We start from the raw sequence: 49,581 nt of genomic DNA, 5'->3' as shown, positions 1-49,581 counted from the left end.
ACCACCAATTCTGTAGGCGCGGATTTATTCCGCGACCCAAAAGGCAAAGCCGTGTGGTCGTAAAATAAGCGCGATGTAAAATCGCGCCTACAAAAGGGGGTATGTTTTGAAGCTCCCAGTTGAATAACACTACCAATTCTGTAGGCGCGGATTGATTCCGCGACCCAAAAGGCAAAGCCGTGTGGTCGTAAAATAAGCGCGATGTAAAATCGCGCCTACAAAAGGGGGTATGTTCTTAAGCACCAAGCCTAATAACACCACAAGTTCCGTAGCAGCGGATTGATTCCGCGACCCAAAAGGCAAAGCCGTGTTGTCGTAAATAAGCGCGATATAAAATCGCGCCTACAAAAGGGGTATGTTTTGAAGCTCCCAGTTGAATAACACTACCAATTCTGTAGGCGCGGATTGATTCCGCGACCCAAAGGCAAAGCCGTGTTGTCGTAAAACATGCGCGATATAAAATCGCGCTTATAAGGTGGGCTGTTACTCTTGCTCAGTGATAATCCACTTGGCTGCTAGGGTGTTTGGTTTGCCATGGCGGTTTACTTCCGGGCGCTGCTTATCTTGATTGAACCACACGTATTGCTGCCAGTATTCATTTTTAATATTCCAAATACCACCGTTATTAATCAGGGTGTAGCTGGCACGCTTGGGTGAGTCGAGCAGTTGCAAATAACCAGAAAAGCTAGTGCTTACTCCTAAAAATAGCTCGGGATTTTGTTGCGCTCGAAAATACTGCTGCCCTTGAGCATTGCTTACCTGTATTAACGGCAATGGCACATTGGCTATTTTAAGGTGGGTGTCCTTGTTAATTGTCTCGGCGCTTAGGGATTGGTTATTCACTGGCGATTGAATGGTTACGTGCTTGCCGCTATCGGCTTGGCGTTGTGGATATTGCCAATCGCTTGGTGGAGTTTGCCAAGTGGCTGATTTCCAGCGCCAGTTGTACGGAATATCTAAGTGAGGGTCGTTTAAGTCTTCATACCCAGGCTCGGCTTCAATGTTATATAAACACTGCCTACGCTCTGCCTCCAGTTGTGCTACCCGTTCGCTTTGGCTGGTGGTGCCCACATTCAGCTCAGCCATACACTGGCTAAGTGTTTTTCCTTTGCCGCTGTCATTGGGGGCCAACACATAGGTATGGTCACGTTTGTTTTCATCTTTGTACCATTGCAACATGGCTTGCTCATCAAACGATAACCAGTTGTCGACCAGTTGCTGTGCTTCTTGCTCTGCAGCTTGGCGTCGCTGTGATGGTGGTAGTGCCATGGTGCGAATAAAGGCCGCCCAAAGATCTTTGCTGGCCTCTAGCGCCACCAATGCCACAGGTTTCATACTGCTCACCTGATACGACGACCAACCGGATTCAAGTCGAGTGTCTGGCTGCCAAATCACATCACCGCTGGAAAAGTTTAACACGTCTTGGGTATCGTGGGTGTGTTGCTCTGCGCCCTCTGAGCAAAGGTAGGCTTTAACTTGCCAAATAGACTCATAATTGTCCTCAGGTAACCGCACGGTATGCTCTGGACTGAATGAGTCTTGGAATAAATGCACGGCCCGACCAAATAAAAAGTAGTTGTGATCCACTTCCGTAAGCGTTGAATACCCCCCGCCGTCCCATACTTTCATGCGTTTTTCTGATGCGGTGGCTGCCGTGACAAAGTGATCGATAAAGCGCTGTTGTGAGCGGTAAGCAGCATCGACACCGCCTTGGCCGCCAATGTCGTCATAACGGCGCATAAAGTGGTCTAGTTGAATGTCGGCTGGCTCCTGCGACACTGCGCTAAAGCAGTCTGGGCCGCTTGGATCGGTGCTGGCTTTAGCCACATTAAAACCCGCTATATCAACCCAGCGCTCGCCAATAATGGCTGAGTGGATGCTGTCATATCTGGGCTCATAGAGCGAGTTGTCGATTTCTTGCGCTTGAATTTTAGCCACTTCTTCGAGCGCGGTGTTGAGGCGAGTATCTTTGGCTAAGCCGTGTTGCCAAGACAGCCTAGGATCGTTGGGATCGGCATTTATGATGTGCTCGGCATCAAGCACTTCCAGTGCGGCGGTGCGAGTAAGCCATTCATGGCCCATGGGAGTGACACCTTGACCACCCCATTGGGTAAAGGCTTGAACAGAAACGCTACCGCTGAGCGAAATGGCGAGGCATAGATGCTTTAATTTCATGTTTACTCCTAGAAAATTAAAGGTACTGACTAGTGCTAATGCACTAAAAAAGGAACGCAAGATTATAGTTTGTGAAATAAATGTTTCAACAAAGTAATTAAAAATAAAGCTGTTGAAATATATGGGAAAATATGAGTGTTACAGTGATTGAGTGTAATCGTTGTGTGTTAGAAGTGATTTGCTGTGGTTTTAAATAGTCAATAATAACAGGTGGTTACAAGTTTTTTATTTGGGTGTCTTTATTAATTTCGCTTGCTTGTAATTGGCCGTAATTGCAGTAAATAAACTTTTATTCTACTTTTTATTTACATTTCTCGCGGCTTTGAGGTAATTGTGCTGTCAATGCTTGGCTGTTGCTCACTGTGCACTGGTAATTCAGCTGTTACCAACTAGAAGGCGCGTTTAAATGTAAGGCTGCAACTCGGCTTAAGTCTGGACTGGCTCTGCATAGCTCAAGCACCAAGGTTGCATTGTTATTAAAAGCAAAAGGATACACTCATGAACTACACACTTCACCCCAGCGTTGGTGTTGCGCGCTTAGGCAATAGTGACGGTCAATTTTATTTAAGCCCCGATAAGATTGGCGGCTTGCCATTTGAAGCGGATGCACGCGGCAATAAAATCGATCACCCGGTTTATCAGTTTAAAGATGATCAAGGCCGGATCCGTAAGCAAGGCCAGCCGTTTAAAATTTTCGATGAGAACAACCAAGAAATCACCTTGGCCAGTGATAACGTTAAAAGCATTACTTGGACAGCGCACGTGGCCAACAAAAAAGCGGCGTGGTATGCATTTAATGAGTTGCAAGGAAACTTGCTCTACGGTGAAGACAATAGCTATCACAATCGTCAAACCCCCAAGCGCAATGCTTGGTCTGAACAACGTCAAAATCTCATCATCGACCCAGGCCCGCGGACCATCTCTGGCGCCAATGCCAAGGCAATATTCGATAAAGCCAGTGCGCCGGCAAACTATCCGGTGAGCTTTCCCACGAAAGACGATCCCCGCCCTGGCCAAAATTGCCCATTTCAAGGTGAGTTAGTGACATCCCTTGGTGAAATGCTTACCGACGATGAAGGCCGTTTGGTGATTATTGGTGGCAAAGGGGCTGCGGGAGGCAATGAACCGCTGGAGTCGTACGGCGGTGCTGATACTTGGCACGACGACATTGCCGATGGCACTGTGTATTGCACTGTTGAATTCAACGACGGCAGCAAAGTGAGCTTGTCATCTTGGATTGTGGTGGGCTCGCCAGATTTTGCCCCAGAAATTGTCAATATTTCTAACCTCAGTGATACCATGTTTGATGTTGCCGTGCGAGAGCAAAACCTTTGCCCTGAGCTTTATAGCAATGGTGAGTTTCAAAGCAGTTTTGTAGCCAATTATGACCGTGATATTGCGCCGATTATTGCACGGATCAGAGGCTATCAATGGGTGGCTAACGTGCAGTCGATGTCGGCGTTTTTTGCTAATATTTTTGACTTTAAAGACAATTCTGAAGCCAACAAGGCGAATCGCGAGGCTTACTTTAGCTACTTTAGGCAGCCTGAAGACCCTGCCACCGTGCAGCAAACGCCACCTGAACAGCAAACCAATCAGCAACTGTTTGAACACGGCACTGAGGGCCACTTACCGTTAATGCCACTGAATTCAGGCAGTAATTCAGTGAGCAACGCGGAAGATAATATTGTCGATAAATTTTTAACCCTAACCCAAACCCAGTACTTTTTATTAAGTCAGTGGGCGGCAGGGCACTTTAGCGCCGAAGCTGCACCGCTAAACCCAAGCGGCAAAGATGCTTTTGGTATTCATTATGCCGATCAAGCCAGTGTCGGTAATTGTGTTGGCTTACCAATGTGCCCAGGTATTGAGGTGACGTGGAGTATGCAAAACCCGGTGGTTTATGCCGCGCCTTATGTGATTAAAGACCAAAGTAATGGCCAAGGTTTTGCCAGCGGGTTAGACCCCGACCGCGATGAATGTGAAGGCGGTGGCTGCCAGCCTGGGGATCTTACCAAGCGGATGGCCTGCCCGTGGCAAGCGGACTTTTTTAATTGCACCATTCAAAACGTTAACTTTACCGATCCCACCGTTAATAAAATCAACCAAGGAAGCAGCACCGATCCACACATGGTGCCCGCTCCACCGAGCTACTATAGCTACTGGTGGCCGCCACAAAGCCCATGGGATGTGTTAACCAACCAAATTGACGATCAGGCGGCGACCCATCTGCCTGCCGGGCAACAGGTGAATTATGCGCGAGGGATCAATAGCTTTGTGCAAATGGTTGAGCATTGGTCGGCATTGGCGTTTATTCGTAACCAAAATGTCGATGCTCCTGCCTTTCCATTTTTTACGGAAACTGAGCGCAATCATCAACTGTTTGCTTATAAAGATGTTCCAGTGTCGGACATTACTGGCAATCAGGCGGACGATGGCACCGATATTCCGGTGTTTTATATTCCAGACGATGTTAAAAGCCATTTATCGTCGGGCTGCGATAAAGCAAAAATGTTGCTCCAAGGGCTAGAGCAAAAAATGGCGGCGCCAATTAAGGCCAAACCTGCAGCGAAAAAAGTGCCACGCAGTGGTACTCGAACTAGAAGGTAGCGTTATGACTGCGGCTCATCAATGTGATGTGCTGGTTATCGGTGCCGGCCCCGGTGGGGCCAGCGCCGCACTTACCTTGCTTAATCACAGCAATTTATCGGTCACGGTGCTGGAACAGTCTGATCTGCAAAAAATGCGCGTAGGGGAAAGCGTATCGAGCAGCCTGTTTGCAACACTGGACTACCTGCAGTTACCACGACAACGCTTTACCCCAGAGTGCTTTAGCGCAACACAAGGCAGCAGCGCCTATTGGGGCAGCGACACCGCGGCCAATCGCCATGCTATTTTTGCTCCCGACCGAGCCACCTTTCAAGTGGACCGCGAGGTGTTTGATTTAACTCTACTTGAGGCGGTGGATAATCGCGGTGGCAGCATACTGCCGCGCTGCAAGTGTAAACAGGTAAAGCAGCGCAGTGATAAACAGTGGCAAGTGACGGCATATCATCCAGAGTTCGGTGAACGAACCCTGCTGGCACATTTTATTATCGATGCCTCGGGTCGCAGCGGCACCATTGCGAACATGGTCGGCGCTCGGGTAACGCAATTCGATCAGCTGATGGGGGTTGGTGCGTTTTTTCATTCGCCGCAGCATACGGCGTTAGAGCAACTGCAGCTGTTAGAAAGCGATGAAAACGGCTGGTGGTATAGCGCCGCGCTTAATCACACCACGCTGGTTGCAACCTACTTCAGTGATGCCGAGCAGTTGTCTGAGATGCGTTTAAACCGAGTGTCGCAATGGCAGCAACAGTTAAGTCATACTCAGGTTATGGCAACGCGCTTAGCCGGGCTTAGCATGATCAGTAACAAGCTTTGGTTGCGTCCTGCGCACAGTCAGTCGACGCAATTTGCCGGGGTGGCAAACTATCTGCCGGTTGGCGATGCCGCCTGTGCGTTTGATCCAATTTCTTCGATGGGGCTTGGTTTTGCTATGACCTCGGGCTGCCAAGCGGCGAGGCTCATTGCTAATGAGGCGGATAGCGGATTAAGTGCTGCAACTCAGCTGAGCTATCAACAGGATATTGCGCAACAATTTCAGCAATACAGTGCGTTAAAGCAGCTGTTTTATGGTAAAGAAAAGCGTTGGCCGCATTCTGCTTTTTGGCAGCGCCGGCAACAAGCCGCGCCAGCTGTGGCCTAAATAAAGCAGCCGCGATAACGGACTATCGCGGCTTATTAGAGTTTATAAGTACTTATTTAAGAACTCTAAATAGGCTTGTGAGGCTTCAATACGGTTCTCTTTTTTGCTAAAACCATGGCCTTCATCCTCAAATAGCACATATTCTACAGGCACACCGTTTGCACGAACGGCTTCTACTAACTCATCGCTTTCTACCTGCAGTACGCGCGGATCATTGGCCCCTTGTACCACCATTAATGGCTTTTTAATGTTGCTGGCATGGAACAGCGGCGAAATACGGGTCAAACGCTCTTTGTCGGTAGCCGGATCGCCTAATTCGTCATACAGTGATTGACGGTAGGCTTCCCACCAAGGCGGAATAGACTCCAAGGTTCTGACCCAGTTAGTGACACCGAAGACATTGATCCCAAGCTCAAACTCGTCTGGTTGAAATGCTAAAGCTGCGGCTGTCATGTAGCCGCCATAGCTGCCACCCATAATACCAATGCGTTCAGGGTCTACCCAGTCTAGAGTTTGTAAGTGCTTTTTGCCCCACACTATGTCTTGTAAATCGTCTTCACCATGGCGCTTATCATCAAGGTGGAAGAAGGTTTTACCATAGCCGGAGCTACCGCGGTTGTTTACAGCAAAAATGGCATAGCCATGGTTTACTAAATGCTGCACTCGTGGGCTGTAACCGGTCATGCTTTGGCCACCTGGTCCACCGTGAACGTAGACAATGGCAGGAACGGGGTTGTTGCTGCTGGCTTGTTTTGGCTTATAAAGTACACCCGGTATTTCGAGGCCGTCGAAGCTATTAAAGCGCACTATGCTGCTTTCAACCAAGTGTTCTGGGTTGATTTCATCGTTTAATGTATTGGTGAGTTGTTTTACCTTCTTGCTGCCGACTTGCCAAACATAGAGGTTATTCGGTGAGGTATCAGAGTTTAGATAAAACGCCATTTGGCTCTCATCTTGAGAAAAGTTGACCCCTTTGATACTGCCTTCCGGCAGCGCTGGCAGTTCGAGCTTTTGTTGGGTTTTTAAGTCGGTAACGGTGACTTTAATGCTGGCATCTTCATTGACACCAACGACACGGTAACGGTCTGATTCTGAAAAATATAAAAAGCGCACATCCCAGGATTTTTTAATGTAAGGGGTATGCTCACCCGTGTTTATGTTGTAGCGCCAATTTTGGTAAAACTCGCCATGGGCATCGGTGCCGTAATAGAGGTATTTATCGTCTTGTGAAAACGCAGACGCGGAAAAGTTAGCCGCATGTTCAACGTTTGATATTTCTATCAAGGGTTGCTCAGGGGCGGTTAAATCAAGTAAAAACAAGTCGCTGTCTTTGTTGCCTTGAGCGCGGATCAGCGCAACGTAGCGATCGGTGCTACTTACCTGTTGTACGTTTAAGTTGTTGTCGTTTTTGTAGATAAGCGTTGACTCATAGCTTTGTGCGTCAACTTTATATAGATCCATAAAACGTTCGTCGCGCTGATTGCTGAGAATGTAAAAGCTCTTTTCATCTTGGCTAAATCCGGCAAAGCTGGCGCGGGTGTTGTCTCCAGGCGTTAAATCTTTTACTTCGCCATTTTCGAGCCGAACATACAAATGAAAGCGCTCATTACCGCCACTGTCACGGGTGAAAAGTATGCGCTCGTCGTTTGGAAAGTAACGCACAGGGTAAGTAGAGTCTGTGGCGTTGGTAAGCTGTGTTTTGTTGCCGCTAGCCACATCGATGGCATAGAGGTTAAAAATGCCAGACTCGTCAGAAGTGACTAATATTTTGCTGCCATCGGGGCTAAATGCTGAACCAGAAATACTGGTGGTGTCATAAAAGTCTTGAGCTGAGTAAGTTTCAAAATCAGCGACTTGTTGTTGCGTGCTGGTTGATGTTTGCCCCTGATATTGGCTGCATGCGCTTAAAGTGGCAATTAGCCCACATGCAATTAGGGTGTGTTTTAACATAAATCCTTTCCCTTTGTTATTATTGTAAACCCAGATATTTCAAACATGAGCGGCGTATTTCACATCAGCCTGACCCAAGCTTTAACACCATAGGTACCTGTTTGTCGTCATTGATAATTATAAAAACCACTTATGAGCTCAGCTCGAGTGGTGATGACATTTCTAGGTTAGGGATAAATGAGCAGTAATCAAGCACTTTCTAACTGATTGATAAAAAAGGCCTACTGTAAATAACAAACAGTAGGCCTAGGGTATTGCTTAGTGCTGGTTAAGCCAGATCAAAACGGTCGGCGTGCATGACTTTGCTCCAAGCTGCAACAAAATCATGAACAAACTTCTGTTGGTTATCGTCTTGGGCATACACTTCGGCGTAAGCTCGCAAAATCGAGTTGGAACCAAACACCAGGTCAACTCGAGTGGCTGTCCACTTTTTATTGCCACTGGCGCGTTCGATAATGTCGTAGCGGTTGTCGCCATTGGGTGCCCAGCTGTATGCCATGTCGGTGAGGTTGACGAAAAAGTCGTTGCTTAAGGTGCCGACTTTATCGGTAAACACACCATGCTCAGCGCCACCATGATTGGTGCCTAATACTCGCATACCACCGATTAGCACGGTCATTTCTTTTGCTGTGAGCCCCATAAGCTGTGCTCTGTCGAGCAACATTTCCTCTGGTTTTACCGCATAGTCTTGCTTGAGGTAGTTGCGAAAACCGTCGTGTACGGGCTCAAGTACTTCAAACGATTCAATGTCGGTTTGTTCTGGTTTGGCGTCTCCTCGGCCGGGAGTGAATGGCACTTTAACGGTGACTCCTGCTGCCGCTGCCGCATGCTCCACAGCCGCGCAGCCACCCAGGACAATGAGGTCGGCCATGCTAATGGTGACCCCGCAGTTTTGTTGCACGGTTTCGAGGGTGTTTAGTACTTTATTTAAGCGCTCTGGCTCGTTAGCATGCCAGTCTTTTTGCGGTGCTAAACGGATCCTCGCGCCATTGGCTCCACCTCTAAAGTCAGACTGCCTAAAGGTGCGGGCACTGTCCCAGGCGGTGCATATGAGCTCAGATGCGGTGAGGTTGGTGGCCATTACTTGGGTTTTCAGTGCCTCTATTTCGCTGTCGTTTAAGGTGTAATTGGTGCTGGGGATGGGATCTTGCCAAAGTAAGTCTTCATTGGGCACTTCTGGGCCTAAATAACGGCTTTTCGGACCTAAATCGCGGTGGGTTAATTTAAACCAGGCGCGGGCAAACGCGTCTTCAAACGCTGCTGGGTCAGCATAGAATTTTTCTGAAATTTTGCGATATTCTGGGTCCATTTTTAGCGCCATATCAGCGTCGGTCATCATGGGCATACAACGCTTAGTGGGATCTTCAACGTCAACGGGCTTGTCTTCTTCTTTAATGTTCACCGGCTGCCATTGCCAAGCCCCAGCCGGACTTTTGGTTTGCTCCCATTCGTAGGTGAATAACAGATAAAAATAGCCATTGTCCCACTGAGTTGGGTTGGTAGTCCAAGCGCCTTCAATACCACTGGTAACGGCATCACGGCCAATGCCCCGCGTTTTGTGGTTCATCCAGCCAAACCCTTGTTCATGCAGCTCGGCGCCCTCTGGAGCTGGACCAAGGTTCTCTTCTTTGCCGTTACCATGGGCTTTACCTACCGTGTGGCCTCCGGCGGTGAGCGCTACGGTTTCTTCATCATTCATGGCCATGCGAGCAAAGGTTTCTCGCATGTCGGCTGCGGTCTTAAGCGGATCTGGGTTGCCATCAACGCCTTCTGGGTTAACGTAAATAAGGCCCATCATCACCGCTGCAAGTGGGTTTTCAAGCTCACGCTCGCCACTGTAACGGCTGTTTTCATTGTCAGAAGGGGCCAGCCATTGTTTTTCACTGCCCCAGTAGGTGTCTTTTTCTGGATGCCAAATGTCTTCGCGGCCGCCGGCAAAGCCAAAGGTTTTAAAGCCCATGGATTCGTAAGCGACATTGCCTGCCAGCACCATAAGATCGGCCCATGAAATGCGGTTGCCATATTTCTTTTTGATTGGCCAAAGTAAGCGCCTTGCCTTATCGAGGTTACCGTTGTCGGGCCAACTGTTGAGTGGCGCAAAGCGTTGATTGCCGGTATTAGCACCACCACGGCCATCGGCTACTCGATAGCTTCCTGCGGCGTGCCAAGCCATTCTGATCATCAGTCCACCATAATGGCCCCAGTCGGCTGGCCACCAGGGTTGTGAGTCGGTCATTAAGGCGTGGAGATCTTGCTTTAAGGCTTGATAATCAAGCTTTTTAAACTCTTCTCGGTAATTGAAGTCGGCGTCCATCGGATCGGTTTTGTTATCGTGCTGGTGCAAAATGTCGAGATTGAGCGTGTGTGGCCACCATTGGTGATCACTGTGCTCTGAAGAGGTATTTGCCCCATGTGCAAATGGACATACTGACGGAGATTGCTGCTTGCTAGCCATGATCTTTCCTTTTTCTGATGACAGTAATAAAAACTCACCTTCGCGGTGAAATGCGTATAACAATGACCTCTGTGCGACCATTGCAAATTTCAACCAGGGGAGCAGATGAGTTGCTTTATGCAAGTTGAAAACCTACTGATAACTAAAAATAGCTGGTAAAGGCAGGTTCTGCCACTTTTAATAAGCGCAGAGCAAAGGCCCAAGTAATCCTTATTTGGGCCTAAGTGGCGGTCATATTAGTGTGTTTGGCTGGTTAATTGACACTCTGAGGAAATAGTAGCGCGACTGGCGTGCTCTGCGTGGTTGAGCTGTTTGATGGCTTGGCTACAAATAAACGCAAACAGGGCAAGCAGGGCGATAACAATGCCGTGGTCAAGACGAGTTTGCCAAGGCAGTTGATTGAACTGGCAGACAAGGGCTACCAAGATAACCACGATACTGCTAATAAAGCTCAATGCGGTGAGCCCGAGCAGGGTTTTAGTATAGGAGAGTAATCTGGTTATTAGCTGAGTGCTTACTAATGCAAAAGCAAAACTGGCAAAGACACAATACTTTATTAGCGTTAGCTTTTCGCTGTAGCTACTTTCTATTAAGGCCGTGGCCAAAAAACCGTTGGCGATAGCTAATAACACACCCGTAAAGGCTCCGGCACTGAGGTGTTTTACAAAGCGCACTTTGGCGGCATTGTAATGGCGCTGTTTGCTGCGTTTAGCAATCCACATTAAGTTGCCGGTGACAATCACGTAAGCGGTTGCCAATGCCAGCAGCAAAAAGGCAATGCGCATGCCGTAACCTGCAAAATCGCCAAAATGCAGGCTAGCAATGGTTGCAAGCCCGGCTCGCACAGCGTTGTCGTAGTTATCTTGGGTGAGATAAATTTGCGCTTGATTGAACAGACTGTATTGTACTTCGTTGAGGTTTGAGAAGGTGTCGTTACTTTTTGCTGTGAAACTGACCACGGCGTTTTTGTCGCCAAAGTGGGTTATTTCTACCAAGTTTATATCTGCGTTTTCAAAGGTATTTACAGCGCGGATGCGCAACGCATCTACTCCGGTCATCGCCATTGGTTGTTGCGCAGCGGTGATTTTGGGCTCATTGAAGCCTGCGGCTTGCAGTAACGCGGTTTGATCGCCGCCATAGAGCAACACTGCGTAGGAAATTTGATAAATAATCACTAGATTAAACACCAACCCAGTAAACGCATACATTAGGTGCATGGGGAGCCCCATGGTGCCAATCAGATTATGAGCATCGAGCTTGCTGTCTTTGCGGCTGTGGGCTCGGTATTGAAAAAAGTTTTTTGCTAACTTACGCCAATGGATGCAAATGCCGCTTAAAATGGCGACAAAAAAGAACAAGGTGACGACACCAACAACGTAGAGCCCGAATTTACCAAAACCAAGATCATAGTGCAGCTCATACAAAAAAGTCGCAAATTCAAAGTGGTTGGCATCGGCTAAAATCTTGCCGCTGGTGGGAGAAAGTAATAAGTGTTGATCTTGGTGATCTTCTCCACTTATGGGGTCGGGAGCCTCTAAATGCGTGGCAAAATAGACTTCGATAAAGGGGTTGTGTGCGCTAGGCTCGAGCATAAAAAAACCATGGTCGGTGTCGACATCATATTGATGGGTTATGGTTTCAATTGCTTTGTCGTACGAAATTGCGCCGCTAAACTCACCCACTTGTTTGGCAAGCTCTGCACGCTCCCAACTACTGATGTTGTCTCTGAATAAACTGAATGAGCCGGCAATAAAAACAACAAATAAAACGGTTGAAATGATGACGCCAATCCACGCATGGGCTTCTGTTAACGACTTTATGGTTTGGTTTTTCATGGTCTCTCCCTAGGCCATTAATACTAACGTGATATTTAACGCAACAGACGGCAGTAGCACCGCTAGCATAGGTTTGTAGGCGGTTTTAACGCTGTTGTGGCTATAACTCCAAAGCAACACGGCGGCCCAAATGGGAAATGCCAGAATAAGTCCAAGCATGAGCAAGCTCGCTTCAGAGAAAGGCAGAAAGAGATTTAAGTTTAATACGATAGAAATGGACAATAATAAGCCGACAAAAAAGCCTAGCAATGTTTTAGACCACATGCTGCAGCCCTCCTATCAGCAAAGCTGATGTAATTAGTAGCGATGATGCCACGGTATAGCGTTTTTTGGAGTAGCCACAAATAAGGGTGACAGCCACCCCAAAAGCCATGGTCATGACTAAGATGGCTAAAACAGCAGACACCCAATCAAACTGAAAAGATAAAAGCACCAATGCCAACACAAGAAGTGCAATGCTTAGTGGATAGGAAACGGTTTTAGAAAGGGGTTGCTGTAATAAAATTTGCCTTGGGTTACTAACATACAAAAAGCTGACAGCAGCCCAAACAGGAATAAGTACAAAGAAGCTCATGAAGGTGATAATCATTATTATTTACAAAAATTGTAATCATTTTAGGGATATTATTCAAGAGCTTCTACATCGCTAGTCATACAGTAGCGGTATTTTGCTGTGAAATGTGGTGATTTTATGCCTTTTAGTGACTGAATGGCTGCGACCACTGTATAACCGCTGAAGTGATGACCATGCAAGCTCTGGTGGTTTGTTGCTTTGGTGTTTCGAAGTGTTGTTCGGTTTTTAGAGTGGGTGTCTGCTTAATGCTTTAGGTGGATGTCTATTAAATGCTTTAGGTGGATGTCTGTTTAATGCTTTAGGTGGGTGTCTGCTTAATTCTTTAGGTGGGTGTCAATTAAATGCTTTAGGTGGGTGTTTGCTTAAATTTTAGGTGGATGTCTGCTTAAATTCTGAGAGGGAGCGACTGCCGAAGCCGGTAACTTCAGCAGTCGTAGGTTGGTTATTTAAGGCTAAAAGTTCCTTGCATTACAGCAAAGTGCCCTGGGAAGGAGCAAAAGAAGCTGTATGACTGTGAATCGCTCATTCCTTTGGTGCTGAAAGTCACACTGGTTTGCTCGCCACCACCAATGACTTCTGAAAACGCGATGACGCGAGTGTCATTTGGTTTTACATAGCTATTTTGCGCACCGGCTGACATGCCATCTGTGGCAACGGCTTTCACATCTTCGCTTTTTGTGAGTACCCAGTTATGTCCCATGGTTGTCGCAGCGAGTTTGCCAGTGTGCTTAAGAGTGACTGTCACCTCTTCACAACTTTTAGAGGCAGATAAAGTCTTAGTTGAAAATTGCATCATATCGTTTGCTTCAATGGTGAGTTCACACTCATTAGCTTTGGCATTACCACTAAACAGGGTAAGGCCAACGATGGTTAAGACTGACGTGATTAGATTGCGCATATGAATACCTCTTAAATATAAATAAAAATCATTATCATAAATATCTTTGGCATTGTAAATGGTATAAACTAATAAACGCAGAAGTAAAAAAATACGATCGCTTTAGGTACAAAATTCACTATGCCAGTGTTATTGAGCAAGATGTCTATTTTGCACTGGGGTATGGCTTAACATTGTTTTCGAAGCAAGCCTTAACCTAGGCTACTTTCATTTATTTATGCAAAGAAGGTAAAAGTTTCGCTAGATGGTTGCTTTAATTACGGAACTTTCAATGTAGAGAACGGGATATCCAGCCACATAAACTGGCTGAAGAGTGTGTGCAATTGCTATTAGTTAAGCGTTTTCAATAATTCGCGTTTTGGTTTTTTGTTAAGGCGTTGAAGCGAGAGATAGATCTCATAATAATTTACTTTTTTTTAACTCTTTACTGCTTTTTAATTGTGTTTTCGATTTTTTTGTTGTTATATTTTTGTTATTAAATTGTGGCAGGGAGCTTAAGTGATGCAGGATTCTACAATGTTAACAGCGCTTTCGATGGCTCTGTTCTCAAAGCACAACTTCACTCAACCCCTAAAATTCGCGGGGGGCGCAGACATGTCTAGTTTGTTAACAACTAGTGAAATCGAAGAGAATCTTTTGGCAATAAGTCACGATAATGTCACCATCAGTGGCGAGATAGTGGATGTGTGTCGAAAGCTGGGTTGTTGGATGAAGCTTGTTGTTTCAAGTGATTTAGAGCTGTTGGTGTATACCGACGTAGGCAATATGGTATTTCCCGTGAATGCCATCGGCAGAAAAGCGTATGTTACTGGTTTACTTAAAAATACAGCAGATAAAGTCTCTGCTAGTGGTTTTACACAGCAACTCCAGGCATGGTCGATTGAGTCTCATAAATCGTATGCCTGGTTATTGCCGTTATCGGTCACTATATCGGCCTGTGCGGGTTCAGAAGAAAACGTAGAATACGGCTAAACTGCCAAGCGTTGTGATGTATAAGTTTTTAAACTTATATGCCAAAACAACAGCAACCGTGGCAGCAATTAAATAAGAGTTTTCTGTGTTGATTGCCAAACGTTCCTCTTTAAGAAAAACGATAGGCACCCAAATGGCTGTTAACACGCACGGAGCACTATAACTAAGTAAGCGTTGCATTTTTGCGCCAATGGTAAAGGGGAGCTTTCTTGCTAAAAAAACATAGCGAGTGGCAAAAGTCACGCAAGCCATGGCGAGTATGGTTATAATCATGCGCGCTCCTTATAACCTTGAATATAATAGCCAACAAACATCCCAAGCAATGCAGCGGCGATAAGGCCGAATTCGAATTCTATGATTTTAAAGAAAATCATGCTTATTGCAGTGGTTACACAAGCTAGTAAAACAGCGAGGTTGGTTATGTTTGGAATAACCAGTGCGATAAAAATAGCGGCTATGGCAAAGTCCAGTCCAAGGTTGCTTAGATCCGGTAAGAACTGACCTGCACTGATCCCAATAAACGTCCACAGATTCCAGGCAACGTAAAAGCTACCACCGGCAAAAAGTGCATAATAGAGGCGCAATTTGCTGCGATATGCTCTAGGATGATGAGAAAAAGCAAACAGTTCGTCAGTCAACAAAAAGGCAATCGGTCCGCGCCATCGCAAAGGTTGCTCGATGATTTTATTACGAATTGTCAAACCATAAAGGAGGTGTCTGGCACTGATAATAAAGGTGGTGATGAGCAAAGTAATCATTGAGGTATTTTTTGCAATGAGTTCAATAGCCACTAATTGCGCCGAGCCTGCGAAAACGAGCAGGGACATAAGCTGAGTTTCCAGTGGTGTAAAGCCATTCTGAATAGCGAGAGAGCCGCACAAGATACCCCATGGTAGTACCGCCAAATTTAGTGGCAGCATGTCCCAAAAGCCTTTTGAAAAAGCAACTTTGATCATTAGCAGGCCTGCTTATATTGGTTAGGGGTGATCCCCATATTGCGTTTGAAATGTCGATTAAAATGACTTTGATCATAAAAGCCTACGGTCGTTGCCACCTCGGTAATTGATAGGCCCTTTCTGATGAGTGCCTTGGCGTTATTAAGTCGATGCTGTATTTGAAAGGCATGTGGAGTTAGGCCCACGTGTTGCTTAAATTGTCTAATAAACTGAAAAGAGCTCATATTCGCTTTAGCTGTAAGCTCCGACACCGACGTATCTTTGTACAGGTTTTCAAGCAACCAGTTTGTAGCTGAAGAAATTCGTGTTTTAGCACTTAACTCATTGCTTTTAAAGCTTACATTTCCTGACCTTTGGCAAAGGTGAGAAAATAGCTCGATCAGCATCGATTGTTTTAGCAGTAACGAATCCGACTGCTCTAAAGCGGCAAAAGTGCTATGCATTAATTGAGCTATTGTTTTATCGTTAATGACTGCTTGCTTAAAAAAAGGTGACAGGGATTGCTGTGAGCCCATGATGTTATTGTAAAGCTCGGGTGTTGGGTAAAGCGAGCGATAAGACGCTATCCCATCGCAGGCTTTTCTGCAATCATGAATTTGCTCTGCATTAATTAAAATAACACTGCCAGTTGGGGCAAAGTGCTGTGCTCCAGAGCGATAAAAGCGCTGAGCGCCATTATCAACCAAAGCAAGTGTGTAACCACTGTGGTTATGCTTGCCAAAGTCGTTTTGCTTATCAATAGTATGCAGTACCTCAAGATCCCCTAAGTCACGGTGAACAGTAAACTTTGCTTGTTGCATAATCCCTCCTTTCAATCCTTATCAGAGTATCAGTTACTAGAGATGAAAGTCTTGTACAAAATTGCACAAAGCTGAGTAGCTTTAGTGATGAGAAGTTAGCTACCTGTTACCCCTTTTGTGGCAGGGTTTAATAATGTGGATGTCTGCTATGCGATTACCATAATGTGACTGTCTGCTATGCGATTACCAAAGCTTGAGGTGTATGGCCGTGAAGTTGTGGCGGTAACAATGGCTGGGTGTCTTACTAATGCCTACCTTTAGCACTCTATAAAGTATATGACCAAGGGTGATAGTGATTCATCACAATGAACGTTTTTGGCACTTAGTGAGTGAAGAAATGAAAAATAGGATGGGTGTCTTGTATCTTTTTCTCTTTAACACGATGGTTAGGGGTGATAGAGATTCACGACAGTGAACTTTATATACACTGAGTGAATGAAAAAATCAAAAATAAGGTGGGTGTCTTGTTAATTAATATTGGGGTGATTATCAAGCTTGAGGTGAATAGATGAGAAGCGATAAGGGTAACAATAGATGGGTGTCTGTTATTTTTGTGTCTGCTTATTGGTCATTACAAAGCCGCAGGGCGTAAGGCGTAAGAAGTGCGTTGTGTCTAATTAAGGTGCAACTTTTTGGTAATTAATTATTACCGTTTTAAGTATATTTATTGACGAAGATGCTTACATGGTTTACTTTTGTGAAAGCGCTTACATAAAATGCGTGTTTTTTTGAATGTTTTTGTAAGCGCTTACATGTTGCTAAGGGGACGCTTTAAGCAAGTAAATCTTGAGCGGCTTGATAAAAATAAAGTTCTTAGCTATCAATTATTTGACAACAAAGTATTGCATCGGGGTAACTGATGAAGAGTGCAGCAATAAATTTCAGTAAACTAGTGAGTGCTATGTCAGTCGCACTACTAGCTGGTTGTGGCGGCAGCGCCGAGACCGAAACAAATCATCAATCTGTTGACACCACAGCGCCAGTGGCAGACTGGCAGCTGGTATGGAGTGACGAGTTTGATGGTGAAAACATTGACTCAAGCAATTGGACCAAAGAGGTTAATTGCGAGGGAGGCGGTAATAACGAGAAGCAATGTTATACCGACAGCGATGAAAATGCGTTTATCTCAGACGGCATGTTAAATATCGTTGCTTTGCCAGCCGCAGAGGGCGCTGAAAAGCCATATACCTCAGCTAGACTGAATACAAAATACAAAGCTGACTTTAAATATGGTCGCATAGAAATGCGAGCTAAATTACCAAGCGGTCAAGGCAGTTGGCCTGCATTTTGGATGCTACCGACCGATGAGGTTTACGGTGGCTGGCCGAAGTCGGGTGAAATCGACATTGTGGAGGCCGTCAACTTAAAAGTAGCAAATGAAGACGGCAGTGTTGAATCCAACATTCATGGCACACTTCATTACGGCCGAGACTGGCCGAACAACGTCAGCTCAGGTAAAGCTTACGCACTACCTGATGGTGTAAACCCAGCTGATGATTTCCACACCTATGCCATTGAATGGCAAGAAGGAGAGATCCGTTGGTATATGGATGGTTATCTGTATGCAACGCAGCGTCAGTCTGAGGTTCGCTATAACTCCAAAGACGAAGCCGTTGGCCTTAAACACCGAGGTTGGTTTGCGGAATATTTCGAGCAAGGCTCGGGTGAACTGGTTACCCATTGGGATACCGCGCCATTTGATCAACAGTTTCATTTAATCCTAAATTTAGCCGTTGGTGGTGACTGGCCTGAAAACGTAAATAATACTGGTATTGACGCAGATGCTTTTGCTGCAGGTCAATCTTTTGTTGTGGATTACGTTAGAGTGTATGAATGTGCGTCTAATCCAGACACAGGTCGCGGTTGTGAAACAGTGCGTCCTGGCTACGATAATTTAGACGATGCATTAGTTGAAGGCGAAGCTCCAGTGCCAGCGCCTCCATCATCAGGTGCGGCTAAAAACCTAACCATTTTCGACAATGAGCTCAATGTAAACTGGGCGGCTTGGGATTGCTGCGGTGGTTCAACTCCTGAATTGGTAGAAGATTCTGAGCGTGGCAATGTCATTGAGTTTTTGGTGGGTGAGGAACCTACGGTTAATGGTTTTACTAGCCGAGCTGAGTTCTTAACCGATCCTCAAGCACAGCCTAGCCCATTCGATGCTTCTGGCATGTTAGAGTCTGGCTATGTTCGCTTTAATATGAAAGTGACTTCGCTCCCTTCTGACCCTTCAGCACCATGGAAATTTAAAATTGAAAGTGTAGGCGCAGCGACAGCTGTTGAACTTGATTTAACGGCAAGCAGTGAAGGTGCCGCGCCTGTTGCTGGTGAATGGCAAACTTATACTTTCACGTTACAACAACTGGCTGACGCAGGCCTAGACATCTCGGCCATTGATGTGCTGATGATTTTCCCTGCTTGGGGCACGGGTGAAGGCGCAGTTTATCTTGTTGATGACGTTGAAATTGCGCAAGACACGTCGCTTCCAGAGCTCACCTTATTCCAAGATTCAGTGAATGCAGATTGGCCACTTTGGGACTGCTGTGGTGGCTCAACGCCAGTAGAAGTCTCGGATGATGCCGAGCATGGCATTGTTGCTGAGTTTGCCATTGGCGAAGCACCAACCGTTATGGGTTTCTCTACTCGTACAGATGTTGGCGGTGCAGGCAAACCTTTCGATGCCAGTGCACTGTTAGACGGTGGCGTGCTGCAGTTTGAAATGAAAGTCGTCAGCATGCCAAACGACCCTGCTGCAACTTGGAAATTGAAAGTAGAATCCGACAACGCAGCAAGTGCTGTAGAAGTTGATCTTTCAACAGCCAATGAAGGACACACACCTCAAGCGGGTGAGTGGCAAACCTACACATTTAACTTAAACACCCTGGCACAAGCAGGCTTAGATCCAAGTGCTATCGACGTAGTGATGATTTTCCCAGCGTGGGGAACGGGCAACGGTGCGGTGTATCGAGTTGATAATGCTAAAATTTACCATCCTGAGGCGAACAAATCGGCCAGCGGTTTAAGCTTATTCAAAGAAGAAGCGGCAGAGCAGTGGCAAATTTGGGATTGCTGTGGCGGCTCAACGCCAACAGTCGAAACCGATGAAGATGCTGCACACGGAAAAGTTGCACAATTTGTGATTGGTTCTACACCTACCGTAATGGGCTTCTTGGCTGACGATGGTGTTTATTACGATGCTTCACATTTATTAGAGTCTGGAGTAGTCAGGTTTGATATGAAAATCACTTCTGCGCCATCTAACCCCGATGCGCAGTGGTTATTTAAAATCGAATCGAACGATGCAAGCGCTGCGGTTGAACTCGCCTTGGCCGATAGCATTGAAGGTCAAGCTCCACAAGCTGGTGAGTGGCAAACCTATACCTTCTCATTACAAGCACTGTATGACGCTGGTTTAGATATTAGCGCGATTGACGTGCTGATGGTATTCCCAAGCTGGGGCTTAGGGGAAGGCGCAGTTTACCGCTTAGATAATGTTGAAATAGATAACCAGTAATTAACCGGCTGCTACCGAGCCTTAAGCTCGGTAGCGTGCAGCAAGAATAGAGTCGCAGGGCAATCATGAATACTAAAAAATTCAATAAAAGCAAGCTTGCTTTCCAACTGTCATTAGCCATGGCCGCCAATGCCGGTTTAATTGCAGTGGCGCAAGCAGAAGAAACAGAGCAACAAGAATCAGCAGAGAAAGTTGAGGTCATTGAAGTTAAAGGGATCCGAGGCAGTTTGATCCGCTCAATGGACCTGAAACGTTCATCATCAGGTGTAATGGATGCCATTTCTGCTGAGGAAATGGGTAAGTTCCCAGACACCAACTTAGCGGAATCATTGCAGCGCATTACCGGGGTGTCGGTAAGTCGCTCAAATGGTGAAGGCAGCCAAATTACAGTTCGTGGTTTTGGGCCTTCTTTTAACCTGGTTACACTTAATGGCCGGCAAATGGCCGGTACAGGTTTTACCCGCTCTTTTAACTTTGAAAACCTATCCTCTGAGGGCGTGAGTGCTCTTGAGATAATGAAGACCGCGCGCGCAGAGTCGCCTACAGGTGGATTGGGTTCAACCGTTAATATTGTGACGGCCAAGCCATTACAAAGTTCTGGTGAGCGTTATTCTTTTATGGCCAAAGGCATTCACGACACTTCAGTGGAAGAGGGTGATGAGGTAACTCCTGAGATTGCCGGTATATACAGTAATACGTTTGCGGATGATACCTTTGGGGTTTCGGCTAACTTCTCCTACCACCGTCGTGATTTTCAACGTCAAGCTGCGAATGTGAGATCGTGGTTGGTCAACCCAACCTTATCTGTGGATGCAGAAAATATTGTTGATAATCGCCCAATGGACGCGGATGGCATGCCTGCTAAGCAGTTCTTTGACCCCAGTGCTGGAGAGAATGGCGAGTATGTGTCTGCGGCATTTTTCCCGCAAGAAGTGAGCTTTTCTAAAGACGATGTCAAACGTGAGCGCCTAAACGCCCAGGCGACATTGCAATATGCACCCACCGATGACTTAGTGATCACTCTAGATCACACCATTTCAAATGCGGTCACGGGCAATAACTCTTTCTCTTGGGGTATTTGGAATGGCTCCTTTGGTGGCAATGGTAACGCTTATGAGCTCGATGAGAACGGTACTGCCATTTACTATAACTCGGCAGGCGATGATGCTTCGTTTACCGCATTTCGTGAAACCACTGAAGTAGACTCAAAAGCCACTGGCCTTAATATTGATTGGCAGGCGAGCGAGAACCTTAGCTTTACTCTAGATGCGCATAACTCAAAAACCACCACCGATAATGGTATGGACTCTGGGTTAAATGCTAATGCTAGTGTGATCCTTGGTTCTGCTGCGTTGACAACGAAAGAATACTTCTTTAGAGAAGGCGACGTTCCTGGCTACAATATTGACTGGGACAACGGCACAAATGAAGTTCAGCCAGGTGAAATTGGCTCAAACTTCAGCATCTTTACCAGAACCCCAGGCGAGTCTGAGGTGTCACAAGTACAACTGGATGGTCAGTTATTTACTTACACTGACATTGGCTTGGAAACGGTGAAATTTGGTGCGGCCTATAAAGCAAACCTTAAGTGGTTGGGGTGGCTCAAATAATGCCAACGCGCCTGGTTTTAACAATGGTACCTTTGCTGAAATTTTTCCAGATGCCATGTTCGAACGTGTTGACCTAAATGGCTTTTTAGATGAATTTGCGTTTGGTCAAAATGGCGTGGCTCCGGGCTATACATACATTTTTGATCTTGATGAGGCTTTTGCTCGTCAAGAGGCGTATCTCACTGAAGATGTTATTGGCAGTGATGTGTATGAGATTGGTAGCTTTGACGGATTTCCGGTTAACAAGGTAGAAGAAGAAACCATTAGTGTTTACCTTTCTAGCAACTGGATGTTTGAGGTTAGCGACTATGAAGTCTATGTCAATCTTGGCTTGCGCTACGAAGAAACCGATGTGGTTAGCCCTGCAAAAAGTCGTGTAGCTGAGCAAGTATACTGGGCGGGTGGTTCTGAATGGCTGACTCAATTTGCCAGTGGCGGTGAATTAGTAGAGGTTGAGTACGAAGGTAATTACGACCTCTTGTTGCCAATGGTTGATATTAAAGTAGATCTTACTGAAGATCTCGTTACTCGAGCTTCGTGGGGCCAAAGCATAACGCGACCTACTTTGGGCGATATGCTTGGCAACTTAAGCCTGACACCATCACCTAAGTTGAACTCGCGCAGTGGTAGTCGAGGCAATCCAAACTTGGAGCCGTTTAAGTCGACTAACTTTGACCTTAGCTTAGAGTACTACTATGAAGAGGGAAGTTATGCCTCGGTAGGTCTTTTCTGGAAAGACGTTGATAACTGGATTGATAACAGCCAAGTGAAAACGACGTTTGATGGCTTGCACGATGTTTACCAAGGACAACGATGGAATGATGCTGTTGCTGCTATTGAAGCACGTGGTGAGCAAGCAACCGATGCCGCTATTTACAATGAGATAGTAGCCAATGGTGTAGGAATTGGAGAGAACAACCGTATTCTTCCCGATCCGGCCACCGATCCGCTGATCGAATGGACGATTAACTCACCGGAAAACGTCGGCTCTCGTAAAGTAAATGGTGTTGAAGTTGCAGTGCAACATCTGTTTGGTGATTCTGGCTTTGGTGCTGGTTTCAATGCCACTATGGTAGATGGCGATGTTGAGTACGATAATTATGTCTTAGCTTCACAAGCTGTGTTGGCCGGACTGAGTGACTCGGCAAACGTACAAGTCTTTTACGAGAAAGACGGGCTGTCTGTGAAAGTAACTGGTGCGTGGCGAGACCAATACTTAATTGCACAAGGCCTTCCAGATGCTGGCGCGAGTGCACCACCGCAATACGCTGAAGAATACCTGCAGTGGGATTTGAGTGTTAACTATGACATCAATGAACGCACAACCGTGTTCTTTGAAGGGGTTAACTTAACTAATGAGACCGAGCGTTCATTCAGCCGCTTTGAAAGTCAATTCTTAAGCGCTGCACAATATGGACCAAGATACGCCATTGGTTTTAGATACAGCATGGGTAATTAATTACACTGTATAAGCTAGCCGCTCTGTGAGCGGCTTTTTTACTTATGGCATGCTATAAAAACGATAAACGTAGACCGATAAACGTAGACAGCCATGCAATTCAACTATGGAGACAGGCACAGAAAAATCCGAGGTAGCCAAGGTTTACACAAGACACCCATTCAAATAGGTTTACAAAAGGTTTACACAAGACACCCACTCAAATTGTTGATACTTCTGTTGTGACAACTTGCCTTTTCGATGACAAATTTATAGTGAGACTAAGTAGTCGATCCGGCTAGGAACTAAGGTGACACCCAATATAATTAGTAGACAGCCACTTTAAGGTTTATATATTAAGTGGGAGGTTTCTATGGATTGAAAACTCTTTAGATCTACGCTAATTCAATAGTCATTGCTAGAGAATCGTTTACTTTAGATAAGCCTTATTGGCCATTTGGAGTCAGTAGAGGAATCTATGAATAAGCCAGCCGCATTAACTGTATAAGCACATGGTTAATATGAAAACTTGCTAGCCAAGTAATAGAGCGCAACTGGTGATACCTGAGAGGCGTTTGAAGCATAGAGCCCTGCAAAATCGTCGTTTAGAGTTTGACCTTCCTACAGCACCGTGGAAGACATGCTCAAACCCTTTTGTCATTTTCATCCAGGCTAGGGCCTTTATTTTTAATCGCTTTAATAGGGTACAATCTCTTGGTAAGTGTCCCGGTTTATCACTGCGAATACATTGTCCTGTGACTTTGACTAAGTCGATATAGGCTTCTAAGCTGATGGGCAAGAATTGTTGCTGCAAGGACCTATGTTCTTGATTAGTAGCAAAAGGCAATAAACCCTGTGGTTGATCATCAGGATCGGCATGAAAAAGACGCTTTTTAATGCTGGTGAAATTAGAACCTTCTAATGATTTAGCTTCTTTCGCCCGAACTGGGTTTAGATCGACATAAGCCATGCATGCGAGTAGTGCTGCTTCGTCTAGTAAGGCCTGAGACTTAAACCTTCCTTCCCAGAACCGACCTGTACACTGATCTTCAATATTGGCTTTTCTGGCGATGTATTCATTTAGCGAACGCATAAACCAGCTAATGTCAGTTAGTCGGTTTCTTATTTCGTTGGCCTTTGTTTTGATTTTAAACTGTTCGTGTTCGAGCAGTCTTTGACCAGACAATAGCTTATTAACGGTTTCACAGCTTTGGTAACAGTAGCTCCACCGCTGCAAAACTTGATGATCAGTGAGTTCTTTTGCTTTGTCGAGGTCGACGTGTAATACGACATGCGTATGGTTACTCATAACTGCGTATGCACAAATATTAATACAAAAAACTTGTTGTAATATCAGTAGTCTATTTTCAACCCAGCGACGACGATGGTTATAGTTTTTTCCAGTGTGCTTATCTGAGCCACATAAAAAGGCTCTTCTAACGCAGCGAGAAATACAATGATAATATGGGGTTTCTTTAAGACAGACTTGTCTGCTTCTAGCGGTTGCCATTAATTTACCTTCAATCCTTTGAATGCAATTTAAAGGTTAGATACTAATTTGAAAAAAGCCAACGTGGTCTTTGACTTTTCTGTGAGGGGGGTTACAAAGCGTTTGAGGAAAATTAGTTTCAGTACTTTTCCTAAAAAGACACCCACTTTAATTTCGGTGGGTGTCTACTAAACAAATCGGTGGGTGTCTACTAAACAAATCGAGTGAATCTATGCAAAGCAGTTGAGCCGCTTAGCTATTAATTCCACTTATTGGCATTGAATGGTAGGTGATTCTTCTGCCACGATTTTTATTTCAGACAAACCAAGTTCCAGTTTACCTTTGGTCGCAAGCTCTAATGGCACAACCGTTTTAGCGGTATTAAAGCCTTGGTTAGTGAAGCAATCTAGGCCTATAGTGACTGTCTGCCATGTGTTTTCAGGCATTGATTGCAGTTGTTCACTAATATCAAGTTGAGCAGTGCAGGAGCCTGCTGTATCTGCTTCGCCTTCACAGCTCATTGTCAACATCACAGGCGCTGATGGCTTGCTTGTAACAAGGGCCATAAAACTTAACGCTGCTTGGTCAGGTATATTCGGGCTCAAATCTTCCCTAAAATAGCTTTCACTGGCTAACCGGAAGCCGCTGTTGGTGCTGCCATCAAATGCTAACATAACAGCATCTTCTTGAACTTCTCGGTCAGTTGTACGATATTTCAAGCCACCGATCTCTGCAGTATTTGCATTGATATGTAAAGACTCTTCAGTATTGAATAAATGCCCTTGCCAAGGTTTATTAATTGACCTTACCAGCAGTTCAACGCCTTGTTGGCTGCCATAGTCAGAGGCAAACTCCTCTTGCAGTGTATCTGGTAATACATTGTCATCTTGATAGCTTAAGCCAAAGCCATAAGCGAGCAGCGGGTTGTACCCTTGGTCGCCAAAGTTAACTATCTGAGTGGGGGAGCTAGGCCATGAATAGCTAAGCTTGCCGGTAAAGTCATATTTTGGTTTCCCATCTTTATCGCTAAGGATCACGTCTGCGACGCCAACCCCTTCAGAGCCTGGTAGCCATGCAGCAACGAAAGCATCTGAGGCATTCAATTCAGGGTTAACCCACATTGGGCGTCCACTAATAAAAATAGAGACGGTTGGAATACCTTGAGATTGCAAGCGCTTTAATAGCTCCAGATCAGATTTATCTTGTGGCTTATACTCAAGCGTGGCTCTATCTCCGTGACCTTCAGCGTATGGATCTTCACCAAATACAACAATAGCGACATCCGGCTTGTTGTCGTAATTGCCTGACTCACTCAAGGTGACTGTGCCGCCTGCGGCTTCAACCTGTGCTTTTATGCCATCGTAGATAGAGGTGCCACCGGGGAAGTCGGCATTTGTATTATTGGTCCCTTGCCAAGTAATGCTCCAACCGCCAGATTGCTTGCCGATATTGTCTGCGCCATCACCCGCCATAAGAATGTCTTGGTTTGGATTAAGAGGCAGAAGTTGGGCTTTGTTTTTTAATAGCACCAATGACTCTCTCACGGCTTGACGAGCCACTTCACGATGCTCATCAGAACCGATGATATCGGTTTTGCCTGCGAAATCTCGATTGGCTGGGCTTGGCCTGTCAAACAAGCCTGCTCGAAGTTTAACTCTTAGTATGCGAGTGACTGCATCATCGATGCGTGTCTGCGCAATTTCACCTTTTTGTACTTGCTCAACGGTATTATAATACAATGACTTCCAGTCGTTCGGTGCCATGACAATGTCAATACCAGCATTAATTGCCTGGGCGCAGCTGTCATTAGTGCAACCAGGAATTTGGCCATGGCCATTCCAGTCACTAACAACAAAGCCGTCGAAGTTCATACGTTCTTTCAGAACTTGAGTAAGCAAGTAATGACTGCCATGTACCTTCTCACCGTGCCAGCTGTTGAATGACGCCATAACAGACTGCGCACCTGCCTCAAGGCCTCCAACGTACCCTTGTGCATGCAGTGCAATCATTTCTTTTTCGCTGGCGATATTATCACCTTGGTCATCGCCATCCACAGTACCGCCATCACCCACGAAATGTTTTACGGTACTAATTACATGGGTGTCACCTAAAAAATCCTGCTCAGGTGAGCCTTGTAAACCCGTTACGATGGCTCTTGAATAACTTCTCACGATGTCTGGGTGCTCGGAGTAGCCTTCATAGGTTCGTCCCCAGCGGTCATCACGAACGACGGCAACGGTTGGTGCAAAAATCCAATCGATACCTGTAGCAAGAACTTCTTTGGCTGTGATTTGCGCTATTTTTTCAATCAATTCAGGGTTGTTGGCCGCACCTAAGCCGATGTTGTGTGGGAATAAAGTGGCTCCCACGACGTTATTATGACCATGAACTGCATCTGTGCCCCACATCGTTGGAATGCGGCTACCATCTAAGCTATCGTCAACAGATGCCTGATAAAGAGACTCTGCTAGCTTCACCCAGTCCTGTGGTGTTGCGTGTTTGTTGTTATAAGGAAACGCACCACCTCCGTTTAGGTAAGAACCAAAGCCATACTGGCGCATGTCTTCTACCGTCATGTTGCGGATCTCTGGTTGGATCATTTGTGCAACTTTTTGCTCTAGTGTCATATCCTTAAGTAGTTCAGCTACTTTGGCTTCAACATTCGGATCTGACTTAACGGCTGATTCAATGACCGGCCAGTTTTTTACGCTTTTGTCGTCACTAGTACTTGCTACTTCTTTACTGTCGCAGCCAGAAAGTGTTAATGCTGCGGCGATAATAGTGAGTAAAGTATTCTTTTTGTTCATTAGCTTTTACCCTTGAAACGCTGAGGTTCAGCCCCTTTAAAGCCAAAGTAGGCAATATAGATATAACACAGAGCTGGTAATAAAAATGAAATTTGTAAATTGATGCCATCTGCAAGCACGCCTTGCAGCAGCGGAATAAATGCACCCCCAACAATGGCCAAACATAAGATACCCGAGCCTTCAGCGGTTTGCTTACCAAGGCCGTTGAGCGCCAAGCTGAAAATAGTTGGGAACATAACTGAGTTACACAGTCCAACGGCTAAGATGCTCCACATAGCCAGTTTGCCATCACTCAGCACCGCGATAATGACTAAGGCAAACGCGCATAACGCGTTGAATGTTAGTACAATGCGGCCAGATACCTTTTGCATCACTAAGGCGCCAATAAAGCGTCCAACCATGGCACCGCCCCAATAGTAGGCAATCAATTTCGCAGCTTGCGCTTCAGTCATGTCACCAATGTCTGGCTGATGTAAAAAGCTAACCAGCGTTGAGCCTATAGCCACCTCTGCGCCAACGTAAACAAAAATACCAATTGCGCCGAGCACTAAGTGCTTATGGTGCCATGCTTTTGAGTCACCAAGCTGGTTTTGCTCTGTGGTGCCCTTGAGTTGTGGTAATTTCAAAAAAGCAAAAATAATGGCCAGAGCTGCTAGCATAGCGGCCAACATTAGGTATGGCATTTGCGTAGCGCTGGCGTCGCCGACCTCAACCACACTGCCTTCGCTGAATATTAAAATGGCTCCGAAAAATGGTGCTACTGTGGTGCCAAGTGAGTTAAACGCTTGGGTCATGGTTAACCTTGCAGGCGCTGTTTCAGGAGATCCTAACACGCTGACAAAGGGATTCGCTGCAACTTGCAAAATGGTGATCCCAGCCGCAAGAACAAACAGCGCAAAGAGAAATACACTGTAGATGCCGCTTTCAGCAGCAGGATAAAACAAAATGCAGCCAAGTCCTGCGATTAATAAACCTGAAACAATCCCTTTTTGATAGCCGATCCTACTTACTAGGCGACCCGCAGGAATAGAAACCACAAAATAGGCACTGAAAAAACAAAATTGGATCAGCATGGCTTGAGTGTAATTTAACTCAAATGCTCCCTTGAGATAGGGGATCAAGATGTCATTTAAACAGGTAATAAAACCCCACATAAAAAACAGCGAGGTTAATGCACCTAGCGCAAAGCGGTATTGACCCGGCTGTTGCGGCTCTGTAGTGGGTGTTGCATCAAGTTGAGACGGTGCGCTCACGTGAAACTCCTAGTTGATTTTTTTTGGTAAAGCGCTTACATTTACACAATGAAAGCGCTTACATTTGTATTGATAATTGCAGAAAGCGCGCGTTAATTCAAATAAAAATACCAAACTAAACGGATTTTTTATCGCAGAAACCGTACTGATTGGGCTTTGATGCTGACTGAGGCTAAATATAATGAAAAAGTTAACTTTGCCAGAAGATTCGAAAATGATGCAGTCGAACTTTATTTTTGGAGTTGCGACTTCATCTTTTCAGATTGAAGGGGCCAAAGCACAGCGGTGTGAGTCTATTTGGGATAGGTTTTGCGAGCAGCCCGGTACCATTGTTGACAATAGTAACGGTGATCAGGCGTGTCAGCATGTATTGCGTTGGCAGCAAGATATTGAGCTAATTGAATCGCTAGGGGTGGATGCTTACCGTTTATCTGTGTCGTGGCCAAGAGTGATGTCAGATAACGGTCAACTTAATCGCCAAGGGATTGATTTTTACAAACAACTCGTCTCTGCTTTGGTAGCTAAACAGATAAAGGTGTTTGTTACGCTTTATCACTGGGACTTGCCTCAGTCACTTGAGGAAAAAGGCGGCTGGTTGAATCGCGATACGGCATATGCGTTCGCCGATTATGCCGATGTAGTAAGTCGAGAGTTAGGTGACGCGGTTTATGCCTATACCACCTTAAATGAGCCTTTTTGCAGTGCTCACCTAGGTTATGAAATTGGCATCCATGCGCCAGGCATTAAATCACAACAGGCAGGGCGACAAGCTGCGCATCATTTACTTCTTGCTCACGGTTTAGCCATGGCAAGGTTAAGACAAAACTGTCCTAATAGTTTGCACGGTATTGTGCTGAACTTTGCCAATGCTATCCCAGCGACACATTCTCAAGCAGATATTGATGCAGCTAAAATAGCGGATGACTATTGTAATCACTGGTATTTAAAGCCACTAATAGATGGCTGTTACCCCACATTATTGCAGCAACTTGACCCTGAAGTACAACCCCAAGTACAAGCTGAAGACTTAGACATTATCTCTGCGCCATTGGATTATCTTGGCGTAAATTACTACACCCATAACCGTTATAGAGCCGATGGCAAAGGTTGGTATGAGTTGGTCGAACCTACGTGTGAACACCTAACGACCATGGGGTGGGAGGTAGTGCCTGATTCTTTTCGCGATTTATTAACGCAGCTGAACAGCCAATACCACTTGCCCCCTTTATACATTACAGAAAATGGTGCGGCATTTGCTGATGACATAAACAATGACTGTGTAATGGATGAAGTTCGTGTTGATTACTTTAATGGCCATTTAAATGCAGTGCATGAGGCGATAAATGCGGGCGTAGATATCCGTGGTTATTTTGCTTGGAGTCTGATGGATAACTTTGAGTGGGCTGAAGGGTACACCCAACGCTTTGGTATTGTGTATGTAGATTACAAAACGCAAAAGCGCACTCCTAAATTGAGCGCCCTTGCATACCGAGATTTGATTACCTCAAGAAAATAGGCTGGATGACTTCACTTAAGAGGTAATTAAGCAGACACCCACTTCAGGATAAAGAGGTAGCAGATACTTTGAAAGACACCCACCTTTGGATCGTTTAGCAGACAGCTATCTAGGTGTGATAGGTAAAGGTGATAAATAAAAGACACCCATATCAAGTTGTAACCAAACTATTTGAGTGACTGTCCTTTAAATCATTTGCATTAAGTGTTTTCTTCTTTGTAAATCGCTGATGCGAAAACCAAGGCCTTAATCGATACCTTTTAAGTAAAGATGGGTGTCTGGCTAATTTAAGGTGTGTGTCTGGTAAATTTAAAATGCAGTTTGATTGGTTTTGGGGTGGGTGTCTTGTTAACAGGGTTAAATTATGTTCTGTTGGTTATGGATATTGCGAGGCGTTTGTTTTGTAAATGGTTTAAAATGAATGCATTACATCGACAACGGATGAGTTAAAAACAAAAATGGCAACAATTTATGAGGTTTCAAAAGCGGCTGGCGTGTCTTTAGCTACGGTGTCGCGAGTAATGAATGGCAACACTAAGGTGAGTGATAAGACTCGTGACAAAGTGTTAAGCGCCATGGCTGAACTGGGCTATAAGCCCAATGCAATTGCTCAATCGTTGGCGTCTAACCGCAGTAACAGTGTTGGTTTACTGGTCTCTGAACTGCATGGTTCTTTTTTTGGTGACATGATGAGTACCATTGAAACAACCTTACGTAACGCTGGTAAGCACGCCATTATTGCGGCCGGACATAGTGATGCTGAAAAAGAACAGCAAGCCATAGAGTTTTTACTCGATAGACGCTGTGATGCCTTAATTGTACATGCAGAGGCAGTCAGCGATGAATACCTGATTGAGTTATCAAAGCGGGATATTGAGCTGGTGATTGTGAACCGTCATATTCCAGAGCTCGCAGAACGTTGCTTTTATACCGATAACGAACTGGGTGGTTATTTAGCCACTAAGGCGGCATTGAATGCTGGACACAAGCAGGTGGCCTATATTAGTGGTCCGCTATTTAAATTGGATGCCAAGCAACGGTTAGCTGGACATAAAAAGGCCTTGGCAGAACAGGGGATTGACTTTAAACCGAGTTTATTTTTCGAGGGTGGTTACCATGAAACCGATGGTAGTGCCGCGCTAAATCACATTATTGCCTCTGGTGTCGACTTTACTGCCTTGGTGTGCGCCAATGATGAAATGGCTTCCGGAGCCATGACCGCTGCCAGAGAAGCGGGGATCAAAGTGCCCTCAGAGCTCTCTATAGTGGGCTTTGATGACGTGCTGTTTGCTAAATACCTTTACCCGAAGCTGACCACCATCGACAACCCCATTCGAAAAATGGGAGAAGCCGCGGCTCGTTGGGTATTAAAACATGTATACAAAGATAAAAAACAACCGGAGGTAGACAACCTCTTCCCACCGACATTAATTACTCGTGACTCCGTGTCTGCGCTAAAAAGGTAAAAAAATGAAACCACTGTCGATATCTAACGCAATGAAATATACCCTAATTGTATCGCTAGGTGGTTTTATATTTGGCTTTGATGCCTCGGTGATATCGGGGGCCATTGGCTTTATCACTGAAGAGTTTAACCTCAGCGCTTGGCAACAAGGTTTAGTTGTCAGTGCGCCCACTTTAGGGGGCTTGATAGCCACCATGCTGGCAGGACCCGTGGCAGATGCCATTGGCCGAAAACAAACCTTGTTGATCACTGCATCCTTGTACTTTATCTCGGCATTATTATCGGCCTTTGCGAACACCTTTGAAACTTTGGTGTTGGCGCGCTTTATCGGTGGTATGGCATTTTGTGCGCTGATGGTCGCACCCATGTACATAGCTGAAATAAGCTTGCCGGAACAACGTGGCAGGCTGGTCTCAGTAAACCAATTAAATATCGTGATTGGTTTATTTATCTCCTATTTTAGTAATTATTTTTTATTGCAGCTAAGCCAATTGCAGCTGCCTTGGGTGAACTGGCTGCAATTAGGCAGCAATACGTGGCGCTGGATGCTAGGAATAGAAGCAATTCCAGCGTTATTGTGGATGTTGATGTTGCTAGCACTGCCTAAGAGTCCGCGCTGGTTATTAATGAAAAAACAAGATTCAGCAGCACAACAAACTTTGCAGCAGTTATACTCGCCAGCACAGGCGCTATCGCAACAGCAAAATATTCATAATGACTTAAACAGCGATTACAATCGCAGTGGTTCAGTACTGGCTAAACTAAAGCTGCTGTTCAGTAAAAAGCTAAGGTTAGCGTTAGGTATCGGCTTACTGTTAGGTATCGCCCAGCAGGTATCAGGAATAAATGTGGTGTTTTTCTATGCGCCAACCATATTTGAGCAAAGTGGCGTCGGCACCAACGCCGCTTTTGTCCAAGCCATTTGGATAGGCTTGATTAACGTTATTTTCACTGTGGTGGCGATGCTCAGTATTGATAAATTGGGTCGCCGGCCGTTACTCATTATTGGTCTAATCGGCATTAGTTTCAGTATGGCCTTGTGTAGTTGGGGCTTTAAGCAGGCCACCTATCAATTGACGCCACAGGCGATAGAGCAAATAAAACAAGCCCATCCAGACTTGGCAACCAGTAAGTTGATGCCACTTACCGCTCAGCGCTTTGATTCGGATGTCAGCTTTAATGGCGCGTTAAAGTCACAATTAACCACTCAAGAGTATCGCAAATACAAAGCGCAAATTATTGCCAATAGTATTACTATGCCAGCGACCTTAGTGTTGGCTGGTATTTCGATCTTTGTGGCTGCATTTGCCATGTCTTTAGGCCCTGTGATGTGGGTGATGTTTTCCGAAATCTTTCCCAATTCGATTCGAGCTGTGGCTATCTCCGTGGTGGGGGTGGTGAATAATGCCGCCAGCTTTACTGTGCAGCTGATTTTTCCATGGGAGCTTGAAACCTTTGGTGCCAGCACCACCTTTTTACTTTATAGTGCGTGCTCTATGCTTGCGTTATTATTGGTATTTCTGTTTGTTAAAGAAACCAAAGGCCAAAGCTTAGAGCAGCTAAGTGCGAAGTTAACCGCGAATAGTTAAACTCACCTCAAATTCGTCACTTTATGTCGCTCAGTTGTTACACTAAGCGGCATTACAACGACAATGAAAGACAGGCAACTCATGGATTTTCGATCAGACACAGTGACCCTTCCCACTCCGGCGATGCGTGAGCATATGCTTAATGCAGAGCTTGGCGATGATGTCTATGGTGATGACCCTAGTGTTAACGCTCTTGAGCAATACGCAGCCTCACGGCATGGCTTTGAAGCGGCATTATTTACCAGCTCAGGCACCCAAGCGAATCTATTAGCATTAATGAGTCATTGCCAGCGCGGTGATGAATATATTTGTGGGCAACAGGCACATAATTATAAATACGAAGCCGGAGGAGCCGCGGTGCTTGGCTCTATTCAACCACAGCCCATCGACAATGAAGCGGATGGTAGCTTGTGCTTAGACAAAGTTAAGCAGGCGATTAAGCCCGATGATGCGCACTTTGCCAGAACAAAATTGCTGAGCCTAGAAAACACCATTGGTGGCAAAGTACTGGATTTAGCCTATTTAAAGCAAGCACAGCAATTTTGCCAACAGCATCATCTTCAGCTCCATCTTGATGGCGCTAGGGTATACAACGCCGCCGTGGCAGCAAACGTCGATATCACCGAGATAGTAAAGTACTTTGATTCGTTTACCATTTGTTTATCTAAAGGCTTAGGCGCGCCTGTTGGCTCCCTGTTAGTTGGCAGCCAAGGCTTTATCAATACTGCGCGCCGCATTCGCAAGATGCTCGGTGGCGGTATGCGTCAAGCAGGCATGCTCGCCGCGGCCGGAATGTATGCGTTACAGAACAATGTAGAGCGCCTTGCAGAGGATCATCAAAACGCCCAGTATTTGGCAGCGCAATTAAATACATTACCTGGTTTTGATACCAGCAGACAGCCACCGCAAACCAATATTGTCTTCGTTGATGTAGATGCGGGCATTGATATTCAAACTATTGCCGCTGATTTACGTGCACAAGGGATTATTATAACGCCGGGCTATCAAGGCATGCGCTTAGTGACCCATTTGGGGATTGATAAAAGCGCCATAGACACCTTAATTGCAGCGTTGAAAAGACACCTATCTTAAAGCAAGTTTGACAAGACACCCATCTTAAAGTGTTGTTGAGTGAGGATGGCAATTTTAGCTATAACATGGCGGCAGTATTGGCATACTGCCGCCGACCATCAAATCAGTGAATCTTAAAACTTATATTTTACGTTTGCGCTTACGGTACGACGTTGACCGTAGAAACAATCGCCTCGATACAAGCAGCTGGTGATCACAGTTTTGTCTGCGATGTTGTCAACCTGCAAGCTAAATTCATACTCCTCGAGATCGTAGCCCACCATCATATCAACCAGAGTAAAGTTATCGGTGACCAATTGTTGGTGCAATACTTGGCCATTCAGCTCTACGGTGCGACTACCATCGAACGTTTTACCAACATGACGGACACCCATGCCAAATTTTAACCCCGACACGTACTCATCAGCCCGATAGGTTGCCCAGATAGACGCTAAATGCTTAGGCGTGGCAGATAAGGGCGCGTCATCGGTAATAAGAGTGACTTGATCTTGGTTCACAAATAACTCGGTAGGAGTCAAAGGCGTGAGATCTTGCTCGGTGTCTAGGTACGAATAAGCGGCGTAAACGTCTACCGATTGCCACTCAAGTTGCGCTTCTAATTCGAAGCCTTTAATGGCGACTTCACCGTCTTGAACTTCAAATTCAGGCGTTACTTTGCGTACTTGGTTTTTGTCTTTGATCTCAAACAGCGATGCTGTAATTAAGTGTTCTGTGCCCGTGGGTTGGTACTTCATACCCAGTTCAATTTGCTCACCTTCAAGTGGTTTGTAAGCTCCACCTTGCGCTTTTTGGCCAAATACAGCCTTAAAGGATTCTGAGTAGCTGGCATACGGGGCAATACCATTATCGAATTGATAAAGGACACCCACTCGTCCTGTGGTGGCAGACTGACTGTTTTTCACAGCATTTGCCATTTGCAGTTGATTAGACACATCATCGTAGCGAAGGGCGGCATTGATAACCCAACTATCAACTTCAGCCGTGACTTGGGCATAGGCGCCTAACTGTTTGTTATTCAGCGTGTTGTTTGGGTTATCAGTGACCTCTGTTGGCAGTAGAGCGTCGCTTTGGCCATAAACCGGATCGTACAGATCCAATGGTGCGGCTAACCCGCGAGCACGATCGGCATCCGTATCAGCATCTTGATAATCAACACCTGACACCATGGTCAATTTTACTGAATTAAGTTCAGCGTATTTATGTAATTGCAAGTCCATCGTAAGGCTGCGAGCGCTGCCATCGGTAAGACTGGCTATGCGGTTAACTGTGCGTTTGTCAGCCTCAAATTTAGGTGGCCAGGAGTAAATGGTACGATATTCAGAGCTGCTATCACTGTAGCGACCTGAAAATTTCACCTGTGTGTCTAAATCGATGCTGTGCTCAACAATGGCAGTAATTGCTTGTTGCTCGGTATCGTATTTGTCCCAACCCGGCTCACTGATAAAGCGCTCACTTGGGATCTGACCATATTCTGCGGGTAGAATTGTGCCTTCGTGAGGGAAAAATTGCGTAGACGAACCCGACTCATTTTTTTGTAGGTTTGCCAGTACGGTTACCTCAGTATCTTCACTAATCAACCAGCTTAAGCTTGGTGCAAGTAGCAAGGTGTTGTCATCAACGAAGTCGGTTTGCGTGCCACTGTCTCTATACATGGCTACGGCACGGGCTTGATATTGCTGTTGAGCACCAAATGCGCTGTTATAGTCAAAAGCCAGTTGGCGGCGATCGTAGTTACCAACTTGAGCCCAGATTTCGCCTTCCGTTTTTGCTTTAGGTCGTTTTGAGACCGCATTAATAATACCGCCAGTAGAGCCTTGGCCATAAAGAACAGAAGATGGACCTTTTAAAATTTCAACGCTTTCTAAAGCATAAGGGTTGGTGCGAGTGTTATTGTAATTACCAAATTGTTTTTGCAATCCATCTACGTATTGCAGTGGATCCACCCCCCGAACCTTCGACCAGTCACCTCGGGTGTCAACCCCATAAGGGCCATTATAAACACCGGCGACATAACCAATTGCATCTTGCAGTGTCTCGGCACCAAGATCCGAAATACGTTGCGATGTTAATACTGATACTGAGACTGGTGTTTTTACAATCGGCACTGCCGTTTTTGATGCGGTAGCACTGACGTAAGAGATAAGTCCTCGAGGGCTTACCTCAATGATTTCGATGTCTTCATCAGTAGCTGAATTGGCTTGGTCACTTTGAGCATGTGTTGAAGCTGAAAATGCAAGCGCCAAGCTGGCTAATAAAGCAGGGTTTTTATAGTTAAATGAGCGCATGATACATCCTTTGATATCTTAATTTTTCGGGATGATATTCTAAATGATATTGGTTATCAATATTGCTTGCGTTGTCTGCTGCTGATTTTACAGTAAATTAATTTGTTATTGTGTTCTTATTAACAAAAGCAGGTCAGCGTTAGGAAAACTGGCTTGGCGATTTGTGGTCATTCATAGAGGTCATTGTATCGTAGACTTGTTGTGCTTACTGCCATCCTTTTTAATTCGTAGAGTGGGTGTCTGCTAACTTATTTAGGTGGGTGTCTGCTATTTTGCCGGTTGTGCTTTCTGGCATTCTTTTGAAGTCGAAGAGTGGATGTCTGTTAGCTTATTTAGGTGGGTGTCTGTTATTTTTCCGTTTTTTTGGCATTGTTAGCACACCGTTTTGAGCAGTATCTTACTTCTTGCCATGTATTGCGCCATTTTTTCCGCCACACAAAGGGCCGCATACAGACGGGACATATTTTAGAAGGTAGGTGAAGTTTTTTATGGGCCATAGCGCTGGGTAAATTCTGTTAATGTGGGTGTCTTTTTTATTAAAGGTCAGTACGTGAAGAGGATAGAGAGTGATCAATGGCCTAAAGCTCATAACTCATAAGCACAAACCTACTAATCGTGGTGGAGGCAAATGAGCTGGAAATAAAAAAGCACCTGACTGGCTAGCAGTCAAAGTGCTTTAAGAAAGGAACTGTTAAGGGGATTTTAGGATAGGTTTGCTAATGCATAACCCCCTTTTAAATGTCCGATATTGTGAAAGCCCAACCTTGCTAACGCTTGTGCAGCAAGTTTCGAACGACTTCCGCTGCGACAGGCAAGTACCATAGTCTGATCCTTGTCATGATTTTGTTTGGCAATAAAATCTACCAACCGGGTTAGTGGCACATTTTGGTCAAACTCCTGCGCATGGTTAAGGGCATACTCATGGGGCTCGCGAATGTCGATAAGCATTAAGTTATCGTCCTGAGCGGCTTGTTTGGCTAAACTGGCGGCATTGTATTCTTTGAGTACAAATTGCTCTTGGCCGCAAAGTGTGGCACCACATATTATTTCACTGCCTTGATGGTCATTTAATTGCTTATCAATAAGCACTTTTTTATCGCAAAATTCAGCGTTGGTGAGCGTGCCTGTCATAACCTCATTTAAAATAACATTGCGCTGGCATTCTGCTGCGATGGTGGTTACAAACTCATTATTATAATCATGGCTTGGGCAAAGCAGGGTGTCAGTTGCAATCAGCTCACCTAATAGCTGTAAACTATGGTACATGTCTGAGGACGAGCTGGTGGCGAAGTTAGTACGACCCAATGCAGCCATTAAGATTAAGTCGCCGCAAAAAGCAAACTTTATCGTTGCTGGCTCTGATTGCTTGTCCAGCAATAAGAAGCTGACGCTGTCATCGGTATGACCTGGCGTGGCTACTTTTGCCAAGGTGTAGTCGCCAATCTGAATGGTTGGCAAGGTATGCCCTTGATGTTTTATGGTATCGGTTGTAGCAGGCCAGCCTAAATGATCGCACGCTTGTTGTTTGCTGTTGAGTTTGCAGGCGCTGGATTGGTGATCGGCATGACCATGGGTATCTAGTGCAGCTACAAGAGTATACTGTTGACACTTTAATAGAGTATTGATGCGCTCAACGAGCTCAGGCAAAGGGTCGATAACCACAGCCGTTTTGCTGCTGCTGTCTGCAAAGAGCCAACAACATGCGCCGCCTACTTTAAACTGCATTAAACCATCTAATACGGTTTTTTCACTTATTTCATGGTCATTTTGCAGTAAGCAACTGTGGCCTAATGCTTTGGCGCAGTAGGCTATCCGCTCGCAGGCAGTAGCGATTTCACTGGCCGTGGTCGCCGGTCCAAATGACATGCGAATAGCGGCTTCACTTTGCCATACGGGCAATCCCATGGCATCTAACACAAAGCTTCGAGTTACGGCTGAACTACACGCCGAGCCAGAGCTTACACGAATATTAGCAGCATCAAATAAGTCCATGATTTCTTTTGACGTAAACCCAGGAATGGCAAAGTTTAGGGTAGTAGGAACGCTGTTTTCAAAGGAGTTGTTGAAAACAATAGTAGGAAAAGCATCCCTTAAGGCAGTCGCTAACTTTTCGCGATAGTGGGTAAGCGTTTCGGCATCGACAAAACAACTGTCAGTGTCATCAAGTAATTGGTCAAAAATCACTTCCAATGCTGCAAGACCTGGCAGGTTCTCGGTACCTGAGCGTAAACCGTTTTCTTGCCCCCCGCCTGCAATAAAAGGGGTAAATGGGGCATTGTCACGAATGTAAACAAAACCAATGCCTTTTGGCGCATAAAGTTTATGGCCGCTAAAAGGGGCATAATCAATGGTCGTCGCGGCCAAATTAAGTTGCCGTTTTCCCAATGCTTGAACGCAGTCAACTAGCCAAAATACACTAGGGTTGTTTTTTCTAATAATCTGCTCTAAAGCGTTTAAATCCTGATAAACACCGGTCTCGTTATTTACTGCCATAGTACAGATCATCAGTGCACTAGGCACGTGCTTGGCAATAAAGTCTTTGTCAAGGTTGCCCTTATTATCTACCGGTATAGCCTTAATCTCAGCGTTTATTTCTAATACTTGATTCCAGTGATGTAGCGACTCAGGTACCGCCTTGTGCTCGGTTGCTCCATAAAGAATGGTTGTTTTATTGGTATTGCTATGACGTTTTTTAGCTGCACACAGCGCCGATAAAATGCCAGTTTGTATGCCTTCTGTGGCACCACTGGTAAAGATCACCTTACCTTGCCCAGAACCCAACACTCGCTGCGCTTTTTCACGGGTACGTTCCATCAGCTGCCTTGCTTGTAGGCCGGTGATGTGGCTGCTGCTGGGGTTACCAAATTGTGTTTCCATGGTCACTAAGGCGGCTGCAGCCGCTTTATCTAAAACAGGAGTGGTCGCATTAGCATCTAAATAGACTTGCGATAAAGCGTGTTGTTCTGTCATGACTGTGCCTCAGGAATAAACAAAATTACCAATATAACTTTATGGAATAAGTAATTATTTATAGTTATACTAATCGAGTTGCTGACATGTTTCAACCTTAGTTACTGCTGTCTGGCTTTGTCTTCCATCTCGTTATATCTACAAATCGACGCAACCCTTTTAAGCAAGCTCAATAACGATTTCATGTAAAGTTCTTTCAATAGTGAAGGAAGCCGCTTAAAAGCATGGGTGTCTTGCTAAGCCTAAAAAGCATGTGTTTTGAGAAAGTGGGTGCTGTCCTTTAAACAGAGGTAACTGCCATGGATAAAGTGGGTGTATTGTTAATGGTTAAATAAGGTGGGTGTCCTGATAATAAGCTTCACTAAAAAGCTGGCAAGCTAGTAAAGCGAATATAGAGTTGCCAAGGTTGGGTGAGCGTACATAAAGGATTGGTATTAACCGTGCCTTTTATATGGGTACACAATATAGAAACAGGTGGTGGTAGCTGTTTACATTGTTATAGCTGTAGTAAAATTGGTTACAAATAATAAATGCAAATGAGAGTTGTTATCATTACAGTTTTCTTGCTAGACTCCGCATCCACGTAAACAACATATTATATGGGCTTTCTGGCATGAAGGCCCTGTTTGCAGTTTGGAGTTAAAACATGCAATTCTCTCGCGCTTCTATGCTATCTGCTGCCAGTGTTGCAGTAAAATTGGCCCTGCTCGGCAGTAGCGGTGCCAGTTACGCTAATGATGATCAAATTGAACGCATTAGCGTTTACGGAAAACACAATGAAATTATCCTACAGTCGGGAACGGCCACCAAGTCAAATATGGACTTGATGCAAACCCCTGCCGCGGTGGTGGTAGTGGACAAGGAGCTATTGGCTTCTCAAAGTGCGGCCACGTTGCAATCTGCTTTACGAAACATTAGTGGCTTATCGCAAGCAGGGAATAACTATGGCGTAGGCGATACCCTGATTTTGCGTGGTTTAGGGGTGAACTACACCTACGATGGTATGTATGGTGGTGCGGACTTAGGCAACAGCTTTAATCCAACTCGTTCACTAACCAACATTGCGAGCATCGAAGTACTTAAAGGCCCAGCCACCGGCTTATATGGTATCGGGGCTGCAGGTGGTGTGGTGAACCTAGTTGAGAAAAAGCCACAGTTTGAACGTGCGGTAGAGCTCAGTGGTAAAATCGGTGCATGGAATACTTATGGTGTCAGTGTGGATGTTACGGATGCTCTTAGCGATAAACTCGCATATCGACTGGTTGCCAATCATGAGCGCAGTGATGGTTACCGTGATTTAGCGTCAGAGCGTGATGAGATTTACGCCAGTTTGCATTTTGATGTCAATAACGACCACACGCTATTGCTTTCTTCAGCCTACATTGATGATGCTCAGCAAATAGACTCAGTGGGGGATCCGGTACGGATCTTAAACTGGGACAGTATTTCCAGTGAGCCTGGGGCTGTGACGGCTGGCTTATTACCCAATGATCCCCAATTCGATGAGGAAAGTCAGCGCTTTCTTGGTGTGCAACTAACGGCTGAGCAACGGGCGCAATTAGCAGCATCCATTACTGCCAGTGATGGTCTAAAGCCATTCGATTTAGGCGATGGCAGCCTTATCTCTCCACTTTCTCGCCCTAATGAAGGGCAAGAAGCGCGGATTAAACTGCGTCATGATTGGTATATTGATAGGAACTCGAAACTAACTCAGCAGCTATTATGGCGCAGCTATGACTCAGACTTTGTGCGTCAAACCGGTGCTTACAATTATGTCTATTGGGAGCGTCGTGGTGTGATCAATGCTGACCCAAGAGCGCCTTTAGTTGTCGACGATACCTTGTATCCATTCGCTGCACGTCGTCAGGAATATCGTCGCCAAGTGGCCAGTGAGTCAAGCTGGCAGTACTTTGCCGACTTACAGCTTACTTGGGATCTAGATACTGTTCATGGTGAGCACTTAGTTAGTGTTAATTACGAAAACCGCGATATGCGCTTAAAGAGCTGGTCAGCCTACGACGGTGACGGCAATGGTGCAATCCCGTATATCCTCGATATTCGTGAGCCCAATTGGCCAACGGCTGAATTTATGGACTACGACCCGTCTTTACGCAGTAACTACGATAAAAACCTAACAGCCTATGGCATCAGTGCGCAAGAGGTGGTTTATCTTAGCGACGCATTGACCGCTCGAGTCGGTGCAGCCTATTCAACGGTGGAACAAACGTATCAGCACTTAGGTTCTGACCGTGCACCAGAAGAGGGTAAAGCTCTGGATACCGATGATGCCGGCTTTACTTACAATCTCGGTTTAAACTACCAGTTGGCACCTAACCTAGCGGCATTTGTGAACGTTGCAAAAGGGCGCACTGCCTATGGTATTTTAGGAAGTTTAGTCGATGAGTCAGACAGCAACCGCAAAAACCGCCCAGACTCAGAGTCTGAAACACTAGACTTTGGTGTGCGTTTTACGGCGTTTGATGAAGACTTGCTAGGTTCAATTGTTTGGTTTGAAACCAAACGCACCAACTTAATGTATGCCAACCCTGAATACAGTGATAAACCAGGACCTGAGTATAACGTCAGTGTGCCACGCTTCTTTTTTGATGACGAAGACGAATCAAAAGGGGTGGAACTTGACTTAAACATGGCATTAAGCGAACGCTTGAGTGTAAACGTCAACGCCACGTATCAAGATGCCATTGAAATTCGGAGCAACACTCGCTCGGGTCAAAAGAAAGGCGTACCGCAAAAGTTTGCCAGCACTTGGGTGCGTTACACACAACCCGTAGACGCGCTTGTCGGCACCATTGAATACAGTGTTGGCTTAAATTACGAAAGTGAGCGCTCCATCAACTCAAAAGCATTTGGTTTGCCAACGGCGACCATTGATGGTTATGCGCGCTGGGATGCCGCGGTGAAGTTTGCCACCGAGCAGTATAATATTCAGCTGAATATTGAAAACCTAGTTGATGAACGTTATTACAGTAAAGCCATGTTCTTAGGTGGGTTACCTGGTAATGAGCGCAACGCTAAGTTGAGTTTTAATTACCAATTCTAATGATGGCAATGGCTAGTGGTGTTGTTAGGCGCCACTAGCCGCTTAAAAGCGATAACTAAATTGCAGTCTGAGGTTGCGTGGTGCTTGTAGGTACTGCAAAGGTGAGGTGCCCCGTGCGTTGGCGTGAAAATAGCGTTGGTTAAACACGTTTTCGAGGTAAAGGCCGTAGCTCAATTGCTCTGTTTGTCTTACTAAGTGCAAGTTTAGGGTGGTCCAAGCGTCTATCTTGGTGATTTCAGTACCTGGACTATTTATCAGGTTGGCCTCGGTGAAGGTATCACTCCAATGATCGACAAAACCGGCAATGCGCCATTGCTCAGAGAGTTGATATACCAGTCCGAGCTTTATCTTTAGTTTAGGAATGTTAAGTACTTCTGTGCGCCCATTAATGGTTTCTTTATCGGGCGATGCATAACGCAGAGCCAGCTGGCCCTGCCAGTTCCCCGCGGTAAATTTGAGCTGGTCTTCAAAGCCTTTTACCGCATGGCTACCAGCAACCTGGGTGCGCCATAAGTTGCTGCGGGGATCGAGTATTTTTTCATAAAAGTTTTCCGCTTCCATATGGTAAATTGCCGCAATATTGGCAAAATCTATTCCAAACACAGTAAAAGCTTTGCTCCAGTTTAGCTCCGTCATCTTCATGGTTTGCGAGGGCAGTTCATCATCTACCACCAAATCAAATTCGAATATAGTGGGCGGCCGAAACGCTTCGCCATAGGTGAGCTTAAAGGCCTGATCGGGTCAGGCTGATATACCAGGCTGGCACGAGGTAGGTAGGCCGAGTCGGTAAAGTCTTGCTGGTTATACCTGAGCCCAGCACTGACTTTTAAGCTTTCTTGTTGCCACTTAAAGGTTTTGGAATATTGGCCATACAAGGCATGTTTTTCCGACTTTTCTTTATCTTGTGCCCATTCTGCGGGAGTAAACAAGGTGGTCCCAGTTGCACTGTCTCGGTATTTTATTTTGCGGCCAATTTCGGTTTTCCAACCGTCATAGCCAACAATCCAATCGCTGTTGTCATTGAGTCTGTATTGCCACTGAGTAGAAAGTCTGAGCCTGTCTGAAGGACCAATGTCTTCACGTTCATTGTATAAGGTAATGTCTTGGTAGCTTTGTGCCGCATCGGGGATGATGGCGGTTAAGCGGTCTTTCTCTTTGTATTCGCGAAAATAACTTAGCTCTACAGTGCCACTGAGTTTTTCATTGGGTGCAAAAGTCTGACCGAGATAATAAAGGGCGTAGCCGCGGCGTGAATCATCGCCAGTAATATAATCATAGGCAACCGCCTCAATACCACTGACGTTTTCGGAGCGGCTGATGTTCATTCCGGCATAACTACGTTGATATTGCACTTTAGCATCAATGGTGTAGTTGGTTTCATCATTACGAAACCGCTGCTCAGACAAATCTCTGAGCCCATCTTTAGGGCTGCGGCTAAACGCTTGTGTATCAAAGACAAACTCTTGCAGCTCACGGTAGTCTTGAGCGCTTTGAAAATAGCTGACATTCATCGCCAGAGATAAGTCACCTTGTTGGTGATTTAGCAGCAAGTTGCCATGCCGAGTGCTTACCTCACCGGCTAGCAAAGAAATCTCATTACCGTCGCTACCAAGACGGGTAATAACATTAATCACGCCTTGCGTGGCATTGCCACCATAAAGAGTGGAGTTCGGGCCTTGTAAAATTTCGACTCGCTCAATTCTACTGGCGGGGAAGTTATTCATAATAAAGGCTTCGTTAGCCAATAAGTTTTGTACTTCACGGCCATCAATCAGCATTAAAGTACCAGACATATTGCCGGTAAAGCCACGTTGTCCTCCTGGCAGCCAGCTCCATTGATAGAAATAATCCATATTTGGAATGCTGGCGAGGATCTCTTTTAAGTCGCGCCAGCCGTAATTGCTAATTTCATCGCGACTTACTACGTACACCGTGCCAGATGAATTAAGCCAAGTTTCGCTTTTTTTGGCGGCCAGTGACACTTCCACTTGCATGAGTTGCTCAAACGAAAGTGAAAATAACGAGTCTGCGTCAGACTGCTGGGCAACTGCAACAGAGTTAATCCCGAACAAAAAGCTTAAACACACTAAATTTGCGCTATTCATAGGTTTCATGGTGGCGTTACTTTACTCCTAAGTGTAGAATAAAATATCGTTTACAGTTGAAAGTTTGATGTCATAGCAAACCATTTTGCTACCCGCCACTGAGTTCAAGCTTGGCTTTATCCACGGCTTTTAAGATGGCGCTTTTTGTTGAGGGTTTGGTTATGTAACCCGTTAATCCGAGCGATGCCCACTTGCGAATGATGTCTTTGTTTTTGTTGCTTGTGAGTGCAACGATAGGCAGCTTTTTGCAATGGGGAATATTACGCACATTTTTGGTGGTGTTGTAACCATCGAGCTCAGGCATAAATAAGTCCATAAATACCATCGAAAATCGCTGTTTGCGGAGTTTTTTTATGGCATCTAAGCCACTGCCAACGCTTTCTACTTTATGTCCTTCATCACGGAGGATTTTTGCTATCATTTCACGATAGATTTCGTTGTCTTCAACGACCATGACTTTGAAAGGTTCATCGCTTTTTACCGGCTTTTGTGGTTTGATTTCAACTTGGCCATCGTTTTCCATCGGCACGACATGCTGTGCCAGTTGTGCACTGTTGGCCTGATCCTTTTCCGCGAGCACCGCGGTTAACTCAGCAATGGAGAGTTGTTTGTCTTTTAGCCGCTGGGTGAGTTCATGGACGCTTTCAGCAAGCTGGCTTTCCAGTTGATCGAGCAAGGGAGTAAGGTGTTTTGCTTTGAGCTCATTAAGCAAATCATCCTGAACCTGATTGACTCCTTTTTGTGAGTCAAGGCTGGCTCTGGCATCTTTTAAGGTTTGATCGGCTCGGTCATGATAAACCGCAGCGTCGTCAATTAATTGTTTGAGTTTATCGTCAATGCGGCCAAAATGCTCCTCACGAATTTGTGCAACTTCAGAGACCCCTTCGGTGCGAATTAAGGCATTGTGTAATATCATCCGAAAACGATAGTTTTCATACATGGGTTTATACACAAAGTAGTCGGTAAAAATGCCTTTCATACAACAGCGAAAAGCCACACCAGACTCTTTGTTTTCACACAACAGGATGTTTTCATGAGGGTAGTTGAGTAACCCATTTTTGGCCAACAAGCTGTAGACTTCAACGCTTTTTGCCACCGTTTTACGGGCAATAACAATCACATCGGGTGGCGCTTCTGAGAGTAATTCAGCCACCTCTTTATGGCTGGTGAAAACTCGGTATTCATTCACTTGAGAGGCAACTATATCTGCTACGCCAGTGAGCTCATTGGGTTCATCGCATATAATGATGACCTTTGGGTGGCGCTGTGCATGCTCGACGGTTTTCTTTGTCATTGCGAAATTATCCTTATTAAAACTTACCCCATAATGAGCTTAAGCTTACAGAGCTTGAATAAGTAATGGGCTACACGCTTTTGCTTAAGTATTTATGAGATAACTAATTTTGCAATGAATCTTAGAGCTGGTTTTGTAAAAAAAGTTTGGTTTAGCTATCAAAGATTTATATTCGCTTTTTATTACCTTGTTCTACGGCAAGATGTTGTGATGTTTAAAGTTTGTGCAGGTACGATGTGGTTGATGCTTTTATTCGTGCAATCAGAGTGATTTAAGCGTACAATTGCGACTGTATATCATTGCTATTGGTGAGCGTGTCAGTGTGCCTTCGACTCAGTTGCAAACTGGCCTGAAATGCAATATTCAATGTGATAATAGCCTGATATACCAACATAGATAAGCTATCAAATTCTACTACTAGGTACACGTTCATTTCATGACAGACATCACCACGCACCAAGCCTCTCGACGACGATTGTTGATAGCGTTGACTATTACTTGCACCTTTATGGTCATTCAAGTAGTGGGTGCCTACTATGCCAACTCATTAGCTGTGCTTGCCGATGCCGGTCACTTATTTGTCCATAACAGCTCATTGTTTATCGCTCTGATCGCCTCGAGTGTGGCGGTTTACCTAGCGAAAACTTATAACGATGGCTATAAGCGCGCCGAATACACTGGTGGCTTAATCAATGGCATCTTGTACCTTTCTATTGCGATCATCATTTTATTTGAAGGGGGAGAGCGCTTAAGTCACCACGGTGAGGGTCATGGCTTAGGAGTGAATAGCTATTTGATGTCGGTGATTGCGGCCATCGGATTCTTATTTCATGGTGCTTCAGCTTGGATTTTATATAAAGGCAGAAAAGACAGCATCAATGTGTACGCGGTATTTTTACACTCCTTTTTTGACTTGCTATCGACAGTATCCACCTTTGTGGCCGGCGTAGTTATCTATTTTACGGGCTGGGAAGTCATTGATATTTTATCCAGTATGCTGATCTCGTTGTTTGTTTTGTTTACCGGTGTAAAAGTGGTGTTGGCTTGCGTGAAAGGGCTTATGACACCTGCAGAGGCCTTACCTAAACCCAGTGCGGTAGAGTCCGCTATTTTGGCTACTGAGCACGTTGAAAGCACTCACAACATCACGGTAAGTGAAATGGACGGTAAACTCGTGGTCGGCGCACACATCGTCTTAAAACACCACTGTACTATAGAGTCTCACGATTCGGCGTGTCGCTCCGAGGTTGAAATGCAACTAAGGCAACGCTTTGGGGTAGCCAGCTGTGTGCTGCAAATAGAAAGTCATGATTGCCCAGAGCATTAATTAATCTGTGCTTGGCAAAGCGCCGTTTCTCTTTTACTGTTATAGTAATAGATTGCCAGCTTAAGATAAGCAGATTAAATTGCACTTGAATCAAAAACATATACTTCTTTTAACTGTGCTTCTTGGCATGCTTGGCGGCGTTGCCAACTTGCTACCTATTTGGTTTTTGGATAGCTCCGAATTCTTGTTGGGCCAGTTATTCGTGTTATTTGTGTTGCTGCTTTTTGGCTGGCAGTATGCCTTTATTGCCGTGGCAATTGGTGCCGCTTTTATATTCTATCGCTGGGGCCATTGTTGGCCGTCATTGGTGTTTTTAGTTGAGGTGGTTTGGCTTCACTTTGTTGCGGTAAGAACCAATAAGCTCTTCTTTGTTCGTGGTTTAGTCTTTTGGCTGTTACTGGGCTTGCCTGCGCTGTTTATATTCGGTTACTTTGCTTTGCAGTTGCCGCTGCTGGTCATTATTACCGCTCTTGGTAAGTATTTTATTAATGCTGCCATTTGTCTTGCGGTGGTGGACTTACTCAGTTTCTTTTTTGCTCGAGGTAAGTGGCAAGGCCTTGCACTGCATCAAATCCTCAACTCAACGGTGAGTTTAGTGATTGTGCTGGTGGTGTTGATGATCACCATTGTACTGACCAACAATTATTATTTGCGTCTTGAATCTGAAGTGAGTAATCAATTAAAAAAAGCGTCGAACACCGTAGTGGCGCGCATGGATGATTACTTATCCAGCTACCGAGATGCCACTGTCACCGCTGCTGAGCAAGTAGCATTAGGGTTAAATAAGCAAGATGTATTAACCCGCTTTATTACCACTTATCCAAACTTCAGAACCGCAATCGTGGCCGATAAAGAGGCTAAGATCACACACTTTGCGCCGCTTGCTTTTGCCAAAGAGATGGCCAAGCAACAACATTACGTCGATGATAGAGACTATTTTCAATTAGCACCCACTCACCCGAAAGGCTATGTGTCGGGGATTTTTCAGGGCAGAGGATTTGATGAAGCCGCCATTGTGGCGATTTCGGCGCCGATATTAAAGGGGGGCGAATTTACTGGCATAGTAGAAGGTTCGTTAATTTTTGGCTCATTTGAGCGTTTTATTCCTGAGATACTGTCAAAACCAAGCCATCTGATTATTTTAGATAAAAACAAACAAGTGGTGTTTAGCTCATTAAAAACCGAGTTTAAAACCCTCGATATGCCCAATGATGCTGTTTTACAGGCGTTGTTTGATGATTCAACCGATACCCTTGAAGACTCTACCGAGCAAATTTTGTATAAACAAACAGCGCAGTCAAGTACCTATCAATGGTCGGTTGTCACCTTGTTTGAGCGTAAGTACCTTAACTATTTGGCTGCCGCAGCTTGGCTTGATGCGCTGTTGCTGGCGTTGTTCATTATTGCTTTGAGCTCAGTTTTTGTACGCTATTTGACCAGACTGCTGGTGCAACCTATTGTCTCTCTGAGTGAGGATATTCGCGCCTACGAGCCCACAAAGATAATTAACAACTCTGCCACCGAACAAACCAGTTTTTTGGAAATTGTCGAGCTGCAGCAACAATTTAATCAGCTGGCCTATAAGCTTACCCTTAGTTTTTCAAAGCAAACGCAAGCCAGTGAAGAAAACGCTAGGCTGAATCAAAAGCTAACCAGCTTTAACCGTGAGCTAGAGCGTCAGGTTGCTGAAAAAACCACCGAGCTAACTAAAGCTGTTGAAGCTGCCAACTCTGCCAATCAATCGAAGAGCCGTTTTTTAGCGAACATGAGCCATGAAATACGCACGCCGTTAAATGGCATTATAGGGTTGTCTGATAACTTGCTGAGAGCGCCTCACCTTGATACCAAGGTGTCGGAACAGGTCAGTGTCATTAAGCAGTCGGCGAAAAACCTTATGCTTATCCTAAATGATATTTTAGATTACTCGAAGATAGAGGCTGGCGCTTTAAAAGTAGATAAGTCAGTGGTTAATTTAGCTGACATGATGGCGGCTTTAGTGGCGATGTTTAAGGCATCTTATGGCAAGTATGGCGTTGAATTTCAATACCATTGCAGCGACAAGGTGCCACATTATGTTGAGTTAGATGAATTACGCGTATCTCAAGTGATTAATAACCTGCTGAGTAATGCCGGAAAATTTACCGAGCGGGGTTATATCAAGTTAACTGTGGACTACCAGCAACAGCAACTGCACTTTTGCGTTGCAGACTCCGGCATGGGTATCTCGAAAACCCAGCAAGCACAGCTGTTTGAAGAGTTTACTCAAGCCGACTTAACTATCACCCGCAAATTTGGTGGTACAGGCTTAGGCTTGGCCATTAGCAAAAAGTTAGTAGAGCTGATGTCCGGAGAGTTAACCCTAGAAAGTGAGCTTGGCGTAGGTAGCCAGTTTTTTGTCACCAT

Annotated in this window: 30 protein-coding genes and 1 pseudogene (1 of these 31 cut by a window edge); 12 read left to right on the top strand and 19 right to left on the bottom strand. The window is 45.3% G+C overall.

Annotated features, from left to right (window positions below):
• Nucleotides 1-483: 483 nt before the first annotated feature.
• Nucleotides 484-2,175: a hemolysin D gene (locus tag ACNKW2_RS05760; RefSeq protein ID WP_419147693.1), complete on the bottom strand. Its 1,692-nt coding sequence runs from the start codon at nucleotides 2,173-2,175 to the stop codon at nucleotides 484-486.
• A gap of 498 nt (nucleotides 2,176-2,673) precedes the next feature.
• Between ACNKW2_RS05760 and lodA the strand changes: the two genes are divergently transcribed.
• Together lodA and lodB are read left to right on the top strand one after the other, a co-directional pair.
• Complete coding sequence (gene lodA / locus ACNKW2_RS05755; protein WP_419147692.1) at nucleotides 2,674-4,785, top strand: CTQ-dependent lysine 6-oxidase LodA; 2,112 nt, start codon at nucleotides 2,674-2,676, stop codon at nucleotides 4,783-4,785.
• A 4-nt stretch (nucleotides 4,786-4,789) separates the two neighbouring features.
• Nucleotides 4,790-5,923 carry a lysine-epsilon-oxidase maturase LodB gene (gene lodB / locus ACNKW2_RS05750; protein ID WP_419147691.1) on the top strand — a complete coding sequence of 378 codons (1,134 nt, stop codon included), beginning with the start codon at nucleotides 4,790-4,792 and terminating at the stop codon, nucleotides 5,921-5,923.
• A gap of 42 nt (nucleotides 5,924-5,965) precedes the next feature.
• Here the strand turns inward: lodB and ACNKW2_RS05745 are convergent, their stop codons facing one another.
• From ACNKW2_RS05745 to azu, 6 genes are all read right to left on the bottom strand, one after another.
• The gene (locus ACNKW2_RS05745) at nucleotides 5,966-7,873 is read right to left on the bottom strand and encodes a S9 family peptidase (RefSeq protein WP_419147690.1); all 1,908 of its coding nucleotides are present in this window, start codon (nucleotides 7,871-7,873) and stop codon (nucleotides 5,966-5,968) included.
• 268 nt (nucleotides 7,874-8,141) lie between these two features.
• Nucleotides 8,142-10,328, bottom strand: a complete 2,187-nt coding sequence (gene katG, locus ACNKW2_RS05740; RefSeq protein ID WP_419147689.1) for a catalase/peroxidase HPI — start codon at nucleotides 10,326-10,328, stop codon at nucleotides 8,142-8,144.
• A gap of 236 nt (nucleotides 10,329-10,564) precedes the next feature.
• Entirely contained in the window at nucleotides 10,565-12,163 is a 1,599-nt protein-coding gene (locus ACNKW2_RS05735; protein WP_419147688.1) for a PepSY-associated TM helix domain-containing protein, read from the bottom strand.
• Nucleotides 12,164-12,172: 9 nt separating this feature from the next.
• Entirely contained in the window at nucleotides 12,173-12,427 is a 255-nt protein-coding gene (locus ACNKW2_RS05730) for a hypothetical protein (protein ID WP_419147687.1), read from the bottom strand.
• Nucleotides 12,417-12,752, bottom strand: a complete 336-nt coding sequence (locus ACNKW2_RS05725) for a hypothetical protein (protein WP_419147686.1) — start codon at nucleotides 12,750-12,752, stop codon at nucleotides 12,417-12,419. Before ACNKW2_RS05725 ends, ACNKW2_RS05730 begins: the two co-directional genes overlap by 11 nt.
• 427 nt (nucleotides 12,753-13,179) lie before the next feature.
• Nucleotides 13,180-13,635, bottom strand: a complete 456-nt coding sequence (gene azu, locus ACNKW2_RS05720) for an azurin (protein ID WP_419147685.1) — start codon at nucleotides 13,633-13,635, stop codon at nucleotides 13,180-13,182.
• 594 nt (nucleotides 13,636-14,229) lie between these two features.
• On the opposite strand from azu, the gene ACNKW2_RS05715 reads away from it, so the two are divergent.
• Nucleotides 14,230-14,607: a DUF4920 domain-containing protein gene (locus ACNKW2_RS05715; RefSeq protein ID WP_419147684.1), complete on the top strand. Its 378-nt coding sequence runs from the start codon at nucleotides 14,230-14,232 to the stop codon at nucleotides 14,605-14,607.
• On the opposite strand, the gene ACNKW2_RS05710 is transcribed toward ACNKW2_RS05715, so the two are convergent.
• From ACNKW2_RS05710 to ACNKW2_RS05700, 3 genes are read right to left on the bottom strand one after another with little or no spacing between them, the layout of a single operon-like run.
• A complete protein-coding gene (locus tag ACNKW2_RS05710) occupies nucleotides 14,581-14,880 on the bottom strand; it encodes an AzlD domain-containing protein (protein WP_419147683.1) in 300 nt (99 codons plus the stop codon). The two genes, ACNKW2_RS05715 and ACNKW2_RS05710, sit on opposite strands and share 27 nt — an antisense overlap.
• Nucleotides 14,877-15,563, bottom strand: a complete 687-nt coding sequence (locus ACNKW2_RS05705) for an AzlC family ABC transporter permease (protein ID WP_419147682.1) — start codon at nucleotides 15,561-15,563, stop codon at nucleotides 14,877-14,879. Before ACNKW2_RS05705 ends, ACNKW2_RS05710 begins: the two co-directional genes overlap by 4 nt.
• Nucleotides 15,563-16,363 (bottom strand): AraC family transcriptional regulator, encoded by an 801-nt coding sequence (locus ACNKW2_RS05700; protein WP_419147681.1) that lies wholly within the window; start codon nucleotides 16,361-16,363, stop codon nucleotides 15,563-15,565. The genes ACNKW2_RS05705 and ACNKW2_RS05700 overlap by 1 nt, the downstream gene beginning before the upstream one ends.
• 859 nt (nucleotides 16,364-17,222) lie before the next feature.
• Between ACNKW2_RS05700 and ACNKW2_RS05695 the strand changes: the two genes are divergently transcribed.
• Nucleotides 17,223-19,877 carry a family 16 glycosylhydrolase gene (locus ACNKW2_RS05695; RefSeq protein WP_419147680.1) on the top strand — a complete coding sequence of 885 codons (2,655 nt, stop codon included), beginning with the start codon at nucleotides 17,223-17,225 and terminating at the stop codon, nucleotides 19,875-19,877.
• A gap of 65 nt (nucleotides 19,878-19,942) precedes the next feature.
• Nucleotides 19,943-22,946, top strand: a pseudogene (locus tag ACNKW2_RS05690) (TonB-dependent receptor).
• Between the two features lie 511 nt (nucleotides 22,947-23,457).
• Here the strand turns inward: ACNKW2_RS05690 and ACNKW2_RS05685 are convergent.
• The 3 genes from ACNKW2_RS05685 to ACNKW2_RS05675 form a co-directional block, all read right to left on the bottom strand.
• The gene (locus tag ACNKW2_RS05685) at nucleotides 23,458-24,435 is read right to left on the bottom strand and encodes a transposase (RefSeq protein WP_419147679.1); all 978 of its coding nucleotides are present in this window, start codon (nucleotides 24,433-24,435) and stop codon (nucleotides 23,458-23,460) included.
• Between the two features lie 248 nt (nucleotides 24,436-24,683).
• Nucleotides 24,684-27,221 (bottom strand): glycoside hydrolase family 3 protein, encoded by a 2,538-nt coding sequence (locus ACNKW2_RS05680; protein ID WP_419147678.1) that lies wholly within the window; start codon nucleotides 27,219-27,221, stop codon nucleotides 24,684-24,686.
• Nucleotides 27,221-28,474, bottom strand: coding sequence for a sugar MFS transporter (locus ACNKW2_RS05675; protein WP_336565145.1), 1,254 nt, complete (start codon nucleotides 28,472-28,474; stop codon nucleotides 27,221-27,223). The genes ACNKW2_RS05680 and ACNKW2_RS05675 overlap by 1 nt, the downstream gene beginning before the upstream one ends.
• A gap of 181 nt (nucleotides 28,475-28,655) precedes the next feature.
• Here ACNKW2_RS05675 and ACNKW2_RS05670 point away from each other — a divergent pair, with 181 nt between their 5' ends.
• The 4 genes from ACNKW2_RS05670 to ltaE all read left to right on the top strand — a co-directional run bounded on the left by ACNKW2_RS05670 (nucleotide 28,656) and on the right by ltaE (nucleotide 34,136).
• On the top strand, nucleotides 28,656-29,990 hold the full coding sequence (locus tag ACNKW2_RS05670) for a GH1 family beta-glucosidase (RefSeq protein WP_419147677.1): 1,335 nt from the start codon (nucleotides 28,656-28,658) through the stop codon (nucleotides 29,988-29,990).
• A gap of 458 nt (nucleotides 29,991-30,448) precedes the next feature.
• Entirely contained in the window at nucleotides 30,449-31,456 is a 1,008-nt protein-coding gene (locus ACNKW2_RS05665) for a LacI family DNA-binding transcriptional regulator (RefSeq protein WP_419147676.1), read from the top strand.
• Between the two features lie 4 nt (nucleotides 31,457-31,460).
• Nucleotides 31,461-33,044 carry a sugar porter family MFS transporter gene (locus ACNKW2_RS05660; RefSeq protein ID WP_419147675.1) on the top strand — a complete coding sequence of 528 codons (1,584 nt, stop codon included), beginning with the start codon at nucleotides 31,461-31,463 and terminating at the stop codon, nucleotides 33,042-33,044.
• Between the two features lie 81 nt (nucleotides 33,045-33,125).
• Complete coding sequence (gene ltaE, locus ACNKW2_RS05655) at nucleotides 33,126-34,136, top strand: low-specificity L-threonine aldolase (protein ID WP_419147674.1); 1,011 nt, start codon at nucleotides 33,126-33,128, stop codon at nucleotides 34,134-34,136.
• Nucleotides 34,137-34,249: 113 nt separating this feature from the next.
• Here ltaE and ACNKW2_RS05650 read toward each other — a convergent pair whose 3' ends face one another.
• The 3 genes from ACNKW2_RS05650 to ACNKW2_RS05640 form a co-directional block, all read right to left on the bottom strand.
• Complete coding sequence (locus ACNKW2_RS05650) at nucleotides 34,250-36,421, bottom strand: TonB-dependent siderophore receptor (protein WP_419147673.1); 2,172 nt, start codon at nucleotides 36,419-36,421, stop codon at nucleotides 34,250-34,252.
• Between the two features lie 347 nt (nucleotides 36,422-36,768).
• Nucleotides 36,769-36,918: a DUF2256 domain-containing protein gene (locus tag ACNKW2_RS05645; RefSeq protein WP_419147672.1), complete on the bottom strand. Its 150-nt coding sequence runs from the start codon at nucleotides 36,916-36,918 to the stop codon at nucleotides 36,769-36,771.
• Between the two features lie 205 nt (nucleotides 36,919-37,123).
• Nucleotides 37,124-39,391 carry an aminotransferase class V-fold PLP-dependent enzyme gene (locus tag ACNKW2_RS05640; protein ID WP_419147671.1) on the bottom strand — a complete coding sequence of 756 codons (2,268 nt, stop codon included), beginning with the start codon at nucleotides 39,389-39,391 and terminating at the stop codon, nucleotides 37,124-37,126.
• A 646-nt stretch (nucleotides 39,392-40,037) separates the two neighbouring features.
• Here ACNKW2_RS05640 and ACNKW2_RS05635 point away from each other — a divergent pair.
• Nucleotides 40,038-42,452, top strand: a complete 2,415-nt coding sequence (locus ACNKW2_RS05635; RefSeq protein WP_419147670.1) for a TonB-dependent receptor — start codon at nucleotides 40,038-40,040, stop codon at nucleotides 42,450-42,452.
• Between the two features lie 42 nt (nucleotides 42,453-42,494).
• Here ACNKW2_RS05635 and ACNKW2_RS05630 read toward each other — a convergent pair whose 3' ends face one another.
• The 3 genes from ACNKW2_RS05630 to ACNKW2_RS05620 form a co-directional block, all read right to left on the bottom strand.
• A complete protein-coding gene (locus ACNKW2_RS05630) occupies nucleotides 42,495-43,142 on the bottom strand; it encodes a porin family protein (protein WP_419147698.1) in 648 nt (215 codons plus the stop codon).
• Nucleotides 43,118-44,557 carry a TonB-dependent receptor plug domain-containing protein gene (locus ACNKW2_RS05625; protein ID WP_419147669.1) on the bottom strand — a complete coding sequence of 480 codons (1,440 nt, stop codon included), beginning with the start codon at nucleotides 44,555-44,557 and terminating at the stop codon, nucleotides 43,118-43,120. Before ACNKW2_RS05625 ends, ACNKW2_RS05630 begins: the two co-directional genes overlap by 25 nt.
• 88 nt (nucleotides 44,558-44,645) lie before the next feature.
• Nucleotides 44,646-45,851, bottom strand: coding sequence for a response regulator (locus ACNKW2_RS05620; RefSeq protein ID WP_419147668.1), 1,206 nt, complete (start codon nucleotides 45,849-45,851; stop codon nucleotides 44,646-44,648).
• A gap of 436 nt (nucleotides 45,852-46,287) precedes the next feature.
• Here ACNKW2_RS05620 and ACNKW2_RS05615 point away from each other — a divergent pair, with 436 nt between their 5' ends.
• Both ACNKW2_RS05615 and ACNKW2_RS05610 read left to right on the top strand, forming a co-directional pair.
• Nucleotides 46,288-47,178 carry a cation diffusion facilitator family transporter gene (locus tag ACNKW2_RS05615; protein ID WP_419147667.1) on the top strand — a complete coding sequence of 297 codons (891 nt, stop codon included), beginning with the start codon at nucleotides 46,288-46,290 and terminating at the stop codon, nucleotides 47,176-47,178.
• Between the two features lie 85 nt (nucleotides 47,179-47,263).
• On the top strand, nucleotides 47,264-49,581 hold the 5' portion of the coding sequence (locus ACNKW2_RS05610) for a response regulator (protein ID WP_419147666.1). It continues 433 nt past the right edge of the window; the window shows 2,318 of its 2,751 coding nt (coding positions 1-2,318); it begins with the start codon at nucleotides 47,264-47,266; the stop codon falls past the right edge of the window.

Origin of the sequence: Pseudoalteromonas 'SMAR' (assembly GCF_048515945.1) — a bacterium.
In the GTDB taxonomy this organism is placed as follows: Bacteria; Pseudomonadota; Gammaproteobacteria; order Enterobacterales; family Alteromonadaceae; genus Pseudoalteromonas.
Note: the sequence above shows the minus strand (reverse complement) of the source record. Positions and strands in the feature narration are given on the sequence as shown.

Bases quoted from the DNA above. Each gene is read 5' to 3' on its own strand.
- ACNKW2_RS05620 (WP_419147668.1), bottom strand. From the start codon at position 45,851: ATGACAAAGAAAACCGTCGAGCATGCACAGCGCCACCCAAAGGTCATC.
- ACNKW2_RS05645 (WP_419147672.1), bottom strand. From the start codon at position 36,918: ATGGCCCATAAAAAACTTCACCTACCTTCTAAAATATGTCCCGTCTGT.
- ACNKW2_RS05700 (WP_419147681.1), bottom strand. From the start codon at position 16,363: ATGCAACAAGCAAAGTTTACTGTTCACCGTGACTTAGGGGATCTTGAG.
- ACNKW2_RS05615 (WP_419147667.1), top strand. From the start codon at position 46,288: ATGACAGACATCACCACGCACCAAGCCTCTCGACGACGATTGTTGATA.
- lodA (WP_419147692.1), top strand. From the start codon at position 2,674: ATGAACTACACACTTCACCCCAGCGTTGGTGTTGCGCGCTTAGGCAAT.
- ACNKW2_RS05660 (WP_419147675.1), top strand. From the start codon at position 31,461: ATGAAACCACTGTCGATATCTAACGCAATGAAATATACCCTAATTGTA.
- ACNKW2_RS05760 (WP_419147693.1), bottom strand. From the start codon at position 2,175: ATGAAATTAAAGCATCTATGCCTCGCCATTTCGCTCAGCGGTAGCGTT.
- ACNKW2_RS05665 (WP_419147676.1), top strand. From the start codon at position 30,449: ATGGCAACAATTTATGAGGTTTCAAAAGCGGCTGGCGTGTCTTTAGCT.
- katG (WP_419147689.1), bottom strand. From the start codon at position 10,328: ATGGCTAGCAAGCAGCAATCTCCGTCAGTATGTCCATTTGCACATGGG.
- ACNKW2_RS05680 (WP_419147678.1), bottom strand. From the start codon at position 27,221: ATGAACAAAAAGAATACTTTACTCACTATTATCGCCGCAGCATTAACA.
- lodB (WP_419147691.1), top strand. From the start codon at position 4,790: ATGACTGCGGCTCATCAATGTGATGTGCTGGTTATCGGTGCCGGCCCC.
- ACNKW2_RS05730 (WP_419147687.1), bottom strand. From the start codon at position 12,427: ATGTGGTCTAAAACATTGCTAGGCTTTTTTGTCGGCTTATTATTGTCC.
- azu (WP_419147685.1), bottom strand. From the start codon at position 13,635: ATGCGCAATCTAATCACGTCAGTCTTAACCATCGTTGGCCTTACCCTG.
- ltaE (WP_419147674.1), top strand. From the start codon at position 33,126: ATGGATTTTCGATCAGACACAGTGACCCTTCCCACTCCGGCGATGCGT.
- ACNKW2_RS05635 (WP_419147670.1), top strand. From the start codon at position 40,038: ATGCAATTCTCTCGCGCTTCTATGCTATCTGCTGCCAGTGTTGCAGTA.
- ACNKW2_RS05715 (WP_419147684.1), top strand. From the start codon at position 14,230: ATGTCTAGTTTGTTAACAACTAGTGAAATCGAAGAGAATCTTTTGGCA.
- ACNKW2_RS05670 (WP_419147677.1), top strand. From the start codon at position 28,656: ATGAAAAAGTTAACTTTGCCAGAAGATTCGAAAATGATGCAGTCGAAC.
- ACNKW2_RS05710 (WP_419147683.1), bottom strand. From the start codon at position 14,880: ATGATTATAACCATACTCGCCATGGCTTGCGTGACTTTTGCCACTCGC.
- ACNKW2_RS05725 (WP_419147686.1), bottom strand. From the start codon at position 12,752: ATGATTATCACCTTCATGAGCTTCTTTGTACTTATTCCTGTTTGGGCT.
- ACNKW2_RS05650 (WP_419147673.1), bottom strand. From the start codon at position 36,421: ATGCGCTCATTTAACTATAAAAACCCTGCTTTATTAGCCAGCTTGGCG.
- ACNKW2_RS05745 (WP_419147690.1), bottom strand. From the start codon at position 7,873: ATGTTAAAACACACCCTAATTGCATGTGGGCTAATTGCCACTTTAAGC.
- ACNKW2_RS05695 (WP_419147680.1), top strand. From the start codon at position 17,223: ATGAAGAGTGCAGCAATAAATTTCAGTAAACTAGTGAGTGCTATGTCA.
- ACNKW2_RS05705 (WP_419147682.1), bottom strand. From the start codon at position 15,563: ATGATCAAAGTTGCTTTTTCAAAAGGCTTTTGGGACATGCTGCCACTA.
- ACNKW2_RS05625 (WP_419147669.1), bottom strand. From the start codon at position 44,557: ATGAATAGCGCAAATTTAGTGTGTTTAAGCTTTTTGTTCGGGATTAAC.
- ACNKW2_RS05735 (WP_419147688.1), bottom strand. From the start codon at position 12,163: ATGAAAAACCAAACCATAAAGTCGTTAACAGAAGCCCATGCGTGGATT.
- ACNKW2_RS05685 (WP_419147679.1), bottom strand. From the start codon at position 24,435: ATGGCAACCGCTAGAAGCAGACAAGTCTGTCTTAAAGAAACCCCATAT.
- ACNKW2_RS05640 (WP_419147671.1), bottom strand. From the start codon at position 39,391: ATGACAGAACAACACGCTTTATCGCAAGTCTATTTAGATGCTAATGCG.